Genomic DNA, 57,671 nt, shown 5'->3' with positions numbered 1-57,671 from the left:
GGCATCGTCGCGCCGGTCGTCGGGCCGCCCATCGGCGGCTTCATCACGACCTACGCGTCGTGGCGATGGATCTTCCTGCTGAATGTCCCGTTCGGCATTGTTGCGCTCGTCTGTACCTGGCTGATCGTCCGGAACACCCGTGCCGACGAGCAACGACCGCTCGACTGGGTCGGCTTCGTGCTGGTAGGCGCTGCGCTGACCTGTCTGCTGATCGGTACCGAAGCGGCTGGCCAGCAGGACGTCGACTTCACGCGCGCGGGTATTCTGGTGGGCGCGAGCGTGCTGTTCGGCATCGCCGTGTGGATGCACGGGCAACGCTGTGCGCATCCGCTGCTCGATTTCTCGACGCTGAAAGTGCCGACATTCTCGGTGACGGTGATCACCGGCTCCATCACGCGGATGGCGATCAACGCCGTGCCGTATTTGCTGCCGCTGCTGTTCCAGATCGGCTTCGGGCTGTCGCCATTCCAGTCCGGCCTGCTGCTGCTCGCGAGCGCGCTTGGCAATCTTGGGATGAAGGCGGGAACGTCGTGGATCCTCGACCGATTCGGTTTCCGGCGCGTTGCGCTCGTCGACGTGACGATCGCAGGTCTCTTCACGATCGCGTGTGGCTGGCTGACAGCGTCGACGCCGCTGGCGGTCACGCTGTTCGTCGTATTCGTCTACGGGCTCACGCGGTCGATGCAGTTCACGACGCTCGCGACGCTGGCATATGCGGACATTCCGGCTCGACAGACGAGCGCGGCCAGCACGCTGTGGAGCGCGGCGCAGCAGATGACGATCGGGATGGGGATTGCATTCGGTGCGTTGTCGCTGCGGTTGGCGGCGTTGGTGCGTGGCGACGCGGCCGGCATGCATTACGTGCTCGACGATTTTCGCTGGGCGTTCGTTGCGGCGGGCGTGCTCGCGCTGCTGACATTGCCCGGCTATGCCCGGCTGGCTTCCAATGCTGGCGATCACCTCCGGGCAAATGCGGCCAGCAGGTAAGCAGGATTTCTCATTGCATTGGCGTCGCGACGGGTGTGGGCTTCAGATTATTGTCGCTCACTCGAAACGTCGATCCGTCATGGCGACGATCGTCTGAAGTGCAGTGTGCCCCGTCGTCCGTTACCACCGATGATGCGCAGACCGTGCGGTGGCGGCACGGCACAAGACAACGATCCTTGCGCAATGATGCGCGGTGCCTGTTGCGCAAACTCATCCGCATGCCGAATGGCGAGACAACATCACGTTGCACCCCGCAGGCCGTCACTGTGCGTCATGGAAGATGATGCCGACTGTGTGGCGGTGGCCGCTTCGGATTCTGCTCACGCCATGGCGCAGGTTGACGCGATAGACGCCGCGCGTTCCCTGCACGGGCCTGCCGTGGACGGCGAAGATCACCGAATCGCCTTGCGTCAGCGGCACCACTTCCGCGCGTGACTGCATGCGTGGTCGCTGTTCCGTCAACACGAACTCGCCGCCCGTGAAATCCCGACCAGGTACCGACAGCAGGATGGCGACCTGAAGCGGAAAGACATGCTCGCCGTACAGGTCCTGATGGAGGCAATTGTAGTCGTCGGGACCGTATTGCAGGATCAGCGGCGTCGGTCGTGTCTGTCCCGCCGCGTGGCAGCGATCGAGGAATGTCCGGTGTTCTTTCGGATAGCGGACGTCGATCCCGAGTGCCTGGTTCCAGCGATTGGCGATCGGCGCAAGATGCGGGTAGAGCGTCGTGCGCAGCGCGGCGACGACGCCAGGCAGCGGATACGCGAAGTACTTGTATTCGCCGCGCCCGAAGCCGTGCCGTGCCATCACGATGCGCGAACGATAGAGCGCATCCCGCGGATAGAGCGAGGCGAGCGCATCGCTCTCGCTTGCGGAGATCAGGCCCGGTACTCGCGCACATCCGTAGCGATCGAGCTCGACATCGACAGTCGGCCAGTCGATTGTATCGACGCGTTGCGCGATGTCCGTCGATTCGACGGCAGGTTGCAGATTGGCGATATTCACGGGCGTACCTCGGTTCGTCAGCGATGTGGCGCCGTACGCTCGCACGGAATATTCGCAAGCGTCGCATGCACGGTTGAAGCCACGATGAAAGTTGATGAACCCAGTCTAGCGGCGTCCGTGTGCCGGCGCGCTCCAGATCTTGCGCTTCAATCTGGAAAGGCCGAAAAGGCAAGGACGTGGCACGAACCCATCGAATGCCGAGAAGTGTCGAAGCGGAAAAGCGGAGAAGCGACGGCGAAATCTTCCACGGCAGGCGACCGGCTCTCACCGGCCACCCACCGTTTGCCCGATCACGCCACTGACCGGAACAACCAGTAGAGCCCGCCTGCCAGCACGATCGACGCGGGCAGCGTCAGCACCCACGCGAGCACGAGGCTGCGCACCGTGCTCCACTGCAGCCCTGATCCGTTCGCGGCCATGGTGCCCGCAACGCCCGACGACAGCACGTGCGTCGTCGACACGGGTAGCCCGTACACGTCGGCGGCACCGATCGTCAGCATCGCGACGAGTTCGGCCGACGCACCCTGCCCATACGTCAAATGCTGCTTGCCGATCTTTTCGCCGACGGTCACGACGATCCGCTTCCAGCCGACCATCGTGCCGAGGCCAAGTGCGATCGCGACGGCGACTTTCACCCACGTCGGAATGAACTTGGTCGCGTGGTCGAGTTGCTTGCGATAGTTGTCGATGGCGAGTTTGTCGTCGGCGGCGAGCGCGGGCTGCCCCGACTTCTCGATCAGGCGAATCGCTTCGGATACCAGATACATCGTGTTGCGCACGTTGTCGACGTCGCGTTGCGGCACCGCCGCCATCGACCCCGACGTGCCGACTGCGGTCGCGAGCAACGTGGACAGCTGTTGCACGGCAGGCAGCACGGCGGGCGTCAGTTCACGATGCTGCACGTAGTGTTCGACGTCAGCGCGCGGGTTCGCGGACGGCGCGACGCCGTTCGTATACTTCCCGAACGTCGCGGCAGCCTGGTTCGCGACGGCGACGAACGTCTGCGTTTCGGCTGGCGTGACGGCCTTGTTCAGCGCATACGCGGTCGGCACGGTGCCGATCAGGATCAGCATGATGAGGCCCATCCCTTTCTGCCCGTCGTTCGATCCGTGCGCGAACGACACGCCCGTGCAGGTCAAGATCAGCAGGCAGCGAATCCAGAACGGCGGCGGCTGATCCTTCGGCGGCTCCTTGTACAGATCGGGAATCCGCACGAGCGCCTTCAGCACGAGCAGCAGCAGTGCCGCGCACAGGAAGCCGACGATCGGCGAGAACAGCAGCGACTTGCCGACACCGAGCGCCTGGCCCCAGTCGACGCCGCTTGTGCCGGATGGCCCGTGCATCAACTGGTTCATCAGACCGACGCCGATGATCGACCCGATCAGCGTATGCGAGCTCGACGACGGTAGCCCGAAATACCAGGTCGCGAGATTCCACATGATCGCGGCGATCAGCAGCGCGAACACCATCGCGAAGCCCGCGCCGCTACCGACCTGCAGGATCAGTTCGACCGGCAGCAACTGCAGGATGCCGAACGCGACGGCGCCGCTCGAGACCATCACGCCGAGGAAGTTCCACATGCCGGACCAGATCACCGCGACGTTGGGTGTCAGCGAGTGGGTATAGATCACGGTGGCCACCGCGTTCGCGGTGTCGTGGAAGCCGTTGACGAATTCGAAGCCGAGCGCGATCAGCAGCGCGGCGCCGAGCATGAGGTACGGGAACAGCGACCCTTCGCGGACCGGCGACAGGTCGGCGATCAGGTGAGTGGCGATATACGCGGCGCCGAATGCGAGCACCAGCAGGAACACGGCATAGCCGACCTGCCTGGTGCGTTCGACTGAACCCGAATTGTTCGGCGCGGACGAAGCAGGATGATTCATGACGGCATCTCGTAAAGGAACCGCGTCCGATCCTAGCTTTCGCTAGCAGTCAGTTTGATGACAGTACGGATGGCGAATCATGGTCTTACGGATGTGTAAGGGGGCGGTGCCGTAACGTCGTGACGCAACATGTCGTGCACGGCTCGCGTCGTCGTCCATATAGTGAACACGAGCCTGCGCACCGACATGCGGACTGCCGGCACTGCGTAGTGTGCGAGCGCTGCTAGCGCAGCATGCGTGGCGCGCTCCACGTCGATTCGCGCGCCAGCGCGACGAATGCGGCCAGGTAGTCGATCGACGCATCCGCCTCGCGGATGCCGAGGAAGATCTGTTTCGCAATGCCCTTCTTGCCGAGCTTGACCGGCACGACCGGCATCCGGTCCGCGTATTCATCGGCAAGCCACCTCGGCAGCGCGGCCACGCCCCGCCCGCTCGCCACCATCTGCAGCATGATGTCGGTCGTCTCGATCGACTTGTGGCGCCGCGGCACGATGCCGGCTGGCGTCAGGAACTGGTTGTAGATGTCGAGCCGGTCGGTTTCGACCGGGTAGGTGATCAGGACCTCGTCGGTCAGTTGCTCGGGCGTCACGTAGTCGGCGTTCGCGAACCGATGCGCATCCGCGACCACGAGCACCTGCTCGTAATCGAACACGGGATCGAAGCGCAGCCCCGGCTTGTTGAGCGGGTCGGGCGTCACGAGCACGTCGATGTCATGGCCAAACAGCGCGCCGATGCCGCCGAACTGGAAGCGCTGCTTCACGTCCACGTCGACGTCCGGCCAGCGCGACAGGTACGGCGACACGACCTTCAGCAGCCACTGGTAGCACGGATGGCACTCCATCCCGATGCGCAGCGTGCCGCGCTCGCCCTTCGCGTACTGCTTCATCCGCTCCTCGGCGAGTTCGAACTGCGGCAGCAGCCGGTTCGCCAGCTTCAGCAGATACTGCCCGCCCTGCGTGAGCCGCAGGCCGCGTCCTTCCCGGTCCCAGATCGGCGTACCGAGCTGCTGCTCGATTTTCCGGACGGTATGGCTGAGCGCCGATTGCGTGAGATGCAGCGCATTGGCGGCCGCGGTCAGCGAGCCCTGGCGCTCGACTTCGCGGATCACGACGAGATGGAATCGTTCCAGCATGGAGATCGTTCACCCAACAGATACATGAACAATTTTAATGGATGAATGAAATAATGCCATTTTATTTCATGAGATGAAATCCCTATGATGACTGCCGGATCTTCAATTTCTTCTGGATGGCAGCTTCATGGTTACGACACACAACCTCGGTTTTCCGCGCATCGGCGCGAAGCGCGAACTCAAGTTCGGTCTCGAACGCTACTGGAAGGGCGAATCGTCGCGCGACGAACTGAAGGCCCTCGGCGCCGAACTTCGCCAACGCCACTGGAACGACCAGCGCGACCTCGATCTCGTACCGATCGGCGATTTCGCGTTCTACGATCAGGTGCTCGACATGAGCTTCACGCTCGGCAATTTGCCGAAGCGCGTGCAGGACTTCCATGGCGACACGCTCGACAACTATTTCCGCGTCGCGCGCGGCCGTTCGGCGCAGTCGGCGGAAGAACACGCGGCATGCTGCGGCGGTGTCGCGGCCGGTGAAATGACGAAGTGGTTCGACACGAACTATCACTACATCGTGCCGGAGTTCCACGCGGACACGAACTTCTCGCTCGATCCGTCGCGCCTGCTCCAGCAACTGGCGCAAGCGCAGGCGCAGGGCGTCGCCGCGAAGCCGGTGATTCTCGGCCCCGTCACGTATCTGTGGCTCGGCAAGGCGAAGGACGATTCCGATCGCCTTGCGCTGCTGCCGAAGCTGCTGCCGGTATATGGCGCGCTGCTCGATACGCTGACCGCGCAGGGTGTCGAATGGGTGCAGATCGACGAACCGATCCTCGTCACCGAGCTCGACGCCGAATGGCGCCTGGCACTGCGCACCGCGTACGACACGCTCGAGACGCGCCGCATCAAGCTGCTGCTCGCGACGTACTTCGGCCAGCTTCAGGACAACCTGACGCTCGCGGCCTCGCTGCCGGTCGACGGCCTGCATATCGATGCGATCAACGCCCGCGACGAAATCGACGCGCTCGTGCGCGAACTGCCGGCCGACCGCATCCTGTCGGTGGGCGTGATCAACGGCCGCAACATCTGGAAGACGGACCTGAACGCGACGCTCGACTGGCTCGAACCGCTCGCGAAGCAACTGGGCGACCGCTTGTGGCTCGCACCGTCGTGCTCGCTGCTGCATGTGCCGGTCGATCTCGCGAGCGAGGAGAAGCTCGACGCGGAGATCCGTGCATGGCTTGCGTTCGCGCTGCAGAAACTCGACGAACTGAAGGTGCTCGCGACCGCGCTGAACGGAGGCCGCGACAAGGTGGCCGACGCGCTCACCGCGAACGCCGCCGCGATCGAAGCGCGCCGTCGCTCGCCGCGCGTGAACAACCCGGCGGTGAAGGCCGCGATCGCACGCATCGACGCGCAACTCGGCAACCGCGCGAGCCCATACACGCAGCGCGCGCCGAAACAGTCGGCGCGCTTGAATCTGCCGGCGTTCCCGACGACGACGATTGGCTCGTTTCCGCAGACAGCCGAGATTCGCCTGGCGCGTAGCCAGTTCAAGGCGGGCGCGCTGGATGAAGCCGGCTACCGCAAGGCGATGCAGGCGGAAATCGAGCGCAGCGTGCGCGAGCAGGAGTCGCTCGAGCTCGACGTGCTGGTGCACGGTGAAGCCGAACGCAACGACATGGTCGAATACTTCGGCGAGCAGCTCGACGGCTATGTGTTCAGCCAGTTCGGCTGGGTGCAGTCGTACGGTTCGCGCTGCGTGAAGCCGCCGATCCTGTTCGGCGACATCAGCCGCCCGAAGGCGATGACGGTCGAATGGATCGCGTATGCGCAGTCGCTGACGAGCAAGCCGATGAAGGGCATGCTGACCGGCCCGGTGACGATCCTGAACTGGTCGTTCGTGCGCGACGACCAGCCGCGTTCGGTGTCGTGCTACCAGCTCGCGCTGGCGATCCGCGACGAAGTGCTCGATCTCGAGAAGGCCGGCGTGCGCGTGATCCAGATCGACGAGGCTGCGCTGCGCGAAGGGCTGCCGCTGCGCCGCGCGCAATGGGGCGAGTACCTGCAGTGGGCGGTCGAGTCGTTCCGCATCGCCGCGAACGGCGTGCAGGACGATACGCAGATCCATACGCACATGTGCTATTCGGAGTTCAACGACATCATCGCGTCGATCGCCGACATGGACGCGGACGTGATCACGATCGAGACGTCGCGCTCGGACATGGAGCTGCTCGACGCGTTCGACAGCTTCAGGTATCCGAACGAGATCGGGCCGGGCGTGTACGACATCCACTCGCCGAATATCCCGACGCAGGATCACATCGTCGGCCTGATGAAGAAGGCGGCCGAGCGGATTCCGGCGGAGCGCCTGTGGGTGAACCCGGACTGCGGGCTGAAGACGCGCCAGTGGGCGGAAGTGATTCCGGCGCTGACGAACATGGTCGCCGCCGCGAAGACGCTGCGCAGCCAGGTGCGATAACGCGCGAACGCTGGGTGTACGCCGTCGCGATCGACGATCGGATGGCAACAAGCGGCCCGCATGTGTGGGCCGCTTGTTCGGCGGGGTGGGGACGTTGCGGCGTACCGCGGTACGCGCACCGCAAGCGGGCAGGCGATGCCGCCTGCCCGCTGCGTGAGGTTACGCGGTGCGTGCGCCGCTCGGCAGCGCTTCGTCCGCCTTGCCGGGCGCGCCGGCATCGTCGATGCTGACGCGGCGCGAGATCAGCCACACGCACACCGACGACAACACGGCGGCGCTCGTATACTGGATCGCGAGCGGCCACCATTGCGGCGCGGTGTTTTGTGCGATCAGCGTGGCGACGAGCGGCGTGAGACCGCCGGCGATCGCGCCGCACACTTGGTACGCGATCGAGATCGCCGTGTAGCGGATGCGCGCGATGAAGATGCCGCTGACGAAACCTGCGACCACCGAGTAGTAGCCCGATTCCGCGAGCGTCGCGAGGCCGACGCCGACGGTGATCGACAGCGGCGTGCCCATGTGCACGAGGGGCAGCATCACGAACGGCACGATCGCGGCCCAGGCGCCGGTGATCAGCAGCACGCGGGTCGTGCCGAAGCGCTGCGCGATGAACGCGGCCGCGAGCTGCACGACGAACTGCAGCACGGCGACGATCGTCATGCAATGCAGCACCATCGACCGGTCGAGCGACAGGAACTGCGTCGCATAGCTGATCATGAAGATGTTGCTGAAATACACGCCGGCGATTCCGTACACGTTCGCGCCGATCGCGAGCAGCAGCAGCGGCCAGTACTTGAGTGCCTCGCGCACCGGGTTCTGCGCGGTGTTGCCGCTCTTCCTGACTTCCTCGAACTCGGGCGACTCGGACACGCTCGCGCGGATCACGAAGCCGACCGCCAGCAGCACGGCGCTCGCGAGGAACGGCACGCGCCAGCCCCAGCTCATCATGTCGTCCTTCGACAGCGTGCTGATCGCACCGAACGCGAGCATCGACAGGATCAGGCCGCTCGCGCTGCCGAGCTGCGCGAACGACGCGAAGAACGTGCGCTTGCCTTCGGGCGCATGCTCGCCGGCGAGCAGCACCGCGCCGCCCCATTCGCCGCCGACCGCGATACCTTGCAGCACGCGCATCAGAACCAGCAGGATCGGTGCGATCACGCCGGCTTGCGCATGGGTCGGCAGCAGGCCGATCGCGACCGTCGATACGGCCATCAGCATCAGCGTCGCGAGCAGCGAGCGCTTGCGGCCGAAGCGGTCTCCGAGATAGCCGAACATCACGCCGCCGAGCGGCCGCGCGAAGAAGCCGACCGCGAACGAGCCGAACGACGCGAGCAGGCTGACGAAACGGCTTTCGCCGGGAAAGAACAGCGGCCCGAACACGATGGCGGCGGCGGTCGCGTAGCTATAGAAGTCGTACCATTCGATCGTGGTGCCGACGAACGAAGCGAGCGCAGCCCGCTTCGGTTGCTTGATGGCAGTCCCCATCTGTTATGTGCTCCTCTGGAATCCTCTGATTTTGAATAGGTTGTGCGCCGGGATCAGTCGCGGTACGCGACGCCGGGCAGCACGCACAGCAACTCGTAGGCGAGGTTCGCGCCGAGCAGGGCGGTGGTGCCGAATGGGTCGTACGGCGGCGCGACTTCGACGAGATCACAACCGACGATATTCAGCCCCTTCGCGCCGCGGATGATCTCGAGCGCCTGCGGCACCGTGAGGCCGGCGATTTCCGGCGTGCCGGTGCCCGGTGCGTAGGCCGGGTCGATGCCGTCGATGTCGAAGGTGATGTAGACGGGCGTGTCGCCGATGCGCGCGCGCACTTCTTCCATCAGCGGCGCGAGTGACTTGTTCCAGCACTCCTCGGCCTGGACCACGCGGAAGCCCTGCTCGCGGCACCAGTCGAAATCCTCGGCGGCGTAGCCGGTGCCGCGCAGGCCGATCTGCGTGACCTTGTCGCCATGCAGCAGGCCTTCCTCGACCGCGCGGCGGAACGGCGTGCCGTGCGCGATCTTTTCGCCCGTCATCGTATCGTTCACGTCGGCGTGTGCATCGACGTGGATCAATGCAACCTTGCCGTGCTTGCGGTGGATCGCGCGCAGGATCGGCAGCGCGATCGTGTGGTCGCCGCCGAGCGTGATCGGCTTGCAGTCGTGCGCGAGAATCGCGTCGTACGCGGTCTCGATGCGCGCGATGGAATCGTGCAGGTTGTACGGGTTGATCGCGACGTCGCCGATGTCGGCGATCTGCAGCGAATCGAACGGCGCGGCGCGCGTGGCCATGTTGTAAGGGCGCAGCAGCACGGATTCCGTGCGGATCTGGCGCGGGCCGAAGCGTGCGCCGGTGCGATTGGAGGTGCCGAGGTCGAACGGCACGCCGACGAAACACGCGTCGAGGCCGGCAGCGCTCGTCACGTGCGGCAGGCGCATCATCGTCGCGATGCCGCCGCTGCGCGGCATTTCATTGCCGCCGAGCGGCTGGAAATGGGTGTGGTCGTTCATGGGCTTGTCTCTTCCGATGTGGGGTTGCCGTATCATTCGACGCGGCTTGGCGCATAGTTTTACGCGTCCGGCGGGAAAGAAGAATGCGAAGATATCGACGTAAACATCGATTTTCATCGATGTATGGAAGGGGAATAGCGTGCTGGGGAATCTGTCGACCCTCGATCTGCGGTTGATCCGCGTGTTTCTCGCGGTCACGGACGCGGGCGGCGTGTCGGCCGCGCAGGCGATGCTGAACGTCGGCCAGTCGACGATCAGCGCGCAACTGTCGTCGCTCGAGACGCGGCTCGGCTACCGGCTCTGCGAGCGCGGCCGCAGCGGCTTTCGGCTCACGCCGAAGGGCGAGCGGTTCCACGCGATGAGCCGCAAGCTGCTCGCCGCGCTCGACGAATTCGGGATGGCCGCGCGGCACATGGACCGCCAGCTGGTCGGTACGCTGAGTATCGGCCTGATCGGCCATACGCCGGTCAGCCAGAACGCGCGGATCGCGGAGGCGATCGCCGCGTTCCGCACACGCGACGAGGCCGTGCGCTTCTCGATCTCGGTGCGTGCGCCGGGCGATCTCGAGGAGAAACTGCTGAACGGCGAGATCCAGATCGCGGTTGGCTACTTCTGGCATCGCGTGCCGACGCTGCACTACACGCCGCTGTTCATCGAGCGGCAGGTCGCGTACTGCGGTCGCGGCCATCCGCTGTTCGAACGCGCTGGCGCGCTGACGCCGGCCGACGTCGCGGGATTCGAATGGGCCTGGCGCTCGTATCCGCTGCCGGAGGCGCAGATGTCGACGACGCCCGATCGCGTGAGCGCGACCGCAGACAACATGGAGGCGGTCGCGCTGCTGATCCTGTCAGGCCATCACCTCGGCTACCTGCCGCAGCACTTCGCGGCGCCGTATGTCGCGCAGGGGCTCCTCGCGCCGCTCAACCCGGATCGGCTGCATTACGAGGTCACGTTCCACATGGTCGTGGCGCGCGACGGGCGCGGCGATCCGCTCGTCGAGGCGTTCCTCGAGGATCTCGAGCGCGCGCACCAGTCGCCCGACGTCGTGTGAGGCCGCGTGAGGCAGCGCGAGGTCGGACAACGCCGGCAATGTGGACGAGTGTCACGCCGGAGCGAGCCGCTGTCTGCATCACGGCACCGGCAACCCCGCGTCGTGTTTCACCTCCCGCAACGACAGCGCCGATTCGATCGACGTGACGCCAGGCAGCATCCGCAGCGAGTCGCGCAGGAACGTGCCGTAGTCGTCGAGATCGCGCGCGACCACTTGCAGCAGGTAGTCGGCCGTGCCCGCGACGTTGTGGCACGCGAGGATCCGCTCGATGCCGAGCACTTCCCGTTCGAACCGGTCGGCGACCTTGCGATCGTGCGTCGCGAACCGAACCAGCACGAACGCGACGACGCCGAAGCCGAGCGCCTGGCGTGACAACTGCGCGCGGTAGCGCTCGATGTAGCCGTCGTTTTCGAGACGTTTCAGGCGCCGCGCGCACGGCGTTTCGGACAGGCCGACGGAATCGGCGAGACGCGCGATCGGCAGGCGGCCGTCGCGCTGCACCGCAGCGAGAATCGCGCGATCGGTTTTGTCGAGTTCGGTCATGTTGGCGGAATCCTTGTCTGGATTCCGTGATTGTGGCGGATTCCGCTATGGATCGCCAATTCTGAGCCAAAGATGGCCAGTAATCCCTCTACCTTCAGCGGCAACATATCGTCATTGAAGGACGGGGGCAGACCATGATTTCCACGCATTTGCTGTTGATTTATCTCGCCGCGCTGGCGGCCATCTACGCGGTGCCCGGGCCCGACATGGCGCTCGTGCTGCAGACCAGCATCGGCCGCGGCGTGCGCCCGGGCATGGCGGCGGCGGCCGGCCTTTCGCTGTCGCGCACCGCGCACGTGACGCTCTCCGCGTGCGGCGTCGCGGCGCTGATCCGCAGCGCGCCGTGGCTGTACGAGGCGATCCGTTACGGCGGCGCGCTTTATCTCGCGTACGTCGCGATCCAGGTGTTCCGCTCCCCGGTGTTCACACTCGGCGACGGCGACGAGGCGGCCCCGGGCGAACTGCGGCAGTCGTTCTTCAAGGGGCTGCTGACGAACCTGCTGAATCCGAAGGCGCTGCTGTTCTGCTCGGTGCTGCTACCGCAGTTCGTGCGCCCCGAGGCCGGGCCCGTCGTGTGGCAGATGTTCGAGCTCGGCGCGCTGCTGGTCGCGGCCGGCGTGTGCTTCGACCTCGCATGCGTGCTCGGCGCGTCGCGCATCGCGGCGTGGATGCGCGCGCATCCGCTCGCGCAGACGGTCCAGCGCTGGACGTTTTCCGCTGCGCTCATCGGGTTCGCGCTGCGGCTGTCGATGGATTGAGCCGCATCGTCACATCGCTGCCGCTCGGCAGCGATGTGACGATCGACAGAGGCCGCGTGCAATGCCGGCCTTCGTGGCCATGCCCCGCCGCAGAAGGGCGTGCGCGCAAATCGTCTGACTGATCTAAACTCCCTTCAACTTCGCGCATTCGCGAACCGACTGACCGAACGGAACCGACTTCCGCCGGCCATGTCCGATTTCCTGGCTGTTCCGTGCAACGCGGTACCAAGGAGGGTCTGAACATGGCAAGGCATCTTCACGCCGACCGTGAACCCCGAATCGTCGCCGAGTCCAAGTGCCTCGGCCCGTGCGATCCGGCAGAACGCATCCACGTCACGATCATGTTGCGGCGGCAGGAAGAAGGGCAACTCGATACGTTGGTCCACCAGCTCGCCGCCGGTGACGCGCAAGCGAAACCGGTGTCGCGCGAAACCTTCGCGCAACGCTTTTCCGCCAATCCCGACGACATTCGCAAGGCCGAGGACTTCGCGCGTCACCACCAGCTGACGGTCGATCGCGTCGATCCCGTCGAAAGCGTCGTCGTCCTGTCCGGCACGATCCAGCAGTTCGAAGCCGCGTTCAGCGTCAAGCTCGAGCGCTTCGAGCATCAGTCGATCGGCCAGTATCGCGGCCGCTCCGGCCCGATCGCGCTGCCCGACGATCTCGGCGATGTCGTCACGGCCGTGCTCGGCCTCGACAGCCGCCCCCAGGCGCGGCCGCACTTCCGGCTGCGACCGCCGTTCAAGCCCGCACGCGGCGGCGCGGCGGGCGTCACGTTCACCCCGATCCAGCTGGCGTCGCTGTACGGCTTCCCGGCCGGCGACGGTGCCGGGCAGTGCATCGCGATCATCGAGCTCGGCGGTGGCTACCGCGCGGCCGACATCCAGCAGTATTTCCACGGGCTCGGCATCAAGACGCCGCCGACGCTCGTCGACGTGAAAGTCGGCACCGGCCGCAACACACCGACCGGCGACCCGAGCGGCCCGGACGGCGAAGTCGCCCTCGACATCGAGATTGCCGGCGCAATCGCGCCGGCCGCGAAGATCGCCGTCTACTTCGCGCCGAACAGCGACGCGGGCTTCGTCCAGGCCGTCAACGCGGCCGTCAGCGACAGGACCAACAAACCGTCGGTGATCTCGATCAGCTGGGGCGGCCCGGAGGCGATCTGGCAGGCGCAATCCGCGCAGGCGTTCAACCGCGTGCTGCAGGCAGCGGCCGCGCAGGGCATCACGGTGTGCGCGGCATCCGGTGACAGCGGCTCGGGCGACGGGCTGCAGGACGGCGCCGATCACGTCGACTTCCCCGCATCGAGCCCGTATGTGCTCGGCTGCGGCGGCACGCAGCTCGATGCATTGCCGGGGCAGGGCATTCGCAGCGAGGTCACGTGGAACGACGAGGCGGCCGGCGGCGGCGCGGGCGGGGGCGGTGTCAGCACGCTGTTCGACCTGCCGGCGTGGCAGCAGGGGCTGACCGTCACGCGCGCCGATGGCAGCAGCACACCGCTCGCGAAGCGCGGCGTGCCGGACGTCGCCGGCGATGCGTCGCCGCAGACGGGCTACGAAGTGTCGATCGCGGGCACGGCCACGGTGATGGGCGGCACGAGCGCGGTCGCGCCACTGTGGGCCGCGCTGATCGCACGGATCAATGCGGCGGGCGGTGCGGCCGTCGGCTGGGTCAACCCGGTGCTGTACAAGAACCCGGGTGCGCTGCGCGACGTCACGCACGGCTCGAACGGCGCGTATGCGGCCGCGCAGGGCTGGGATGCCTGCACGGGCCTCGGCAGCCCGAACGGCGCGCAGCTCGCGGCGATCCTGACGCGCAAGCCGTCGAGCTGACGGCTGCGGTACACGGCTTTTCGTATGGCGCGGGCTTCCGGCCCGCGCCTTTTTCTCACCTCCAGGAGCAGCACGATGGGCATCGATTCCGCATCCTCCGGCGGCGTGTATCCGCTGCATCACGGCGACCACAATTCGCATGGCGTGCCGCCGACCATCAATCCGGTCGCGCTGAGCCACGGCCGCGACCAGCCGTTCTTCGATCCGGTCGCGTACGGCAATGGCCCCGACGACTCGGTCACCGACACGACCGAAGCGGCTGCGATCACGCACCACACGATCCTGATCGACGGCAAGCGCCTCGCGTACACGGCGACAGCCGGCCATCTCGTGACGGTCGATCCGAGCAGTTCGCAGCCGGCCGCGAAGATCTTCTACGTCGCGTTCACGGCCGACGGCGCGAAGGAGGAAACGCGGCCCGTCACGTTCTTCTACAACGGCGGTCCCGGGTCGTCGTCGGTGTTCGTGCTGCTCGGCTCGTTCGCGCCGAAGCGCATCAAGACCTCGATGCCGGGGTTCACGCCGCCTGCTCCGTACCAGATGGAAGACAATCCGGACAGCATGATCGACCACAGCGACCTGGTGTTCATCAACCCCGTCGGCACCGGCTATTCGGCGGCCGTCGCGCCGAACAAGAACCGCAACTTCTGGGGCGTCGACCAGGACGCGAATTCGCTGAAGCAGTTCATCAAGCGCTATCTGACGAAGAACAACCGCTGGAATTCGCCGAAATACCTGTTCGGCGAGTCGTACGGCACCGCGCGCAGCTGCGTGCTCGCGTACAAGCTGCACGAGGACGGCGTCGACCTGAACGGCATCACGCTGCAGTCGTCGATCCTCGACTACCGGCAGGCCGGCAACCCGGTCGGCGCGCTGCCGACCGCGGCTGCCGACGCGTGGTATCACAAGAAGCTCGGCGTCACGCCCGCGCCGACCGATCTCGGCACGTTCGTCGAGGAAGTCGCGCAGTTCGCGCGTACCGACTACCTGAGCGCACTGCGCAACGTGCCGCATGCCGATCCGGCCGCCGTGCGGAAGCTGTCGGACTACACGGGCATCGACACCGCGACGCTGCAGACCTGGGGGCTCGACATCGCGGGCTACGACGCGCGTGGCAATTCGTTGTTCCTGACGACGCTGCTGCACGCGCAGGGGCTCGCGCTCGGTTCGTACGACGGCCGCGTGACCGGGATCTCGTCGGGCATCGCCGGCAAGATCGATCCGAACTCGGGCGGCAACGACCCGACGATGACGGCCGTGACGGGGGTCTACACGGCGATGTGGAACAGCTACCTGAACGAGCAGTTGAAGTTCACGTCGAATTCCGCGTTCACGGACCTGAACGACCAGGCATTCCAGAACTGGGACTTCAGCCATATCGATCCGACCGGCGCGCAGCAGGGCATCGATGCGAAGGGGAACGTGATCCTCTATACGGCCGGCGATCTCGCCGCGGTGATGGCGCTGAACGTCGACCTGAAGGTGCTGTCGGCGAACGGCCTCTACGATTTCGTCACGCCGTTCTACCAGACCGTGATCGACCTGCAGCAGATGCCGCTCGAGGATCAGAAAGTGCGGCAAAACCTGTCCGCGCGCTTTTATCCGTCGGGGCACATGGTGTATCTCGACGGCGGTTCGCGCACCGCGCTCAAACGCGATCTCGCGACGATGTACGACGCGACGGTCAGCGATTCGGGCGCGCGGATGCGGATTCGCGCACTGCAAGCGAAGAAGACGGGCGGGCACGCGTAGCGTTGCCCGTCGTGCACGTGCCGCGCGTAACCGCCGGGTTCCGCGCGGCGCGGCATGGTGTTGCGGCGACGGCGCCGGCTTACGCGGCCGGCCAGTCGAACGGCGTGTACGGCAGCGCGCGCTTGTGGCGCGAGCCGTCGTAGAAGCGCAGCACCGTTTCGTACACACTGTCGGCCACGGGCTTGCCTTCGAGGAAATCGTCGATCTCGTCGTAGGTGACGCCATACGCGTGCTCGTCGGGGCGCAGCGGACGCAGTTCCTCGAGGTCGGCCGTCGGCACCTTCATCACGATCAGTTCGTCACCGCCAAGCGCGCGGGCGACCGCACGCACGCGGCGCTTGCTCAGGCCGGCGAGCGGCAGCACGTCCGCGCCGCCATCGCCGAATTTCGTGAAGAAACCCATCAGCGATTCGGCCGCGTGGTCGGTGCCGATCACGATGCCGCGCCGCGCGCCGGCGACCGCGTACTGCGCGATCATGCGCTCGCGTGCCTTGATGTTGCCGTGCACGAAGTCCTGCTGTGCCGGGTTTTCGAACGCATGGCCGGAGGCGACGAGCGATGCGAGCATCGCGTCGGCGGCCGGCTTCACGTCGACCGTGAACGTCTCGTCCGCGCGCACGAACGCGAGCGCGCGCTGTGCATCGGCTTCGTCGTTCTGCACGCCGTTCGGCAAGCGCATCGCGATGAAGCGGGCGTCGTAGCCGTCGGCGCGCAGCCGTTCGACCGCCAGCTGCGCGAGCCGTCCGGCCGTCGAGGAATCGACGCCGCCGCTGATGCCGAGCACGTAGGTCCGCAGGCCGGTCGAACGAAGGTACTGCGCGAGGAAGTCGACGCGCCGGGCGATCTCGGCATCGACGTCGAAGTGCGGGGTGACGTTCAGTTCGGCGATGATCGCGCGTTGGCGGCTGGCGTAATCGGCGGATGTCATGGAGTGTGGTTCCGGAACGAAATGCAAGGCGCCCATCATAAGCGCAATCGCGGCCCGGCGCCGCGCCGGGCATGCGATCCGGCGACCGCGCGTTGCATTGGCGAGACGCGCTGCATCGTCATGGGGCAGCGCGCGGGGCGCGTCGACTCCGGCGTGCACGCGGATGCTTCGTTTCGATGCATGGAAGGGGCGCGGTGACGGACGCTTCCTGCTTTCGCTCACTCGCCCGCGTCAGCGCCGCGCGAGCACGACGCCCGCCAGCGCGAGCCCGAAGCCGGCGAGCTGGACGGCCGCGAGCGTTTCGCCAAACAGCAGATAGCCCTGCAGGGCGGCGAGCGGCGGCGCGAGGAACAGCAACGACGTCGCGCGCGCGGCGTTGCCGCGCCGCAGCATCCACATCAGCATCGTGACCGCGCCGCCGGACAGGAACACGACGCCCCACACGAGCGATATCCACAGCGCCGGCGCGCCGATCCAGCGCGTTTCGTGCAGCAGCGCGACGAAGACGGCCGCGACGATCGCCGCGCCGAGGTTCTGCACGGCGACGGCCGTGCGCAGGTCGTTCTGCGCGAGCTTGCCCTTCTGATACAGCGAGCCGGCGGTGATCGAGCCGACCGACAGGATCGACACGGCCACGACGAACCACGCGGGCGCGGCGCCCGGTGGCGGCGCGACGCCGCCCGCGACCTTTGGCGCGAGCACGAGCGCGACGCCGGCGAGCCCGAGCGCCATCCCGAGCCAGCCGCGCGCGGGCAGGCGCTCATTGAACAGCGGCACTGCGAGCACGGCGGTGGCGAGCGGCTGCAGTGCGCCGAGCAACGCCATCACGCCCGCATTCAGTCCCTGCGCGACGGCCCAGTAGCTGGCGCCGAGATAGACGCCTTGCAGCAGCGCGCCCGCGATCAGGTGGCGCGGCCATTCGCGGCGGGCCGGCCACGGCGCGCGCGCGGCGAGCGCCACCGCGCCGAACAGCACGGCCGTGCCGGCGAAACGTGCGAGCAGGAACAGGTTCGGATCGGCGTAGGGCTTGATTGCCCGTGCGACGATGAAGCCGGTGGACCACAGCGCGACGAACGCCGCGGCGACGAGCGAGGTAAACATGCGTGGCGGGCCGCGATACGGCCGGACGAATCGTGAAGTTGGCCAGTATCGGTCGAGCCGATGCCGCCGTCTTGTCGGATTCTGCACTTGCTCGTGGCGCGTGCGCGCTGCATGCGGTTGCCATGCGCGGCGCGTTGGCCGTGGGCGTGACGTGCCGCGAGCGCGGCGGCGCGCCGGCCATTCCGTTACCGGCCGGCCAGATGAAGGTGCTGCGGCATGAAAGCGCGCCGTGGCGCGCGGAAAGGACGGGCGGTCAGTCGAGCGAGAACGTGTCGAGCGGCTGGTTCGCGCGCGCGTCGGTCGCGAAGCGCGCAGCGAGCTGTTCGTAAAGCCGGCGCGCCTCGTCGAGCGTCAGGTCGATCCAGTATGGATCGCCCGCTCCGTCGTTGAGTCGTTCTGGCGAAAACTGGATTTCGAGCACACTGCCTTTGCGATACATTCCCCAAGCCCCTTTATGGTTTGTCGTTCGGCGAAACGCAAAGTGTAGCAACCGCTTGCCGTGCCGATTCGCGCGCATCGGGCAATACAGAATTTCGCTTTCGTGAAACGCGACGACCGCCAGCCGCACCGCCGTCAAATGGCGGTCAAGCGGCCGTAATACAATGCTCGGCTTACCCATTACCAGTCGCCTCGGGCGCATTGCGATGCTGGCGGAACAACGTCATCAATACATTCTGTCGGAGCTCGGACGATCGGGCGCGCTGTCGGTAGCCGAACTCGTGCGCTCGCTCGACGTGTCGCGCGAGACGATCCGGCGCGACCTGAATGCGCTCGCGGCGCGCGGCCTGCTCGTGATGACGCATGGCGGCGCGCTGGCAGCGGACCGCCGCGAGCCGAGCCTGTCCGAGCGTGAAGCGGCGAACGCCGAAGCGAAGCGCACGATCGGGCGACGCGCGGCCGAATTCGTGCCCGACGACGCATCGGTGCTGATCGACTCGGGCAGCACGCCGCACGCGGTCGCGCTCGCGCTGGCCGACCGGCACCGGCTGTCGATCTACACGAACGACTGGCGCACGGCGTTCGTGTTCGCGCGGCGCAACGGCAATCGCGTGACGCTGCTCGGCGGCGAACTGTCCGACGACGAGGACGCGACGTTCGGGCTCGATACGATCCAGCAACTCGCGCAATACCATGTCGATTTCGCGTTCGTCGGCGCGGGCGGCATCACGGCCGACGGCGACTGCACCGACTACTCGCGGCTCGCGGCCGAAGTGCGCAGCCGGATGATCGCGGCCGCCGGCACGGCGATCATCGTTGCCGACCATTCGAAGTTCGGCCGCGTGACGCCGGTGCGGATCAACGGCACGTCGGCCGCGCGCTACCTCGTCACCGAGCGCGCGCCGGACAAGGCCGTGCGCCGCGCGCTGACCGCACGCGGCATCGAGCTGCTCGTGTGCGATTGACGCGCGTCCGACATACAAGGTTCATCGAACCGTCATCGCACGGGAAGAACCACCGTCAACACTGACTCATTCATCTCGACCGGGCCGCCCGGCAGGAGCAACGAATGACCGTCAGCGTACGCAGCTATCTTTCTCCGACCCTGGTCCTGCTGGCCTTCGACTGGCCCGACGCGGCGTCGCGCACCGACTTCCTCGGCTTCGCGATCCGGCGCACGCCCGGTTTCTGGGCGGCCGACGGCAAGACGCGGGCGCCGAACAGCTGGCTGCCGAACCGGCTCACGTTCGACGGCCCGGCCGCCGACACGCAGGGCGACGCACCGACCGACCAGGCGCCGATCCAGAAATTCATGTGGTGGGACGCGCGCATCGATCCGCAGGACCGCGATGCGTCATTCCGCTATGACGTCTATCCGGTCGTCGGCACGCCGGAGCACCTGCAGGTGCTCGATGCGGAGGCCGGCGTGTGCGAGGTCGTGTTGCCCGCTCACGTCGTGGATGGTGTCGGTACGTGGTTCAACCGTGCGGTCGTCAGCTCGCAGGCGTTCGCGAAGCAGGTCGCGGCACTGGGTCTCGCGCCGGATGCTGCGCCGAGCGCGGACCAGGCACTGAAGCTGCGCACGTGGCTCGCGAACGACATGGAACAGGTGTTCGCGGCGATGCTCGACCCCGCGTCGCGCGCGGTGTCGGCCGTCTACCATCTGACGGACACGCTGTGGGCGCTGCCCGCATTCGAGGCGTTCGGACGGCAACATGGCGAAGCGTCGCTCGCGATCGTCTACGACGCGCACGAGACCGCGCGCAAGGGGAAGCCGCCGCTGCCGTCGCCGAACCAGCCGGCCGTCGACGCGCTGCAGGGCCTCGCGACGCTCGCGCCGCGCGACCGGACGCACATCATGCACGACAAGTTCATCGTGACCGACGCACCGGCGAATGCGACAACCGCGGTGACGCCCACGCGCGTGCTGACCGGTTCCGCGAACTTCACGACCGAAGGGCTGACGGAGCAGGCGAACGTGCTGCACGCATTCGATTCGCCGGCGCTCGCGGCGCTGTACAACGCGCGTGCGCACGCGCTGGCTGCGAATCCGCCGATCGCGGAGACGGCGAAATTGTCGGCGGGCTGGTCGGCGCCGATGACGATCGGCAGCGCGCAAGTGCGCGTCGCGTTTTCGCCGGAGCCGGCGGGGCAGCGCACCGAGATCGATACGATCGTCGCCGCGATCGCGGCCGCGAAGCATTCGGTGTCGTTCTGCCTGTTCATGCCGACTGACGCTGCGCTGCGCGACGCATGCTTTGCAGCCGGCGACCGCGGCCTGATGATGTTCGGCCTGGTGAACCGCATCAACGTTGGTAGCGCGACGAAGGCTGATGCCGCGCAGCACGACGGGCAGTCGCTCGATGCGGCGACGCTCGCGAACCTCGAGCTTTACCATCGCCAGCGCGATCGGCGCGACGTGATCGATGCCGCCTATTTTTCGCCGGCAACGGTGCCGCAGGGTTTCGAACCGGAGCTGCGCCTCTTTCCGGGCGAGCCGGCGCCAGCGTACCCGCCGGTCGTGATCCACCACAAGTTCATCGTGATCGATGCGGAAGGCGCGAACCCGATCGTCTATACGGGCTCGGCGAACATGAGCCGCAACTCCGAGCAGTACAACGACGAGAACCTGCTCGAGATTCGCGACACGCGGATCGCGGCGATCTATCTCGCGGAATTCCTGCGGCTCTACGAGCACTACCGCGCGCGGGCGCTGTCGATCGAAACGAAACGGCATGGCGCCGGTGCGCAGCGGCAGCTCGCGCTCGCACCGGATTCGAGCTGGGCGAAGAAATATTACGTGGCGGGAAGCCCGGAAGAGAAGGCGCGGATCGCGCTGGCGTCGACCGTGCCGACGGACTCGCCCGCGACGCACGCGCGGCGTGAGGCGGCATGAAGCAGCGCGCGGCGTGCGTTCGGCTCGTGCCGGTTGCAGGCGGCGCGGCGAGGTTCGGGAGGTGTGCCGGGCGGCGAGTGGAATGCTCGCCGGCCAGCCTTCGGGCGGAATCGCGCGGTGCGCCTATGCGGCGACGTAGCGCAGCACGGAGTCGGTGATCGTCTCGCGATGTCGCGCGCGCAGCCGCGGCGCCGACGGATCGCGGCCGAACGCGGCGCCGAACGTATAACGGTTCGACACGCGGTGGAAGCAGAACGAGCTGATCAGCAGATGCAGGTCGAACGCGTCGATGTCCTTGCGGAAGGCACCGCTCGCCGCACCGCGCTCGAGCAGTTCCTCGAGCGTCTTGATGATGCTGACGTTGCGGTTCTTGAACGACTTCAGCTGTTCGAGATACTTCGCGCCGTGGATGTTCTCGATCGACACGAGGCGGACGAAGTCGCGGTGCTTGTCGTGATAGTCGAACGTGAATTCGACGAGCCGGCGCATGCCTTCGCGCGGCTCCATGTCGCCGACGTGCAGTTCCTGCTCGAGTGCGCGGATGTCGCCGTACACCTTCTCCAGCACGGCCTCGTACAGGCCTTCCTTGCTTTCGAAGTAGTAGTACAGCATCCGCTTCGTCGTGTTCGTACGCTCGGCGATCGCGTCGACGCGCGCACCGGCGAGGCCCATCGCGGAAAACTCCTGCGTGGCGACGTCGAGGATGTTGCGCTTGGTTTGCTCGGGATCGTATTTGCGCCGCGCATCGGTCGCAAGTGCGCGGCTTTCGGACGTGGCGGCCTTGCTTCCAGCTTTCATGTGACTTTGTTGTGGGTTCGCGGCGGCATGAAAAATCCATTCTAGCATGCGGGAAATGCCGGCCCGGCCGACCTTTCGTTCTAATCGGCCGTGCGGTTTCGGCTGCTGCCGCCGCTCAGCGCCGGCACGACGCGAGCGCGTCGCGGGCCTGGTACGCGGTGTACGTGAGCTGCGCGGCGGCGAGTCCCGCGAGCCCGAACGTGCGCGTGAGCCCGAACGCGGCGAAGCCCTCCGGCACGGGCCGCTCCCCGGCCAGCGCGGCGGCGAGCGCTTCGCCGGCGACGGTGGTGGGCGCCATCCCGTGACCGCCGAATGCGATCGCGTGCCACACGCCGTCCGCGTCGCGGCCGATCTGTGGCATCTTGTGCCGCGCGTAGCTCATCAGCCCGCCCCAGGCGTATTCGACCTTCACGCCTTCGAGCTGCGGATACACGCGCAAAAGGTCGCGTCGCAGCAGCCGCGCGATCGCGTCGGGGCCGCGGTCGAGCACGGAGATCCGGCCGCCCCACAGAATGCGCGTGTCCTTCAGCGGGCGGTAGTAGTCGAACGCGAAACGCGTATCGTAGATCGCGTACGGCGCGTCGATCGCGTCGGGCAGGCGCGTGCCGAGCGGTTCGGTCGCGATCACGTAGGTCGCGATCGGCAGCACCGCGCGTTCGATGCGCGGCGACACGCCGCGTGCATAGCCGCCGCCGGCGAACACGACGTCCTTCGCGCGCACCGTGCCCTGCGCCGTGCGCACGACGTAGCCGGCGCCTTCGCGCGCGATGCCGAGCGCGGCCGAGCGTTCGTACACGCGCGCGCCGCCGCGCGATGCGGCCGCCGCGACGCCGAGCACGTACTTGAGCGGATGGAAGTGAAACGCGTTCGGCTCGAACAGGCCGCCGTAATAGCGCTGTGTCTTCAGCCGCGCGCGCAGCGCGTCCGTCGAAACGGGTTCCCAGTCGACGTTGAATTCCTGCTTCATCAGCGTGCGCACGCCGTCGAGCCGCGATGGATCGTCGAACCAGTTCGCGAGCATCACGCCCTCGTCGACGATGTCGCAGTCGATCCCATAGCGGGCGATCCGCGCGCGGATCAGGTCGACCGCATCGACGGTGAGCCGGTACAGGCGGCGGCCTTCGTCGCGGCCGAGCGTGCGCAGCAGGTCCGCGTTGTCGAGGCTGTAGCCGCCGAACACGAAGCCGCCGTTGCGGCCCGATGCGCCGAAGCCGACCCGCTCTCCGTCGAGCACGACGACGTCCTGCACGCCGCGCTCGACGAGGCCGAGCGCCGTGCACAGGCCGGCGAGGCCGCCGCCGACGATGCAGACCTGCGTGTCGATGGTGCCGGTCAGTTGCGGGTAGGGCTGGCGGGTAACGGTGGCTTCGTAGAAGTTCTGCATGCGTTTTCGGTGATTCGTCACGACGGAAAAACGGACGGCGCGCGTCGATCTTGCCTGAACGCGCGCGTCGCGTCGAATGGGTTCTTCAGTGCAGCGGCCGCGGCGGTCGGGCGGCGGCCGTTGCACGACCGGGCGTCAGGCGCCCGGCGTCGGGTTCGGCGGGGCGGCAACGTAGGCCGGATAGCCGGTACTGGCCTTTACCGTCGCTTCGGGCGTCGCGTTGCGCTCGATCCACGGCGCGATCTCCATGTCCTCGTAGCGGACGAGCCGGCATTTGCGCACCAGCGCGTAGCCGAGCCAGATCGCGAGGAAGAACGGCAGGCCGATGTAGGTCGCGGCGATGCCGGCCCAGTCGATCCTGTCGGCGAGGAACGCCTGGTAGTCCTGGCCGAGTGCGACGACCGCGCACAACGCGAATGCGAACAGCGGGCCGAACGGAAACCACTTCGACCGGTATGGCAGCTGGTCGAGCCGATAGCCCTGCTTGAGGAAGCCCTTGCGGAACCGGTAGTGGCTGACCGCGATGCCGAGCCAGGTGATGAACCCGGCCATGCCCGACGTGTTCAGCAGCCACAGGTACACCGTCTTGTCGCCGTACAGCGACGTAAAGAAACACAGCGCGCCGACGGCGGTCGTCGCGTACAGCGCGTTGCGCGGCACGCCGCCCGGCGACAGCTTCGCGAACAGCTTCGGCGCGCGGCCTTCGACCGAGAGGTTATAGAGCATCCGCGTCGACGCGTACATGCCCGAGTTGCCGGCCGACAGCACGGCCGTCAGGATCACCGCGTTCATCACGCCGGCCGCGAACGCGAGGCCCGCGTGGCGGAACACGAGCGTAAACGGGCTCACGCCCACGTCGGTGACGTCGCTCTTCAGCAGGCTCGGGTCGGTGTACGGAATCAGCACGCCGATCACGAAGATCGCGAACACGTAGAACAGCAGGATGCGCCAGAAGATCTGGCTGACCGCGCGCGGGATCGTCGTGCGCGGGTTCTCCGATTCGCCGGCCGCGACGCCGATCATTTCGGTGCCCTGGAACGAGAAGCCCGCGATCATCGCGACGCCGAGCATCGTTGCCCAACCGCCCACGAAGGGCGCGTCGCCGATCGTGAAGTTGCCCCAGCCCGCGCTCGGGCCGCCTTGCATGATCCCGAAGATCATCAGCAGGCCGACGCCAACGAACGCGAGCACCGTCAGCACCTTGATCAGCGCGAACCAGTATTCGGCTTCGCCGAAGCCGCGCACCGACAGCGCGTTGAGCGCGAAGATCAGCGCGAGGAAGATCGCGCTCCACCAGACGCCTGGCACGTGCGGAAACCAGTAGTGCATCACGAGCTGCGCGGCGACGAGTTCGACCGCGAGCGTCACGGCCCAGCTGTACCAGTAGTTCCAGCCGAGCGCGAAGCCGAAGCCCTCGTCGACGAATTTCGCGCCGTAGGTCGCGAACGAGCCCGACACCGGCATGAACGCGGCCATTTCGCCGAGGCTCGTCATCAGGAAGTAGACCATCAGGCCGATCAGCATGTACGCGAGCATCGCGCCACCGGGGCCGGCTTGCGAGATCGACGCGCCGGACGCGACGAACAGGCCCGTGCCGATCGAGCCGCCGATCGCGATCATCCGCAGATGGCGCGCCTGCAGTGCGCGGTGGAGGGACGGCTTCGCGGGCGGCGAGCCGGACGGACGGGGCGAGTCGGGGCGGGCATCTGAATGCATGGCGGGTGCTGGGCGCTGTCTCCAGGATTGTTTTTTTGGCTGCGAAGCGTGACGCGTCGCCGGCCGCCACGGCGGGCAGCGGCACTGCTGCGCGGGCTTGATCCGGATCGACCGGAACGACCGGTGCACCGGGCCGCGACGCGTGTCGCCTTCGTCTGTCGTCCGGCCGCTGATCGGCGGCGCGTCGGGGCGCCGGGTGCGGTGCACCTCGACGCCGCACCGATCGTATGTGCCGGCCGCATGCGCGGCAAACGATATTTCCGCACAGGGTGATGCAACTTTGTCATCAACTTGTCGCGCATCGAAACCGGCCCGGCGGCCCGGCGGCCCGGCGGCCCGGCGGCCCGGCCACCGGCCCCGGACATGTCCCATGACCGTACCGAATCAAGCGGTCTCGTCCTGCCCGGGTGTTGCGTTTTGGGAATGAAGTCGTGAGTTAATATCAATAGCGGCCCGACTTGTGGCCACCGACAATGTGTCTCATGGATCGTGCCTCGCGAGGCCGGGGCGTGCCGTCCGGCCGGGTTTCCGGTGGCGGCGCCGCGCGATGCGCCACGCGGCGCACCGGGCCTGCCGAGCTGCACATCCGCTTGCACCGGGCGCGCGAACGCGCTCCAATCGAATCACGCGGGCGGCGTTGCCGCCGCACCGATCAATCTGTCCCTGAAGAGGAAGTGATGCAATTCAACGACATTCTTGCTGCGCTCGACATCGATCTCGCCCAGTGGAAAGGCAATGCGCTGACCGCGCGTTCGCCGCTCGACGGCGCGACGCTCGCGACGCTGGCGGTTGACTCGCCCGCCGACGCCGAGCTCAAGATCGACGCCGCGCACGACGCATTCCTCAAGTGGCGCACGGTGCCGGCGCCGGTGCGCGGCGAGCTCGTGCGCGTGTTCGGCAACGTGCTGCGCGAGCACAAGGCCGAACTCGGCCGCCTCGTCACGCTCGAAGCCGGCAAGATCACGTCGGAAGGGCTCGGCGAAGTTCAGGAAATGATCGACATCTGCGACTTCGCGGTCGGCCTGTCGCGCCAGCTTTACGGCCTGACGATCGCGTCCGAGCGCCCGGGTCACCGGATGATGGAGACGTGGCACCCGATCGGCGTGTGCGGCGTGATCTCGGCGTTCAACTTCCCGGTCGCGGTGTGGGCCTGGAATGCGGCGCTCGCGTTCGTGTGCGGCGATTCGGTCGTGTGGAAGCCGTCGGAGAAGACGCCGCTCACCGCGATTGCGTGCCACGTGCTGCTCGAGAAGGCGATCCGCGAATTCGAGAAGACCCACCCGGGCGTCGCGCCGAAGGGCCTGAGCCAGCTGGTGCTCGGCATGCGCGATGTCGGCGAGGTGCTGACGTCGTCGAAGAAGGTGCCGGTCGTCAGCGCGACGGGCAGTGTGCGGATGGGCCAGGAAGTCGCGAAGGTGCTGAGCCAGCGTCTCGCACGCGGCATCCTCGAGCTCGGCGGCAACAACGGGATGATCGTCGCGCCGAGCGCCGACCTCGACCTCGTGGTGCGCGCCGTCACGTTCGCGGCGGTCGGCACGGCCGGCCAGCGCTGCACGACGCTGCGCCGCCTGATCGTGCATCGCAGCGTCGTCGACCAGCTGCTGCCGCGCATCGAGAAGGCCTATGCGTCGGTGAAGGTCGGCAGCCCGCTCGAGGAAGGCACGCTCGTCGGCCCGCTGGTCGACCGTGCGTCGTTCGACGCGATGCAGAAGGCGCTGGCCGACGCACGCGAGCAGGGCGGCGAAGTGAAGGGCGGTGAGCGCGTCGATGTCGGTCACGCGGATGCGTACTACGTGCGTCCGGCCATCGTGCGGATGCCGAAGCAATCGGCGGTGGTCGAGCGCGAGACGTTCGCGCCGATTCTCTACGTGATGGTCTACGACAACTTCGAGGACGCGATCGACGTGCACAACGCGGTGCCGCAGGGCCTGTCGTCGGCGATCTTCACGAACGACATGCGCGAGGCCGAGCAGTTCATGTCGTCGGCGGGCAGCGATTGCGGGATCGTCAACGTGAACATCGGCACGAGCGGCGCGGAGATCGGCGGCGCGTTCGGCGGCGAGAAGGAAACGGGCGGCGGCCGCGAGTCGGGTTCGGATGCGTGGAAGGCATACATGCGCCGTGCGACGAACACGATCAACTACAGCCGTCAGCTGCCGTTGGCGCAGGGCGTGAAGTTCGACGTCTGACGGAGGGGCCCGCAAGGGCGCGTCGACGTTCGAATGACGAGGGCCGGTTGCCGCGAAGGCGGTAACCGGCCCTTGTCGTTTTCAGCGATGTGTGCGCGGCGATGCCCGATCTGCGCCCGCCCGATCACGTATTCATTTGTGAGTTGCGGATCCGTCGATTGCCGGCATGTTCTGCACGACCAGCATCTGCGGCGTCGACAGCGTGATCTGCGACGCCCGCAACTGTTTCAGGATCTCGAACAGCAGGTCGCTCTTCGTCGCGCTCGCGATCCGCGGGCTCGCCACGTAGCCCGTGACGCTCAGCGTGATCCCGTCGGGCGCCAGCTGGCTGAACGTGACCGACGGCGCCGGCTTGTCGAGAATCGCCGGATGCTCGCGATACGCGTCGAGCAGCAGGTCGCGCACCTGCTCGGGGTCGGTGTTCAGCGGGAACGTGAGCATCAGCGTCGCGACGCCCTGCGTGCTGTTGCCCATCGTCACGTTGCGCACGTTCTGCGAGATCAGTTGCGAGTTCGGCACGATCACGGTCGAGCGGTCGCTGAGCTGGATCTCGGTCGCGCGCACGTTGATGCGGCGGATGTCGCCTTCGACGCCCGCGATGCTGACCATGTCGCCCACCTTCACCGGCCGCTCGGTCAGCAGGATCAGCCCCGACACGAAGTTCTTCACGATCTCCTGCAGGCCGAAACCGATACCGACCGACAGCGCGCTGACGATCCACGCAAGGTTGCTCCATCTGACGCCGAGCAGCCCGAGCGCCATCAGCACGAGCAGCACGTAGCCGACGTTGGTGAACAGCGTGATCAGCGACACGCGCATTCCCGCATCCATGCCGAGTGCCGGCATGAACTCGCTGTCGAGCCAGCGGCGCACCGAGCGCAGCAGGTAGAAGCCGATCGCGAACCCGATCACCGCGTTCATGATCCGGTCGGGCATGATGTTCAGGCTCTGCAGCCGCTGGCCGCCGATCATCGCGACCGCGCTGTCGAGCAGATCGCTCGGCGTCGTGCCGAAACCGCCCGTCAGCAACGCGATCGCCGCGACCAGCATCAGCAGGCTCGTGCCGAGGCCGGACACGACGGTATGGGCCTGGTCGAGATGTCGGTCGTCGAGCGCGAACAGGTGCTTGATCTGCTTGCCGGTCGACAGGTTCGCGGAGAACAGGCTTTCGCTCGCGTCGCGCGTCAGCTGCGTCATGATGTAGACGCTGCACAGCACGATCTCGAACCACACAAGCTCGTAGGTGATGAAGCGTGCGACCGTGATGTAGCCGATCAGCAGCGCGCCGAGCGACACGACGATCGCCAGCGTGACGCCCGCATGGATCAGCCCCGCGAGCGTCGAGCGATCCTCGGGCGCCTCGCCGGATGCCGCAAGCGCGCTGCGTACGCGATTCGCGCGCAGGATCGACGCGCCGACGGTCAGCGCGACGACGAGCGAGACGATGCCGCGCCCGAACAGCGTGACGGACAGGCTGGTATCGACGATCCGGTTGATCGATTCGAGCGTGCCCGACATCAGCAGCAGCGCGGCCAGCACGCCGGGGAACGGCTTCATCGCGAGCGCGACGGGATCGGCGAGCGCGGGCAGCCGCCACGACGGATGCTTCGTGCAGAGCAGCGCGCGGCCGAGGCCGGCGATCAGCGCGCAGGTCACGGCGAGCTTCGCGAACTGGTCCCACAGATCGGTCATCGACGACGTGAGCTCGGAGTGGCGGGCGAGCGCGAGATAGAGGATCTGGACGGCGACCGCGGTCGCGAGCAGCGTCGAGAACGCCGTGGCCAGCGCCAGCGCACTGCGGCGCAGCCGGGTGGGCGGCAGGCGGTTCAGGCAGAACCACGCGAGCCCGCGTTCGACGATGCGGCGGCCGCCGAGCCAGACCGCGAGCGCTGCGATCATCAGCAGCGTGGTGAGCGCGCGCTGGCCGGGTGTCCAGGACGAGCGCAGCATGTCGCGCAGTTCGTCGTTGAAATCGTCGAGCCGCTGCACGTCGTCCGGCGACAGATGGAACAGCGGCAGCCAGAACTGCGCGCCGAAGATGCTGCCGGAACGGAACGCGAGCTGGTTCTTCAGCAGGCTGCGGTGCAGCTTCGAGAACTGGTCGTTCAGGTTCGCGAGGTTGGTCTTCTGGTCGGCGGCCTGCTTCAGCGCCGCGTCGATCTGCGCCTTGCGCGCGTTCAGCGTCGCCCGCTGCTGTTCGACGGCGGGTGTTTCGGGCGATGCGCCCGGGGCCGGCGGCGGGCCGAGCACGTCGAGCTGCGCCTGGACCTGCGTGCGCTGCGGCGCGAGCTGGCTCTGCAGCTTGTCGACGTCGGCGCTCAGTTCCTGGGTCGCGTCACCGAGCTCGTCGAGCTCCTTGCTGTTGGTCGCGTTCGACGTCTGCTGCTTGATGCGGTCCTGTTGCACCTGCATCTGCTTGAGTTGCGCAACGGCGTCGCTGAGCGAAATCGTCGGCACGGGGACGCCGACGCCGCTCGCGCCCGGTGCGGACGCGGCCGTCGGAAATGCCGACGCGGTCGCGATCGCCGCGAACTGCAGCAGTGCGAACAGCGCGATTCGGCGTGCGTACGTGGATAGTCGTTGTATGGACATGGAATGCTTACGTTTTGCCGACAATGCCGGGTGCCGCAAGGCGCCCGGAAGCCGGGAGTTGGCCCGGTAGCATGTTACCGGGGCATGGCGGCCGCGGCGCTGCCGATCGTGCGCCTTCCCTTTCGCGTACAGCGGTGCCCGCACGGGCATGCGATTGCCGCGCGGGCCCTTGCCGGCGGGGCCGTGACGGTCGCATTCGCAGTCCGGCAGCGCAACGTCGTGACGCCGGCGAACCTTACAGATCCGACAGAACGTTACGCAATTTACACAATAGCCGGCGCGAAAGTGGGGTGTCCGAACCGGTTGGCCATGCAACGCGGCCCGAGCGGCGTGCCGGTACAATGCAGCGAATCGCCCGACGGCGGCCCGCCGGCCGCCGGACAACAAAACACACGACACGATCAGGAGACACGACCAAGATGGTCTCAACGGACAGCTTTCCACAGGCAGCCGCCTCGTCCTCTTCCATCGACGCCGGCTCGATTTCGGCCCGCCTCGATCGCCTGCCGCCGACCCGCAGCGTCTGGAAGCTCGTCGTGCTGCTGAGCCTCGGCTTCTTCTTCGAACTCTACGATCTGCTGTACAGCGGCTACGTCGCGCCGGGCCTCGTGAAAAGCGGGATTCTGTCCGCGACGACGCACGGCCTGTTCGGCACCACGGGCGTCGCGAGCTTCATCGCCGCGCTGTTCTCCGGCCTTTTCATCGGCACGATCGCATGCGGCTTCCTCGCGGATCGCTTCGGCCGCCGCGCGATCTTCACGTGGTCGCTGCTGTGGTACACCGCCGCCAACGTCGTGATGGCGTTCCAGGATACGGCAGGCGGATTGAACTTCTGGCGCTTCGTCGTCGGCCTCGGCCTCGGCGTCGAGATGGTGACGATCGGCACGTACATCTCCGAACTCGTGCCGAAGCAGATCCGCGGCCGCGCGTTCGCGTGCGAGCAGGCGGTCGGGTTCGTCGCAGTGCCGGTGGTCGCATTCCTCGCGTACCTGCTCGTGCCGCACGCCCCGCTCGGCCTCGACGGCTGGCGCTGGGTCGTGCTGATTGGCGCGCACGGCGCGCTGTTCGTCTGGTGGATTCGCCGCGAGCTACCGGAGAGCCCGCGCTGGCTCGCGCAGCAGGGTCGCGTCGACGAAGCCGATCGCATCATGCGCGCGCTCGAGGCGAAGGTCGAAGCCGAATACGGCCGGCCGCTGCCGCCGCCCGCGCCGGCCGAGCCGGTGCCGCCGCGCGGCAGCTTCCGCGACATGTGGGTGCCGCCGTATCGCAGCCGCACGATCATGATGACGATCTTCAACGTGTTTCAGACGGTCGGCTTCTACGGCTTCGCGAACTGGGTCCCGACGCTGCTGATCAAGCAGGGCATCACGATCACGTCGAGCCTCATGTATTCGAGCGTGATCGCGCTCGCCGCACCGCTCGGCCCGCTGATCGGCCTCGTGATTGCCGACCGCTTCGAGCGCAAGTCGGTGATCGTCGCGATGGCGGCGGCGATCGTCGTCTGCGGGCTGCTGTTCAGCCAGACGACGGTGGGCGCGTTCCTGATCGTGCTCGGCATCGGTCTCACGCTCGCGAGCAACATCATGTCGTACAGCTTCCACGCCTATCAGGCCGAGCTGTTCCCGACGTCGATCCGCGCGCGCGCAGTGGGCTTCGTCTACTCATGGAGCCGCTTCTCGGCGATCTTCTCGTCGTTCGTGATCGCGGCCGTGCTGAAGGGCTTCGGCACGTTCGGCGTGTTCGCGTTCATTGCCGGCGCGATGGTGATCGTGATGGCCGCGATCGGATTCATGGGGCCGCGTACCAAAGGCATCGCGCTCGAAGCCATTTCGAAGTAGACGCGGGGTTGCGCACGCACGTGCCGCATGCGGCACGCGCGTGAATTTCCGGCGCTTCGAGTTGCCGGAAACGCCCAGCGAAGCAACCTGCCATGCAGCGGCGAAGCAAGCGGAAACGAGTTGAAACAAAGCGTGACGAAGCGCAAAACCGCCGCGAAACCGGGGGTTCGGCCCTGCCGATTCGTCTCCGAGCGGGTAGAATGAAAGACCTGACGACTCATTAGCCGCCATTGGACCGAACGCGTTGTACTGCGAACGACTCCACCGGGAAGAGGCGTCGGCGCCGGGCGCATGCGTGCCCCCGGCATGTCGATGGCTCGCGCGGGAGATGCGCCGTTTGCAACGTGCGGCGGCCGGCTCGGCCGATGGCTTCGATCGCATGATGCTCTCCGACCTGACGCGGCGGTTGTCCAAGCTGCGTTGCCGTACCCTGGCGCTCGCCACGTATGTGTGGCTCGCAGCCGCTCTCCCGATTTCCGTTCTCGTCGCGCGGCCAGCCCTCGCTGCGTCCGACGTGCCGCCGGCCACTGCTACGTTTTCCTCATCATCTGCTTCGGCCGCGCATCCGGCTTCGCCAGCGCATGTGTCGTCGGAGGCTGGGCCCGCGTCTGCGGCGTCCGCCGTGCATCATGCGTTACCCGCCAGCGGGGCATCGCCGGCATCCGCTGCGTCCGCGGCCTCTCCGGCTTCCGCGGCATCGGCAGCATCCGGCACACCGGCGAGCGAAGCCGAAGCACCCGCACCGACGCCGCCGCGCCGGCACCCTCCGCTGTCGGCCGAGGAGGCGAAGAACGCGACCGCGCGTGCGATCGACATGCGCAAGCGCTTCACGCAGGAAGTCAAGCGACGCCTGAACGTGCCCGCGAGCGAGCAGCGCGCGTATGGCGATCGCCTTCAGAACGCGCTCGCCGATGCGGATCTCGGCGACCTGGCCGGCGAATACGTTGCGCTCGTCGACCGTGCGCCGAACGTGCAGGCGCTGTTCATCTACTTCCGCGCGACGCCGTCCAATGCGTGGCTGTTGATCGGCGCGTCGCCGGTCGCCACCGGCTGGCCCGGCCAATACGATCACTTCCTGACGCCGCTCGGCGTGTTCCACCATTCACCCGACAACATGGACTTCCGCGCGGAAGGCACGACGAACGACAACGGCATTCGCGGCTACGGCATGCGCGACATGCGCATCTACGACTTCGGCTGGGTGGACGGCGAGCGGGGCTGGGGCAAGGGCGGCAAGTCGCCGATGCGCTTCCAGATGCACGCGACCGACCCCGATCGCCTCGAGCCGCTGCTCGGCATCCGGCACTCGAAAGGCTGTGTGCGCATTCCTGCTTCGCTGAACACGTTCCTGGACCGGCACGGCATTCTCGACGACGACTATCAGGCGCGCGTCGAGGCTGGCAAGTCGTTGTGGGTGCTGCGCCGCGATCGCGACATCACGCCGATCGCCGGCCGCTATCTGGTCGTGATCGACAGCGCGCGCAAGACGCGTCCGGCATGGTCGCCGGCGCCGGGACGCAACGCTTGGTCGAAGCTGCCGAAGAGCGGCGACACGGCGGACTGACGACGGCCGCTCCGACGAAGGCGGTGCATGCCGGGATCGCTTCGTCCGGGAGGACGAGGCGTCGTTGCCGAGCAGTGCTCAGCGGAAGATTTTCAGCCAGTCGAACAGGCCGGGATGCGGACGCCGCCTCGGTGCGGGCGCCGGTGCACTGCGCGGCCGGAAGTCTGGCGAAAACTGCGCGTGCGGATCGATCGCGCGCGCACGCAGCGCCGCATCGTAGAACGAGCCGACGATCGGCAGCGCACTGTGCGCGCCCGCGCCCCAGTAGTCGCTGCGCAGCGTCACGCTGCCGTCGTCGAAGCCGACCCATGCACCAGCCACCAGTTGCGGATGCATCAGGATGAACCAGCCGTCCGTGTTGTCCTGCGTCGTGCCGGTCTTGCCCGCGACGTCGACGCGAATCCCGTAGCGCGAGCGGATGTCGGCACCGGTCCCGTAATCGACGACGCCGCGCATCACGTCGACCAGCGTCTGTGCCGCGGCCACCGGCAGCGCGCGTTCGGGCGGCGCGCTGCCGAACGCGGCGAGCACCTTGCCGTCGCGGTCCTCGATGCGCGTGATCATCTGCGGTGCGACGTACACGCCGCGGTTCGCGATCGTCCCGTACGCGGACACCATTTCCTTCAGCGTGACGGGGCTCGTGCCGAGTGCGAGCGACGGCACCGCGTCGAGCGCGCTGTCGCGCACGCCCATCGCGCGCGCGAGCTGCGCGACCCTGGCCGCGCCTTCGCGCTGCATCACCTGCGCGGTGATGCGATTGCGCGACAGCGCAAGCGCGTCGCGCAGCGTCATCGGTGCGTCGGTCGGCGGCTCGGCATCGGTCGGATGCCACACCGCGTGCGCGCCGATCGGGATTGCGACGGGGCGATCGACGAACGTATCGCCCGGCTGCATGCCGTCCGCGAACGCGGCGCCATAGACGAACGGTTTGAACGTCGAGCCCGGCTGGCGCCGCGCTTGCACGACGTGATCGAACGGCTCGCTGCCGAAATCGGGGCTGCCGACCCACGCGCGAATCGCGCCGTTGCGCGGATCGATCGCGACGAAGCCCGCCTGCACCTGCGTCTTGCGCTCGCACAACGCGCGGATGAACGCGCGATTCGCGCCGAGCTGCTTCAGCGCCGCCACATCGGTGAGCCCCGCGTCACGCGCGGCGCGATAGTCGGGCGTCTGCCGGATGAAGCCGCGGAACAGGTTGTTGCGCAGCCCGCAGCCGGACGGGTTGTGCCACGCGCTGTCGGCGATTGCCTGCAGGCGATCGGTCTGCTGCGTCAGCGCTTGCGTCGCCATGTCCTGCAGCTGTGCATCGAGCGTCGTGCGCACGACGAGGCCGTCGGCGTAGAGATCGTAGTTGTTGCGGTCGGCCCATGCGATCAGCCACTTGCGCAGCTGCACCGCGAAGTGCGGGGCGAGGCCGGGTTGCGCGGTCTGCGGCTCGAAGTCGACACGTAGCGGCCGGCGCTGCAACTGCGCGAGCTGCCGCTGCGATAGCATGCCCATTGCCGCCATCCGGGCGAGCACGATGTTGCGGCGCTGTACCGCGCGCTCCGGGTTCAGCACCGGGTTGTAGTAGCTGTTGCCCTTCAGCATTCCGACGAGCGTCGCGCTTTCGACGATGTCGAGCTGGTCCGCCGACTTGCCGAAATAGGTGCGCGCGGCCATCTCGACGCCGTACGCGTTGTACAGGAACGGCACCGTGTTCAGGTAGGTCTCGAGAATTTCGTCCTTGCTGTACACCGTCTCGATCTTGAACGCCGTGATCAGCTCCTTCACCTTGCGCGTGAGCGTCGGCGCGCGGCCGACTTCGTCCGGATACAGGTTGCGCGCGAGCTGCTGCGTGATCGTCGAGCCGCCCTGGCGGCTGCCCGAGAACGTGTGCAGCCCGGCCGCGAGCGTGCGACGCCAGTCGATGCCGTGATGCGCGTAGAAGCGGTGATCCTCGGTCGCGATCAGCGCGTCGACCATGTGCGGCGAGATCTGCTTGAGCGGCACCCATTCGCGATTGACGGGCCGAAACTCGGCGATCAGCTGACCGTCGGCCGACAGCACGCGCGCAGGGCGGTCGATGCGTGCCTTGCGGATGTCGCCGATGCTCGGCGTGAACGGGACGAACGCGAGCAGGACCAGCAGGCCGAGCACCGGTATCGCGGCGAGCGTCAGGGCGACACCGCGGCGCGTCGGATGGCGCAGGCGATGCCAGGCGCCGGCGCCCAGCAAGCGGGCGCCGGTGCGGTAGCGAAGACACAGGTCTCGAAGAAACGGCACGAAGCGATTCACGGCGGCAGGAGCGCGAGCGGAAAAGGCGCGATCCTAGCAAACCGCGAACCGTTGCCCGTGGCCAAACAGCCCGTTTTCTTGCAGGATTTACAGACGATTACGTTTGTTTCCCGCGGACAACCTTTGGTCGTACGCGTTTTGGTCGTACGCGTTGCCGCGATTCTTCCGATGAAACGGTGCCGGCCGCTTCGCCGACCACATCCGCTAGGCGCTGCGCGGCCGCTTCCATCCGTGCGCGATCGAACCCGCCGAAGCCGAGCACGAGGCCCGGGCGCGCGGTGCCCGGCGCGAACATCGGCGATACCGCGCGCACCGCGACGCCCGCCTGCGCGGCGCGCGCCACCACGTCGAGATCGTCGATCCCTTCCGCGAGCCACAGCACGACGTGCATCCCCTGATCGCCAGGCTGCACCCACGCGCGCTCGCGCGGCAGCCGCGCGCCGAGCGTGTCGATCAGCAACGCGCGCTGTTCCGCATAGACGCCGCGCACACGGCGAATGTGGCGGTCGAGATGCCCTTTCGCGATGAAGGCGGCGAGCACGTGCTGATCGGCGGTCGGCGCGTGCCGATCCATCAGCACGCGCGCACCGCAGAACGCGGGCACGAGATCGCCGGGCGCGATCACGTAGCCGAGCCGCAGCGACGGGAACAGGATCTTGCTGAACGTGCCGAGATAGATCACGTGTTCTGGATCCAGCCCTTGCAGCGACGGAAACGGATAGCCTTCGTAGCGCAGCTCGCTGTCGTAGTCGTCCTCGACCACCCACGCGCGATGCGCGCGCGCCCAGCCGAGCAGCGCGTTGCGCCGCGCCATGCTCATCGGCATCCCGAGCGGATACTGGTGCGACGGCGTGACGAACGCCGCGCGTGCGTTCGGCGCGAGACCGATGCCGGCCTCGACGTCGATGCCGTCCGCGTCGACCGGCACGCGGACCATCGCGTCACGCCGCCCGGTGCTCTCGAGCAGTGCGGTGATGCCGCGATAGGCGGGATTCTCGACCCACGCGCGATCGTTCGGGCCGAGCAGGACCTGGCTCGCGAGGTGCAGCCCTTGTTGCGTGCCGCTCGTGATCACGACCTGATCGGCGCTGCAGCGCACCGAGCGCGAGCGGCGCACGTAATCGGCGATCGCTTCGCGCAGCGGCAGCGCGCCTTGCGGATCCGCATAACCGGACGGCGCACCGGCGCCGCGGGCGCGCAGCCGGTTGCCGAGCCGGCGCCAGATGTCGTCGGGTGCGGTGAGCCCGACCGGCACCGAGATCGCGAACGGCACGGCCGGCAACGGACGGAATTCGCGGGCGATCCGCGCGAACGTCGCGGCCGGTTCGGGCAGCCCGGCGTGTGCGGCACGCCGCCGGGCGGCGGGTGGTTCGACGGCCGGCGGAGAGGGCTCGGCGAGCGCGTTCGCGACGCGCGTGCCGGCGCCGCCGCGCGCCGCCAGGAAGCCTTCGGCGACGAGCTGCGCATACGCGTCGACGACGGTGCCGCGCGCGACCTGGAGCGACGTCGCGAGCAGCCGCGTCGACGGCAGCGTGTCGCCGGGCCGCACGTCGCCGCGCCGCACCGCTTCCCGCAACGCCTGCGCGAGCTGGCGGCTCAGGTCGCCGGCCGCGCGGTCGAGCACGCCGAGCGACGGGATTTCGACGATCCGGGCGGTTCTGGCCATGATTCTGGTCTTCTGAAATTGTTCGAAACCGGCTCTACAGAATAAACCAGTTAGCGGTCACAATCTGCGCATGACGGGCCAGTGCCCGCGTCATTTCAATCCCTGCACGACCGTGGAGCCGACATGTACGTACCTGCCGATTTCAACGAGCCCAACCCCGACGCATTGCGCGAACTGATCGTGCAGCATCCGTTCGGCAGCCTGGTCACGCACGGGAAGAGCGGGCTCGACGCGAACCACCTCCCGTTCGAGTTGCTGCCGGGCGACGGCGGCCTCGGCGAACTGCATGCGCACGTCGCGCGTGCGAATCCGGTCTGGCAGGAGGTCGCGAACGGCGACGACGTGCTCGTGATCTTCCGCGCCGGCGACGCGTACATTTCGCCGAACTGGTACCCGAGCAAGCATGCCGCGCATCGGCAGGTGCCGACGTGGAACTACGTGGTCGTGCATGCGCACGGCCGCATCACGGTGCGCGACGACGAGAAGTTCGTGCGCGGCGTGGTCGCGCGGCTGACGCGCACGCACGAGGCGTCGCAGCCGGTGCCCTGGAAGATGGCCGACGCGCCAAAGGACTATCTCGACACGATGCTGCAGTCGATCGTCGGGCTGCAGATCGAGATCACGCGGCTCGTCGGCAAGCGCAAGCTCGGGCAGAACAAGGCGGTCGACGATATCCGCGGCGCGGGCGACGCGCTGATCGCGGACGGGAATCTCGCGATCGGGGAGGCGATGCTGGCGGAGGCGGATGCGAAGCGGGGGTAGGTCACGGTGAATCGCATGGGGGCGCATGCTACTGCGTATGCGTCGCGCCCTTCGCCCCTTCTCCCGCCTGCGCCAGCGCCCCCCGGATCGCCGCTTCCGTCTTGTCATACCCGCCCTCGCCATACCGCGTATAGACGACCTTCCCGTTCGCGTCGATCAGGTACAGCGCGGGCCAGTACTGGTTTCCGTACGCACGCCACGTGTCGTAGCGGTTGTCCTGCGCGACCGGATACTGGATGCCGAAGCGCTTGATCGCATCGGCGACGTTCTTCGCGTCGCGTTCGAACGGATACTCGGGCGTATGCACGCCGACCACGACGAGCCCCTGGTCGCGATACTTCCGGTACCAGTCGTTCACGTACGGGATCGTATGAATGCAGTTGATGCACGAGTACGTCCAGAAATCGACCAGCACGACCTTGCCGCGCAACTGATCGAGCTTGAGCGGCGCGCTGTTGTGCCAGCGCTCGATGCCGGTGAAGTCGGGCGCTGGCGTGCCGGCCAGCGAGGTGGTCGTGCCCGCGTCGTCGCGGGTGCCGGCGAATGCGGCGAGCCCTGCCGTGGCGGCGAGGGCGATCACGAGGGCGGCGGTCCTGAATCTGGGCAGCATGACGGTTCTCCGGTTCGGCCGGCCGCCGCGCAAGTGCGCGGGCCGGACAGGTTTCGACAGCCGTCATTGGGCCGCGCCGACGTATCTGCGGTGTGTCCGGCAAGCCGCGCCTGTGCAATGTTGTGTGTCGTCGCGGCGGCGCGATACATTGGGATACAAACGCGCGCCTGCGATGCGGTATAAAAGCGGACATCGCCAGCCGGAACATCACGCCAACGACATCGACTCATGGACAAGATCGACCACGTACTGATCGTCGACGACGATCGCGCGATCCGCGAACTGATCGCGGACTATCTGGAGAAGAACGGCATGCGCGTGTCGCTTGCCGCGAACGGCCGCGAGATGCGCAACGCGCTCGACGACGGCGCGCCCGACCTGATCGTGCTCGATCTGATGATGCCCGGCGAGGACGGCCTCACGCTGTGTCGCGACCTGCGCGCGGGCAAGTTCCGGACGGTTCCGGTGCTGATGCTGACCGCGCGCGGCGAGGAAACCGATCGCATCATCGGCCTCGAGATGGGCGCCGACGACTATCTCGCGAAGCCGTTCGCGGTGCGCGAACTGCTCGCGCGGATCCGCTCGGTGCTGCGCCGCGCGCGCATGCTGCCGCCGGGCATGCAGGTGACGGAGACGGCCGCGATGCTGGCGTTCGGCGAATGGCGGCTCGACACGACGGGGCGTCACCTGCTCGACACCGAAGGCACGCTGGTCGCGTTGAGCGGCGCCGAGTATCGGCTGCTGCGGGTGTTCCTCGACAATCCGCAGCGCGTGCTGACGCGGGACCAGTTGCTCAACCTCACGCAGGGCCGGCAGTCCGATCCGTTCGACCGGTCGATCGACCTGCTCGTGAGCCGGCTGCGGCAGCGCCTGCGTGACGGCGCGCGCGAGCCGCGCTACATCAAGACGCTGCGCAACGAGGGCTACGTGTTCTCGTCGGCGGTGACCGCGGTCGAAGGCGACGCATGAACACGCGCACGCTGTGGCACTGGCCGCGCTCGCTGTTCGCGCGGCTCGCGCTGATCCTGTGCGTGGGCCTCGCGCTCGCGCAGACGCTGTCGTTCTGGCTCACCGTGACCGAGCGCGACCAGGCGACCACCAACCTGATGATGGGCTACATCGAGCGCGAGGTCGCGAGCTCGGTCGCGCTGCTCGACCACCTGCCGCCCGACCAGCGCGCCGCGTGGCTGCCGCGTCTCGCGCGGCGCAGCTACGCGTTCATCCTCGGGCCGGGCCAGACGGGCACGCCTCCGGAGGCGCGGCTCTCGGCGCGCGTCGAGCGCTCGATTTCGGACGGCATCGGCGGCGATTACCCGCTGACCGCGAACGCGCTCCCCGGCGATCGCGAGCATCTGCAGGTGCATCTGCGCCTGACCGACGGCTCGCCGCTGACGATCGACATCCACCCGATGTCGACGGTGCCGCTGTCGGGCTGGCTGCCGGTCGTGCTCGCGCTGCAGCTCGCGGTGCTGGCCGCGTGCTGCTGGCTCGCGGTGCGGCTCGCGACGCGGCCGCTGAAGCAGCTCGCGCAGGCGGCCGACGCGCTCGGCCCCGACCTGAAGGGCGAACGCCTGAACGAGGACGGCCCGTCCGAAGTCGCGCGCGCAGCCCGCGCGTTCAACGCGATGCAGGACCGCATCGCGCAGTACATGGCCGAGCGCATGCAGATTCTCGCGTCGATCTCGCACGACTTGCAGACACCCATCACGCGGATGCGGCTGCGCGTCGACGTGATGGACGACGGTGCGCAGGGCGCGAAGCTGCGCCAGGATCTGCTCGAGATGGAGCATCTGGTGAAGGAAGGCGTCGCGTATGCGCGCACGCTGCACGGCACGGAAGAGGCCGCGCGCCGCATCGATCTCGACGCACTGCTCGACAGCATCGTGTGCGACTACACGGATGCGGGGCAGGACGTCGCGCTGCACAGCGGCGGGCCGCTCGCGCTCGTCACGCGGCCGAAGGCGCTGCGCCGGATCGTCGGCAACCTCGTCGACAACGCGCTGAAGTTCGCGGGCGCGGCCGAGATCGACGTGCAGCCGGCAGCGGGCGGCGGCGCGGTCATTGCGGTGCTCGATCGCGGCCCCGGCATTCCGGACGATCAGCTCGACGCGGTGTTCGAACCGTTCCGGCGCGTGGAGACGTCGCGCAATCGCGAGACGGGCGGCACGGGCCTCGGCCTCGCGATCGCGCGCCAGCTCGCGCTCGCGATGGGCGGCACGCTCACGTTGCGCAACCGGCCGGACGGCGGCGGGCTCGAAGCGCGGCTGACGCTGGCGAACGCCGCGTGATGCGGCGTCAAGGGCATTGCGGGTTTCGAATCGAAGCGGCCCGCGTCACACGCGCTGCAGATGCGCGTCGACAAGCGGTGCAAGCGTATCCGCATGCATCGCCGCGAGATCGTGGCGGCCGCCCGGCACGACATGCAGCTGCGCATCGGGCAGCCGGTCGAGCAGGCGCCGGCCGGCCGCGATCGGACTGATCGGATCGTCATCCCCCCACAGCAGGAGCGTCGGCTGCGCGATGCGGCCGAGGTCATGCGACAGGTCGGCGCGAAACGTCAGGAACCAGTCGGGCAACTGCGGGTTCGCTTCCGCGAAGGCGGCGCGCCAGTCCTGCGCGCCGAGCCCCTGCATGTCGAGGCCGCCGGACGTGACCGTCAGCACCAGGTGCGTGACGAGCGCCGAACGTTCGAGCGCCGCGCGCATCGCGATCACGCCGCCCATCGATTGCGCGATCACGGCGGTCGGCCGGTCGATCGCGGTCAGCACATGGCGCACGAGGCCGTCGAAGTCGTCGACGGTCGAATCGCGCGGCGTGTCGCCGAAGCCCGGATAGCCGACGATCCGTCGCGCGGCCGGATGCGCGAGGCGGCTCGCGAGCGGTTGCCAGAACGCGGTGCTGCCCGACGCGCCGGGCAGGAAGAGCAGTTGCGATGGAACGGGCATGACGGGATGGTTTTCCGGGAAGCGAAGTGGGTTGAACAAGGCGTGACGCTGCGTCAGCACCGGCCGGTGCGCAGCGCCACGGTCCAGTCGTCGCGGCCGCGCGATGCCGCGGTGGCGGCGGCCGTATGCCAGTCGTATTCGACCGCATGGAACTCGGCGTGCCAGCCGGCCGACGTGCGCGACACCATTGCATAGCGCGCATGCGGCGAACCGGTTTCGATCCGGTGCGGATGCGGTAGATCGTCCATGTACGCCTGCAGCCCGACGCTGCCCGGGTTGACGATCACACGGCCGTCGTCGAGCTTCGCGATGCGCGGCACATGCGTGTGGCCGCACAGGATCAGCGACGCCGGCGCGTCGCCCGCGCGCTGCGCGATTTCATCGGGCGTCGCCGCGCGGCAGCCATCGGGCGTCACCGTTTCGAGGAAATAGACGAGGTCGCTGGCAGGCGTACCGTGCACCATCAGCACGTCTTCGTCGAGCGTCAGGCGCTCGGGCAGCGCGGCGATCCACGCGCGATGCTCGTCGCGCAGCGCATCGTGCGCCCAGCGATCGGACAGCCGCATCGTGTCGCGATCGCCGGTCAGCAGTTGCCGTTCGTGATTGCCCTTGATGGTTGGCAGGTCGAGCGCGATCAGGCGGTCGGCCGTTTCGGCCGGATGGAGCGCGCCTGACACGATGTCGCCGAGGTTGACGATCACGTCGGCGCCGCGGCGACGCACGTCGTCGAGCACCGCGTCAAGCGCGGCGAGGTTGCCGTGGATGTCGGACAGCGCGGCGATTTTCATGGTGAGCAAGTCGAGGCGGGGAACGGCGATTGTCGCGAATTCGGCGCGGTTCGTCCAATCGCGTCGGTGACGCGACACGCGCGACGCGCGACGAGTTTCAGTCGGTCGCGATGCGCGCGTACATCGCGAAATCGCCCGGCACGCCGCGCACCATCCGGTACGCGCGCAACAACCCTTCGTACCGGTAGCCGCATTTCTGCAGGACGCGCGCGGAGGCGGCGTTGCTGCTCAGCACGACGCCCTGGATGCGCATGAAGCCACCTTCGGCGAACGCCCACGCGGTGACGCTCGTGCACAGCGCGCTCGCGATGCCGCGCCCCCAGTGCGACGGTGCGAGGTCGTACGCGATCTCGGCCGAGCGGTTCGCGGTGGACACCGTATGCAGTCCGATCGTCCCCGTGAGCGCGCCCGACGCGTCGTCGACGATTGCGAGACGGCGGATCGAATCCGGATGAGTCGACTCGATATCGTCGAACAGCGGCAACAGATCGTCGCGCGCATGCAGGTTCCAGCTCGTGTGGCGGACGACGTCGTGTTTCGACAGGTACGCATACCACGCGTCGAGATCCGAGCGGTCGAGCTGCCGGAGCGACAGACCGGGGAAACCGGAGCGGGGCGGCGCGGCGATCCTCATCGCGCGCTCATCACGCACGATGCGGCGCGCATGCCGACGCGCCTATGCGGCATGACGCCGGTACAGCGCGAGCGAACCGGCCAGTGCGAGCAGCATCGCGCCGCACGTGCGTTCGAGCCACAGCGCGCCCGAGCGCTTCAGCAGCCGCACCGCACGAGCGCCGAGCAGCGCGTAGCCGAACATCACCGCCCCGTCGAGCAGCGCGAACGTGACCGCGAGCGTGACGTATTGCGGCGCGAGCGGCGCGGACGGATCGAGGAACTGCGGCAGGAATGCGGAGAAGAACAGATAGCCCTTGGGATTGGTCACCGCGGTCAGGAAGCTCTTCGCGAAGATCGACGCGTTGCGTCCGTGCGCCGTGCCGCCATGTGCGACGGCGACGTCGAGCGAGCCCTTCGACGTGAGCAGCCGGATGCCGACATACGCGAGATAGGCGGCGCCCAGCCATTTCACCACCGAGAACCACGATGCCGACGCCATCAGCAGGGCGCCGAGGCCGAGCGCGACCGCGACGATCAGCACGAAGTCGGACAGCATCGCGCCGGCGAAACCGTAGGCCGCGCGGCGCACGCCGTAGCGCGAGCCGTTGGTCAGTGCGAGCAGCACGGTCGGGCCTGGCGTCGCGATACCGACGAACGCGACGGCGGCGAAGATCAGCAAGGTCGTTTGATGCATGCCGATGGCTCCATGTGGAACGCGGGTGCTCGATTATCGGGCGCGCGTTGTCGCGCTGTACAGCGGCGTTCGCTGCACGGCCGATTATCTCGATTCTGGCAAGAAGTTGTTTTCATTATTGCGCTGTTGATGGGAACCGGTTCCAACTACCATGGCGGCCGTGGCGGGCATGCTCGCCGCGACGTCGCGCGCGTATCGCACGCGCGCGTTCCCGTGTGCGGACGCGGCCGGCGTCGCATGCCGGCGGGGCTCCCGGCCGCACGCGCTACTCGCATAGAACAACGGGCTCACCGCCCGGAGACGCTAAAAACCATGAACAAGCAACTGATCGCAGCACCGCTGCTGCTCTCGCTCGCGGGCATCGCATCCGCGCAAAGCTCCGTCACGCTGTACGGCATCGTCGACGCGGGCGTGACCTATCGCAGCAACGAACGGGTCGGCTCGCCGGGCGCCTATACAGGGCATTCGAACGTCGGGCTGACCACCGGCAACCTGTCCGGCAGCCGCTGGGGCATCAAGGGTTCCGAGGATCTCGGCGGCGGGATGCGCGCGCTGTTCGTGCTCGAGAACGGCTTCGACATCACCAACGGCACGTCGGGGCAGGGCGGTCGCCAGTTCGGCCGGCAGGCCTTCGTCGGCGTCGGCAGCAACCGTTACGGCACGGTCACGCTCGGCCGCCAGTACACGTCGCTCGACGACTTCGTGAGCCCGGTCGGCCCGTCGTCGTACATCGGCGGCTTCGGTGCGCACCCGGGCGACATCGACGATCTCGACCAGACCGCGCGCGTCGACAGTTCGATCAAGTACACGAGCGCGAACTACGCGGGCTTCACGTTCGGCGCGCTGTACGGCTTCGGCAGCCAGCCGGGCAGCATGAAGCAGCGCAACACGTGGAGCATCGGCGCGGCATACGCGGCGGGGCCGCTGCGCGTGGGCGTCGGCTACGAGCGTTCGGACAACAGCAAGACGGGCGCGACCGACCCGACGGCCGGCAAGTGGCAGAGCACCGACGACGGCCTGTTCAACTCGTCGATCAACGAAGGTTATGCGAGCGCGCAGTCGCAGCAGATCATCGCGACCGGCGCGACGTACGACTTCGGCCCTGCCGTGGTCGGCGTGAACTACAGCAACGTGCAGTACCGCAGCGGTGCCCAGTCGCTGTTTAACGGCCACGCGACCTTCAACGTCGCGGGCGTGTTCACGCGCTGGAACGTGCAGCCGCAGACGCAGCTGTTCGCGGGCTACAGCTACACGCGCGGCAGTGACGTCGACGGCATCGACAACCGCGCGCAGTATCACAACGTCACGCTCGGCGCGGTCTACGACCTGTCGAAGCGCACCAGCGTGTACCTGCTCGGCGCGTACCAGCATGCGTCCGGCACGACGCTCGACGCGCTCGGCCGGCCGGTGGCCGCGACCGCATCGGTGTCGGACAAGGCGAACGGCCACTCGTCCGACTCGCGGTCGCAGGCGATCGTCAGCCTCGGCCTGCGCCAGAAGTTCTGACGTCACGCGCATGACCGGCCGCTCGCGTTCGATGCGGGCCGCCGGTTGCGTGGCCCGCTGCTGATCGATGTCTGTTCCATCGCCAGCGCGTGATCGACGTCGTCGATGCGCTGCCCAGGTACCTCGACGGTTGGGGCGGCGCGACGCTCGACAGCGCGAGCTGACCTGAACCGGCCGCACGCCCGCCCGGGGCGCGGCCTTCCTCGTCATCGCTGTCCACCTCTCCTTTGCCGCACGCGCGGTCCATCCCGCTCCTCATCCGCATCTTCATTGGCAACGGCAACCCGCCGCACGTCGCCTTATTTCATGTATTCACGATTTTCCCGGCAATGCAGCGCGCAAGGGGCAATATTTTTTCTCTTTCATTTTAATTTCGATTTGTAATCATTTAATCGATTTGGCGGCAATGGAAGTTCAATGCGCGCGAATCAGAAAAAATGACGCGCTCGGATTAGGTGCTTCGGAATAAAGTGCCGGAAAAAGCGGCTCGCGAGAGCGCTGTCGGGCGGGGGGCTGCGATACGAAGCCCGGAGCGATGCGTCGTCAGTCAGGCGGCATCGCGCGGTAAAGGAATGTAATGAATGATTCGCAGCGAAATTGAATCGGTTTTTGAAAAAATCACCAATATTTCATACGCGGCGAATTAGAGTGTAAAAAACGATCGTCCGGGAGCATCATTCATGTTATCGAAACAAATTCGTGCGGCATTGCTTGGGCTGTGCATGGCAATGCTGGCGCCGGCCGGTCACGCACAAGCGCAATACACGACGGACTGGCTCGCGAACACGTTCGGCACGCTCGCCGCGCACGTCGGCAACGGTGCGCGCTCGCTTTGGGTCGCGCCCGAGGGCGTGATCTATACGGCGTCGCGCTGGGACGAGAACGCGGGCGGTGTCGCGATCTACCAGAACGGGCAGACGCTCGGCACCATCGGCATCCATGACGAATTCCAGGGTGGCGCGATCACCGGCAACGCGAACTCGCTGTTCGTCGCGCTCGGCTACAACCGCACGTTCGGCAGCGGCTCGGTCGGCCGCTACAACCGCAGCACGAACCAGCGCGACTTGCGCATTCCCGTCAGCACGTGGACGGGCATCCAGTACGCGGACGTGATCACGGGCCTCGCGACGACCGGCAACCTGCTGTACGTCAGCGACTTCTACGGTAACCGCGTGCGCGTCTACACGACGGACGGCGTGTGGCAGCGCGATATCGGCGTATCGGGCCCCGGTGCGCTGGCGCTCGATGCGGCCGGCAACCTGTGGGTCGCGCGCAAGAGTGCGGGTGTCGTCGCGCAGTTCAGCCCGACGGGCACGGCGATGAGCACGATCCAGATGGCGGCCCGCGCGCGGCCGGCGTCGCTGTATTTCGATGCGCCGAGCGGGCAGTTGCTGGTGGGCGACGAAGGCCCCGACATGAACATCAAGATCTACGCGCTCGTGGGCCAGCCCGTGCAGCGCGGCACGTTCGGCGTGCAGGGCGGGTATCTCGACACGACTTCGGGCATCAAGGGGCAGGTCGGCGACAAGCGCTTCACGCGCGTCGCCGGCATGGGCAAGGACGCGGCAGGCAACCTGTACGTGCTGAACAACGCGTGGGGCGGCGGCTGGGATCTCGGGCGCAATGGCAGCACCGACCTCCATTCGTACAGCCCGACGGGCGTGCTGCAATGGAAGCTGCAGGCGCTGAACTTCGAGGCCGCCGCCGCGCCCGATCCGGCCACCGACGGGGCATTCTTCTACAGCGGCAACAACGTGTACACCGGCACCGCGGGCGGCACGTTCGTCGCGAACACGATCGATCCGTTCACCTATCCGAAGGACCCGCGCCTCGACATGAACGACTACCAGCGCGGTCAACATTTCGGCCAGCTCGCGCTCGTGAACGGCACGCGGATGCTGGTCGCGACCGGACAGAATCCGGGCAACTACAACATCTATCACTTCAACGGCGCGAGCGGCTACATCGCGATTCCGGACGGTTCGATCCCCGGCAAGCCGTTCAACACGACGCTGCAGGTGACGGCCGGCTTCTCGCTCGACGACAACGGCGACGTGTGGGCCGGGCTCGATCGCACGAACAACATTTCGCATTATCCGATGACGGGTTTCGACGCGACCGGGAAACCGACGTGGGGCAAGCCGGTGCAGATTCCGATTCCGCGCACCGTGCTGCCGCTCACACGAATCATCTACCAGGCCGACAGCGACACGATGATCCTCGCGCAGGGCATCTCGGGCAGCTGGGACTGGACAGCGATGAACGGGCACATCGAGGTCTATCGCGGCTGGAAGGCCGGCAACACGAGCACGCCGAACGTCGCGATCAACCTGACGAGCGCGAATCCGAAATCGATGGCGGCGGCAGGCCACTACCTGTTCGTCGGCTACGTGCACACGGTGCCGAACGTGGACGTGTTCGACCTGAACACCGGCAGCCTCGTGACCACGCTGACGAATTCGAACACGTCGGCGATGGACGTCGGCAACGACGTCGACTCGATGTACGGCATCCGTGCGTACCTGCGCTCGACCGGCGAATACGTGATCACGAAGGACAACTACAACGGGTCGAGCCTCGTCGTGTATCGCTGGCATCCGTGATCAGGCATGCCGCGCCGCTCGGGCCAGCAGGGTTTCATGGCGCGCCGGGCACGCGGCCGTTCACTGCGCGCCTGTACTTCGAGTCGGGCGTGTCGTGGAATTTCGCGCGGGTGTCCTGCACCGAGCCGGTGAAAACGGGGGGCCTTCGGGCGCTCGTGACTGTCCATGAAGGTCGCGACCTCCCACGCTTCCTGATCGGTCAGCGTGCCGCCGAGCCCAAGCAGCATGTTCGCCTTCACGAAACCGGCCGCGTTGCGGATGTCGCCCATGCCTGCGCCCCAGTTGAACGAGCGTGCACCCTAGAGCGCCCTAAAGACCGGCTTGCCGCCGCTCGATTGCACCTGGCCGTCCGCGCCGTGGCACAGCGTGCAGGCCTCGGGCGCGCGGCGGCGAGCAGCGCGGTGCCGGCCGCGAGGCCGAGTGTCTTGAGCGCGCCTCGGCACGCATGCCGGTCGGACATGGCTCATCTCCCGGAATCGTTTGTGTGAGGGCGTGTCGCGTTGCCGTACGACGATGCTGCGTCGAGAATGCGTCGCCAGTCTAGCCACGCGCGCTCGATACGGAAAATCGCGATATCGGATGGGAGATATCCGGGGGGGCTGATGATTTGGCAGGAGGGCGGGGGCGGTGTGATCGCTTCAACCACCATCGGCTCGAATGTTGCAACGGGCCTTTTTGAGGATCGCCGGGTTGTTTAGGGTCTTCCAGCGGACGGCTCCGGTTTCAGTCGGCAAATTGCTCACCTTATTGATATGGATGACTGATTATGTGAGGTGGGGAGTAGAGGAGCGACTTGTATAATTTCCCCCCCCCCCACGAATGCAAACATGCTTCACCGAGAGAGAACGTTAACCATGAACTGGGACGATGCCCGTGTTTTTCTGGCAGTTCATCGCGCCGGGACGCTGCGCGAGGCCGCAGTCGTGCTCGATGTCGATCAGGCTACCGTGGGGCGACGGCTGACGGCGCTGGAGAAAGCGCTGGGCGCGAAGCTGTTTCTCAAGACGTCGTCCGGCTATGTCGTGACGCAGATCGGCGAGGATTCGCTGCAGGCCGCGGAAGAGATGGAGCAAGCGGCGTGCAAATTCGAGAGGCGCGTCCACGGCTCGGACGACCGGCTCGAAGGCGAGGTTCGGGTGACGACGACCGATTCCCTGGCGATGGATTTCGTTGTTCCCGCGATACGGGCGTTGCGACGGAAATGCCCCGCGATACACGTGATCCTGACGACGTCCGTCCAGGTACTGAACCTGACCCGGCGCGATGCGGATCTCGCGATTCGAACCGTGATGCCGGAAAACCCCGATCTCGTTCGGCGGAAGCTGGCCGAGTGGGAGGTCGGGCTGTTCGCGAGCCGCGAGTATCTGGATGCACATGGGGCGCCCGCGACCGGATCCGCCTTCGACGGGCATGACCTGGTTGTCTACCAGCCTTCCATCACCTCCAATCAGGCACACACGCTGTGCGGCGAGTCGATGGAACGCGGGCGCATCGTTGCGCAAGTCAGTTCGAGCTTGATGCTGGCGACATCGATCCGGTCGGGCATCGGCATCGGCGAACTCCCCGTGTATATGGCGCAAGAAGACGATTCGCTCGTGCGAATCTGGCCCGACAGGACGCGCGCCGCGCCGTATCAGGTCTGGCTCGTGTCGCATACGGACCTGAACCGGACGGCGCGCGTTCGGGCGGTCACCGCCGAGATCGCTGCTTCGTTCGGTCGCTATCGATAGCGGCCGGGATTTCGCTGGCGCGGGGCAACTTGCTCAACGGGGCTGGGTTTTACGCATCGAGAGCGTGCGTCGCGCGGCATACCAGCGAGGCACGATCGCGACTGCCGCGACGATCGCGAAGAAGGGAATAGCCGTCGCCAGCACGTGACTGCCGGTACCGAGCAGGCCGCTGGACACGGTGGCCGCGAGCGACGCACTCCCGATCTGGAAGAAGCCGACGAGCCCGGACGCCGTGGCCGCGCGTCCGTGTTCGCTCGCGATGGCGCCCGACACGGCGAGCGACAGCGACGATCCGTTCGACAGGCTGACGAGGAACATCGGCACTACGATCGCGACGATGCCTTCGACGTGCGACGACTCGCACAGGGCGAACGCGATGCCGCCGGCCACGAAGCAGCTCACGCCGGCCACGACGATTGCATCATAGGACATCCGGTCGAGCATGCGGCGCGAGATCATGTTGGCGGACACGATGCCGGCGGTCAGCGGCAGATAAAGCCAGCCGCTTTGCTGTTCCGACAGGCCAAGGCTGGAGAAGATGAACGGCGACTGCGTCAGGTACACGAACCACGCGCAATAGATTGCGCAGACTACGAGCGTGTACCGGATGAATGCCCGGTCCCCGAGCACGTCGGCGAAGCCGGCCAGCGGCATGGCGCGATGTTGCCCCGGTGTGACGGGCGGCCGCGTTTCTTTCAGAAGCAGCTGGACAAGCACGAGCGCGACCCCGCCAAACCCGGCGACGAAATTGAAATCGCTCCGCCACCCGAACCACGCAGCCAGATATCCGCCGATCGCGGGGGCAATTGCCGGAGACAGCGACACGAGCGGATACACGATGCTGTAGACCTTTGCGGATGCCTGCTTGTCGCAGGTGTCGGCGATGATCGCGCGACCGATGACGAGGCCGGACGCCGCGCCGAGGGCTTCGAGGACGCGCCAGCCGAGAAAGCTCGCGAAACCGCCCGCGTTTGCGCAGCCGATCGAGCCGAGGATGTACAGGAGGATGCCGGCCGTGAGCACGGGTTTGCGTCCCCATCGATCGGAGAGGGGGCCGTAGAACAGCTGCGCACATGCGAGCGCGATCAGGTAAGCCGATACCGTCTGCGGCATCTGCCATGCGCCGATCGAAAATTCGTGGGCCATCGACGGCATCGCGGGCAGGTAGACGTCGGACGCGATCAGGCCAAAGGCGCTCAACATGGAGACGACGAGGATGAGTGAGAAGTTGGACATGGTCGCTGGGTGGTGGTGGCGGAGCGCGTGAACCGATTGACGTGACGACGCGCGTTGAGCGGCCCTGGGAAAAGGCCGGAGGCGATCTTACGGCGTGCGATGCGGTTCGGGAGCGGGCGGAATTGCATCGCTCGGATGCATTTTTGCGGGCGGTCGAAGTGCGGGGGCGGGGAGGCGCGTGGGTTGCGGCGTCAGGACCGCCGCCAGACTCGTAACCGAGGCCGCGCATAAAGCGTTCGCTTTGGCCCCCCACTTGGCGGCCTACGCTGGTCTTGCCCCGGTCACCCGGCGCTCAGGCTCATCCATCCGTGGCGAGCATCTATCCAGACGCGGCAACAAGGTGCTCAAGCGCGCCTTGTTCCTATCCGCCTGCTAGCTGGCTCGCCCACGATGCAGGCTTCCACGTTGGGCACACGCTCCACATTCACATCGAACACGGCAAGCTCATCATTACGGCCGCACAGATCGCATCCGCAGTGACGCAGGCAGAGCAGATCGTCATCATTCCCGATTGCAGTCGACCGCGATAACTACAAGGGGCGCTACTGCGGCCCTTGGTCATTAATTAATAGCACTCACATTTGTAGTCTACTATCGTATATTTCGGAGAAGCCGGCTTAGGCTCAATCAGTCGACCAAAGCGATTTGATTCCTTGCATGTGTCGGCACACCGCCTCAGTTTTCCATTGTATGTTTCCGGATTCGAAGTTGTTCCTAAAATTGCAATAAAACAAAAGATGACGATAGATGCAACCATCAAAAATACGGGATCCTTAAATAGCCGAGTCATACGGAAACCACTCCGTGCAAGTAAATTTACGACGATCAGACCAACCTTCTGGAACGATGCTTTGAGTTTGAAAATCCGGTTGACGTCTGCATTGCCTACCTGAATTGTCAGTCATCCCTAGCGACGAGTCGCCAAAATATTCCTTCGCGTAATATTGTTTGATGGTTGGCATACTCCACTGTACGTTAACTCCGACCCATTCCCCTGGAAGGACGGGAGAAGGGAACGCGAGGTTGGAGACGTCACCATAGATACCTCTGATCGACGTGCTTCTTGAAAGAGTTGGCAGCGGTGGCTGCGTACTCGCGCGATAAAGATTCCCCATTCCGAGTAATACAGGTCCGGTCTGAAGACCAAGCGAGTCAATCCAGCTTATCGGATTCAGTGCGTACTGATAGACGTTCAGGCCACCGGCCAGCTCAATCGGGTCCTGAGTGATGTACCGCCCCACCTGTGGATCGTACGTTGCCGCAATTCGCTGGAAGTTTGGCCCCGATGACGCCTGGGCTATTTGGATTATGTCGACCGTACTCGTAGTATTGCGTGACTCCGGTAGTACTGTAGAGCAAAATGCCGGCATGTCCACCCAGCCAATTACTTGTTTTCCCATTCGCATACTCGATCGGATAATCAGGCTCCGGCTGCCGGCGGGACTGCGGTGCGCACGCTGACCCCAACTCAGCGCGCGCTGGATGCGCAGGCTTGGCTGGCTACTAGCCGCGAGTTGGGGCATGAGCGAGCGCAGATCATGGCGGTGTATCTTGGGAGTTGGAGTTGCCCATTGCGCCGATAGTTCGTTAATCGATGTTATTTATCTTTTCGCGCCATTTCCAAACCGAATTTGCGAAGCTTGTTGCGCTCGGCCCCTTCTTTGGGTAGCACTAGTGACAAGACGTCCACACCAAATTGAGCAATGGTCTGGGAGTGTTTTTCACCGGAGAGCCACATGCGGCGGAAAGCACCCAGTGCAACTTGGATAGGGTACTTTCTCGCGATCATATCCCCGACAGAGAAGCGCAATGTCTCATCGTTATATTCTTTTGAGTTATTGATTACGGATTCTAATAGGGAGCTTTCTTGGTCGGAGGTGAGCTTATCGAATTCGTTGTAAATTGCAGAAATGAAGTAATCTATGCCATTCTTGGAAAAAACTAGAGGGTCTGATAGCACCTCCAGATACAGTGAGAATATGTCCTTGGGAAGTGGTGAAACTAATAACGAAAGGTACTCTAACTCAAACGCAATCTCGGCTACCTCTTTTCGTCTGGGGTTAGCCGGTAAAGCGCGTATCCGAAGTCGGAGGTCGTTAACAGTAGTCGTCATGGTACAGCCACGTTAGCAGGGAGAGTCCACCATAGAGGTGGCACCAAGGATGCCAATCGCCGCAGCTCACGAATAGCGCTACGAACTCGAAGCGCCGCAAGATTTTGCGGCCATTCGCTCATCGCTTCACTTGCCAGTCTGGGTTTCTGTCTACTCCTTCCCGGCAAACATACTCTTGTACCAAACCCCTTTTGGATTGTTCAGCCAGTCAAATCTCTTATTCCTCGCGAGCGGACGAAAGGGTGAAAGGGGTATCCTATAGCGCCACAAAAGCACAATCAGTTCACGCATTGAATCGCTACTTAAATCTCTAATCGAGATGTACAATAATAAATCCCTTCCATCCCCCTTGATACTGCGGATGGAGGAAATGCCATTAAATCCATCGAACAACCTGCTTTCGTCGCATTTTGAATAAAAAGAACCTAGTCTAATTCTGATCAGCATATTAAAGCCTCAATAAATTCACCGCCTGTGACCGCCGGGATAGATATTGTCATAACGCTCTGGATATTGAACATCCCAGTGCGGTCCTCCATGAGCATCACCACCAGGCCCCGTAGGGACCCAAACGCCGCCTTTCTTGTCGCGCCACCCCCACCCTTTAGGTGATTTAACCCAGTCATCGCCGCCTTTGGGTGAGCAAAAACCTTCGGCCTTTCCTAGCTTTCCCGGAGCTTTCGGCACGTCTGGATCGTAAGCATTACTTCGTTCTGCCGGTAGGAGTCGTCGTACTCGGGTTGGTCGAGAAACTCGATAATAGGCGAGCCATCTGACGCGGTGTCGATCCGGGCGCACGGTGGCGATGCGCTGGTTGAGCGCGTCGTACTCGTGCTGGAGCACGCCCACGAGCGGCTGGCTCAGGCGAGTGTAGTGCTGCTGCTCGCGCATCTTTTGGTGGTCGGTATGTAATCCATAATATCGTTGGTCCCTATCAACCATCCTTGACCTTCTCAGCTAAAGCGGTAGCAGATATACCGTCAGTCAAAGCTTGAGAGTACTGGTTACGACATGCCAACCCAGGATTCCTTAAGAGATAACAGCCTGGGGGGATAACTAGCCAAGAGAGAAATCTCCAGGTCGAATGTACCCAGAAGTTTTATCAGCTCGGCTGTATTTTTGTGAAACTCTAGCCATGACCTAGAGGTCGAGCGTTGAGGGGCGATGTGCTCAGCGGCTTGGGGACGGGGCTGGGAACGCGTATTCCGGCAATCCCTTACACCTAGCTGCCTTGCCGCCAAACCATTGGGTACCATCAAAGCTACATGGCGAATGAAAATTGTCCTCCTCAAATCGACAGTCTGAAAATTCACAATTCAGGAAGCGGCAATCAGCGAAGTTAGATCCACGGAATACACAGCCAATGAATTTGGTGTCGACAAAAAGACAGCAATTGAATAGCCCCCAATACCAATTCAAATCCTCCAAGGAGCACGACAAAAAACCGAATCAACATTTTTTCCGTCAAGCGAAAAATTTTTAAGCGTGCAATATCTGAGAACCGATCCTTCCATCATCTTCGATAGCGACGATTCGTCGCTGAACTCTACATATTCGAATGTCAACCTCAATTTATTGGAGGTCAGGAGCGAGCGGAACGAGCGCTAGCTCCTAGTGAGTCCGTCGAGAAATTACGGCGCCGGAATCAAGTTGCGTGGCGGGAGCAACGCTTTTAGGCTTTCATTGCTTATCCAATAAGCAATCCCAATTCACGTCATCGCATCGACAACTTTTGACTCGGTGTTATCCGTGGGGCGGGAGTGCCAGCGCACCGCATGCACAACACAGCTTTAGCGTCACTTGTGTCGGCTATCGAGGTGCTGCACCAGTCAATTTTTCTTCATAGTCAGCAAGCATGGCACCTATCTTTTCGCTCTCGTCAGAGAGGGTGGGGAGTTCTCCACTATCAGCAATTCCCTTAAGAAAATAGTATTCGAGATCAGATTTGATAGAACCCCGCCTAAGAATTTGCAGATACCTTCTGGAGTAACGACGCCTAACCTCACTCAAGGTGAAGGCGCCACGACTAGAAAATTTCGCATCTGCTTCAGCGACTTTCTGGGGAGACCAGTCGGCGGTCGTCTCGACCACATCGTTGACAGCCATCTGCAACCCTTTTTTGGCATCTGAAGTTGACTTCTTCTCCAAATTCTCAAGGAATGCTATAGGCTGATCTTCCGGGTTTTGGCTTTTTTCCCAAACGGGCACAAACCAATCCACATAGCACACAAAGAAGATTTTCAACTTCTCATAAGCGCTAGGTGATGGCTTTTGGGATATCATGGTGATCATTATTTGCAAGTGCATTGGCCGGCTGGTACTGGCTTTCCAAATTGAGCTAGCGCGGCAGGCAGGTATAGCAATGGCCTCGCTGGATTGATAGGCGAGATACCATTGATCAAATTTCTAGAGATTCCACCACTACTTTGAACCTTTCCATTCAACTCAATCAATTGCTGGTCACGCCCACGAATGGCACGGTAGCTCGGCGAAGACCTGTCCAGGACGGGGGCAAGAAGCCTTCAGCCGTCAAGTACGCTTGACCGTAAGATCCATTTTTCACGTTGGTTTCCGAATCCTCATAACCCGACGTTCTTCCGCTATAACACTGCCCAGTTGTCGGATCGTATCGGGTGTAAGTTTGATAAGTTTTTTCGCGGGTCAGCTTATCCAGCGATTTTGTTGTCGCAGTTGCCAGCCTATCCGCTAGCAACTTTCCATCGGGAATTGCAGACCCCAGAATCGGGCCAACAGGCGCCGGAATGGGATAAGCCTGTAGCCCTCTCGGTTCGATGTTGCTCAGCGGGTTGCCGGCCACATAACTGTAAGCATTCAGTCCACCTTGCAGCCTGATTGGATCCTTGCTGACGTAGCGCCCCACCTCCGGGTCGTAGTACCGATACCGGTTGTAGTGCAGCCCCGATTCATGGTCATGGTACTGCCCCTGGAACCGGATGGGGTTGGCGATCAGTGCCTTCCCCGATGCCTTCCTGATCGCCTCCTGCGCGACTCCCCAGGCGCGGTACTCTGCGCTCCACGCAATTTCGCTCTGCTCGTCCGTCAGTTCCTGCGGTGTGCCGAGGTGATCGCATTGGTACCACGCCAGGCAGTTGACGGCCGGTGCGGGCGGGTCTTCGTCCTGCCGGTAGTAATCGCCGTACTCGGGCTGGTCCAGCAATTCGATGGCGTCGTCGCGCACCGCCTGCGCCACCGGCACAAAGCTGCCGGGGTTGTACACGTAGTGGGTGGTGCGCGCACCAAAGCCGTCTTCGTCGGCGATCTTGCTCTCCCACGCCAGCGTATCGCCATCCCAGCCATACAACGTGAAAACGCATTGCAGCTCGCGGTGCGCTTCACGCGCTCGGCTCGGTTCCAGTGTGGCCCCGCTTCCCTTCTTTCGTCGTAGTGCGCCTGGCTGTGCTTGTACAGGCGCCGGCCGAGCGCGTCGTAGGTATAGTTGACCTTCAGGCGATCATCTTCGTAGTGGGTGAGGCGGTCGAACAGATCTCCGACTTTTCCTAGAGCCGCGAGGAAGGGGAGAGGCAAGCTTACGATCAGTTTGGGCCTGATGCGTCAATTTCCAATATTTTTCAAAAATCCATTCTCAATATTAAAGCGGACGTCGCCAAACCAGATGGCATTCTTCTCCTCTTTAACAAGGATGGAGTCGGCTGGTCGAGCCGCCGCCTCTGCCTGCAAGCGCTTAACAAGGGTGTCTCTCTCCATTCCCTTCCAGGCATCTCCAAGAAGATTTTCTATGCTGTTTAACGCGGCATTGCTCGCGCTGAGGCTTTGGTTGGCGTAGCTTAGACTGATGGAACGATCTACCCACAGGTATGCTAATATTGCGCATAATGTCAACAATATAAATATTATAGAATGGTAAATGATCGATTTCATAGTTCGCCTAATTCCTTCCTGCGTTGAATACATCCCTCGAGAAGGTTCTGCAGTGATTTGCATTCCATGGTGTCCAGCTATATGATTTTCGATCTACATTATTGGCAATGTCTATAGCGTATTCGGCAGCTTTTTTCTCATCCACCGTAACATCGCATTTGAGTTCGGTTTTGGTGCCTTTCCCTGCCTTCCTTGATAAGGCTTCACTTAGCACATCAAGTGACTTTTGAGTGGGTTGACCGTCCGCGCCGAGAGACAGATTGGGGACGCTTACCCGTCGTACGTTGCCGGAATTCGCTGGAAGTTTGGCCCCGATGATGCCTGGGTTATTTGGATTGTATCGACCGTACTCATAGTATTGCGTGACTCCGGTAGTGCTGTATAGCAAAATGCCGGCATGTCCGCCAAGCCAAGTACTTGTTTTCCCATTCGCATACTCGATTGGATAATCAGGAAATAGTACGCCACAGGCTGCCAATCCAACTGGGTCGATATTTCCAGTCGGATTGCCAGCCACATAGCCGTATATGTTGATGCCTCCGCTATAACCAATCGGATCTTTGCTGACGAACCTCCCCACCGTCGGATCATAGTACCGATGCCGGTTATAGTGCAGCCCCGTCTCATGGTCATGGTACTGCCCCTGGAAGCGGATGGGATTGGCGATCAGCGCCTTCCCCGAGGCCTTGCGGATCGCCTTCTGCGCAACACCCCAAGCACGGTACTCCGCGCTCCACGCAATCTCGCTGTACTCGTCCGTCAGTTCCTGCGGCGTGCCTAGGTGATCGCACTGGTACCACGCCAGGCTGTTGATCGGCGGCGCTGGCGGCGGAGGGCCCCACAGCGGGTCTTCATCCTGCCGGTAGTAATCGCCGTACTCGGGCTGGTCGAGCAGTTCGATGGCTTCCTCGCGCACCGC

General features: G+C 65.4%; 46 protein-coding genes and 2 pseudogenes (1 of these 48 running past the window's edge). 18 read left to right on the top strand and 30 right to left on the bottom strand.

Going from position 1 to position 57,671, the window contains the following annotated elements; all coding sequences use genetic code 11:
• Positions 1-987, top strand: partial view of a DHA2 family efflux MFS transporter permease subunit gene (locus DIE08_RS31655; protein ID WP_124905588.1) — the 3' portion only. Its footprint begins 438 nt before the window's first position; the window shows 987 of its 1,425 coding nt (coding positions 439-1,425); its start codon lies off the left edge, out of view; the stop codon is at positions 985-987.
• A 261-nt stretch (positions 988-1,248) separates the two neighbouring features.
• Here the strand turns inward: DIE08_RS31655 and DIE08_RS31650 are convergent, their stop codons facing one another.
• The 3 genes from DIE08_RS31650 to DIE08_RS31640 form a co-directional block, all read right to left on the bottom strand.
• Entirely contained in the window at positions 1,249-1,992 is a 744-nt protein-coding gene (locus tag DIE08_RS31650) for a 2OG-Fe(II) oxygenase (protein WP_124905586.1), read from the bottom strand.
• 290 nt (positions 1,993-2,282) lie between these two features.
• Entirely contained in the window at positions 2,283-3,875 is a 1,593-nt protein-coding gene (locus DIE08_RS31645; RefSeq protein WP_124905584.1) for an inorganic phosphate transporter, read from the bottom strand.
• A 223-nt stretch (positions 3,876-4,098) separates the two neighbouring features.
• A complete protein-coding gene (locus DIE08_RS31640) occupies positions 4,099-5,007 on the bottom strand; it encodes a LysR family transcriptional regulator (RefSeq protein WP_059532643.1) in 909 nt (302 codons plus the stop codon).
• Positions 5,008-5,134: 127 nt separating this feature from the next.
• On the opposite strand from DIE08_RS31640, the gene metE reads away from it, so the two are divergent.
• Positions 5,135-7,429, top strand: coding sequence for a 5-methyltetrahydropteroyltriglutamate--homocysteine S-methyltransferase (gene metE / locus DIE08_RS31635; protein ID WP_124905582.1), 2,295 nt, complete (start codon positions 5,135-5,137; stop codon positions 7,427-7,429).
• Positions 7,430-7,588: 159 nt separating this feature from the next.
• Here metE and DIE08_RS31630 read toward each other — a convergent pair whose 3' ends face one another.
• Both DIE08_RS31630 and speB read right to left on the bottom strand, forming a co-directional pair.
• Positions 7,589-8,914: an MFS transporter gene (locus DIE08_RS31630; RefSeq protein ID WP_124905580.1), complete on the bottom strand. Its 1,326-nt coding sequence runs from the start codon at positions 8,912-8,914 to the stop codon at positions 7,589-7,591.
• 53 nt (positions 8,915-8,967) lie between these two features.
• Positions 8,968-9,924, bottom strand: a complete 957-nt coding sequence (gene speB / locus DIE08_RS31625; RefSeq protein ID WP_124905578.1) for an agmatinase — start codon at positions 9,922-9,924, stop codon at positions 8,968-8,970.
• Positions 9,925-10,063: 139 nt separating this feature from the next.
• On the opposite strand from speB, the gene DIE08_RS31620 reads away from it, so the two are divergent.
• Positions 10,064-10,975 carry a LysR family transcriptional regulator gene (locus DIE08_RS31620; RefSeq protein WP_059598734.1) on the top strand — a complete coding sequence of 304 codons (912 nt, stop codon included), beginning with the start codon at positions 10,064-10,066 and terminating at the stop codon, positions 10,973-10,975.
• Between the two features lie 78 nt (positions 10,976-11,053).
• Here the strand turns inward: DIE08_RS31620 and DIE08_RS31615 are convergent, their stop codons facing one another.
• A complete protein-coding gene (locus DIE08_RS31615; protein ID WP_044848788.1) occupies positions 11,054-11,518 on the bottom strand; it encodes an Lrp/AsnC family transcriptional regulator in 465 nt (154 codons plus the stop codon).
• A 134-nt stretch (positions 11,519-11,652) separates the two neighbouring features.
• Here DIE08_RS31615 and DIE08_RS31610 point away from each other — a divergent pair, with 134 nt between their 5' ends.
• From DIE08_RS31610 to DIE08_RS31600, 3 genes are all read left to right on the top strand, one after another.
• Complete coding sequence (locus DIE08_RS31610) at positions 11,653-12,276, top strand: LysE family translocator (protein WP_059598733.1); 624 nt, start codon at positions 11,653-11,655, stop codon at positions 12,274-12,276.
• Between the two features lie 242 nt (positions 12,277-12,518).
• Positions 12,519-14,111, top strand: a complete 1,593-nt coding sequence (locus tag DIE08_RS31605) for a protease pro-enzyme activation domain-containing protein (RefSeq protein WP_124905576.1) — start codon at positions 12,519-12,521, stop codon at positions 14,109-14,111.
• A 75-nt stretch (positions 14,112-14,186) separates the two neighbouring features.
• Entirely contained in the window at positions 14,187-15,863 is a 1,677-nt protein-coding gene (locus DIE08_RS31600; RefSeq protein WP_124905574.1) for a S10 family peptidase, read from the top strand.
• Between the two features lie 79 nt (positions 15,864-15,942).
• Here DIE08_RS31600 and nadE read toward each other — a convergent pair whose 3' ends face one another.
• The 3 genes from nadE to DIE08_RS31585 all read right to left on the bottom strand — a co-directional run bounded on the left by nadE (position 15,943) and on the right by DIE08_RS31585 (position 18,331).
• Positions 15,943-16,791 (bottom strand): ammonia-dependent NAD(+) synthetase, encoded by an 849-nt coding sequence (nadE, locus tag DIE08_RS31595; RefSeq protein WP_124905572.1) that lies wholly within the window; start codon positions 16,789-16,791, stop codon positions 15,943-15,945.
• A 231-nt stretch (positions 16,792-17,022) separates the two neighbouring features.
• Positions 17,023-17,892, bottom strand: a complete 870-nt coding sequence (locus DIE08_RS31590) for a DMT family transporter (RefSeq protein ID WP_124905570.1) — start codon at positions 17,890-17,892, stop codon at positions 17,023-17,025.
• A gap of 253 nt (positions 17,893-18,145) precedes the next feature.
• Positions 18,146-18,331: a hypothetical protein gene (locus DIE08_RS31585; protein ID WP_006752380.1), complete on the bottom strand. Its 186-nt coding sequence runs from the start codon at positions 18,329-18,331 to the stop codon at positions 18,146-18,148.
• Between the two features lie 205 nt (positions 18,332-18,536).
• On the opposite strand from DIE08_RS31585, the gene DIE08_RS31580 reads away from it, so the two are divergent.
• Together DIE08_RS31580 and DIE08_RS31575 are read left to right on the top strand one after the other, a co-directional pair.
• Positions 18,537-19,295, top strand: coding sequence for a DeoR/GlpR family DNA-binding transcription regulator (locus tag DIE08_RS31580; protein ID WP_124905568.1), 759 nt, complete (start codon positions 18,537-18,539; stop codon positions 19,293-19,295).
• 104 nt (positions 19,296-19,399) lie between these two features.
• A complete protein-coding gene (locus DIE08_RS31575; protein ID WP_124905566.1) occupies positions 19,400-21,226 on the top strand; it encodes a phospholipase D-like domain-containing protein in 1,827 nt (608 codons plus the stop codon).
• 123 nt (positions 21,227-21,349) lie between these two features.
• Here the strand turns inward: DIE08_RS31575 and DIE08_RS31570 are convergent, their stop codons facing one another.
• From DIE08_RS31570 to DIE08_RS31560, 3 genes are all read right to left on the bottom strand, one after another.
• A complete protein-coding gene (locus DIE08_RS31570; RefSeq protein ID WP_059464545.1) occupies positions 21,350-22,024 on the bottom strand; it encodes a TetR family transcriptional regulator in 675 nt (224 codons plus the stop codon).
• A gap of 115 nt (positions 22,025-22,139) precedes the next feature.
• Complete coding sequence (locus DIE08_RS31565; protein WP_124905564.1) at positions 22,140-23,408, bottom strand: FAD-binding oxidoreductase; 1,269 nt, start codon at positions 23,406-23,408, stop codon at positions 22,140-22,142.
• A 135-nt stretch (positions 23,409-23,543) separates the two neighbouring features.
• Complete coding sequence (locus DIE08_RS31560) at positions 23,544-25,124, bottom strand: amino acid permease (RefSeq protein ID WP_124905562.1); 1,581 nt, start codon at positions 25,122-25,124, stop codon at positions 23,544-23,546.
• Between the two features lie 677 nt (positions 25,125-25,801).
• Between DIE08_RS31560 and DIE08_RS31555 the strand changes: the two genes are divergently transcribed.
• Positions 25,802-27,313 (top strand): aldehyde dehydrogenase family protein, encoded by a 1,512-nt coding sequence (locus DIE08_RS31555; protein WP_124905560.1) that lies wholly within the window; start codon positions 25,802-25,804, stop codon positions 27,311-27,313.
• Positions 27,314-27,445: 132 nt separating this feature from the next.
• On the opposite strand, the gene DIE08_RS31550 is transcribed toward DIE08_RS31555, so the two are convergent.
• Positions 27,446-29,905, bottom strand: a complete 2,460-nt coding sequence (locus tag DIE08_RS31550) for a DUF3772 domain-containing protein (RefSeq protein WP_124905558.1) — start codon at positions 29,903-29,905, stop codon at positions 27,446-27,448.
• A 419-nt stretch (positions 29,906-30,324) separates the two neighbouring features.
• On the opposite strand from DIE08_RS31550, the gene DIE08_RS31545 reads away from it, so the two are divergent.
• Positions 30,325-31,743, top strand: a complete 1,419-nt coding sequence (locus DIE08_RS31545) for an MFS transporter (RefSeq protein WP_124905556.1) — start codon at positions 30,325-30,327, stop codon at positions 31,741-31,743.
• 328 nt (positions 31,744-32,071) lie between these two features.
• A complete protein-coding gene (locus DIE08_RS31540; RefSeq protein ID WP_185715928.1) occupies positions 32,072-33,307 on the top strand; it encodes a hypothetical protein in 1,236 nt (411 codons plus the stop codon).
• Between the two features lie 78 nt (positions 33,308-33,385).
• Here the strand turns inward: DIE08_RS31540 and DIE08_RS31535 are convergent, their stop codons facing one another.
• Positions 33,386-35,584, bottom strand: a complete 2,199-nt coding sequence (locus tag DIE08_RS31535; protein WP_124905552.1) for a penicillin-binding protein 1A — start codon at positions 35,582-35,584, stop codon at positions 33,386-33,388.
• Positions 35,585-35,681: 97 nt separating this feature from the next.
• Positions 35,682-37,250: a PLP-dependent aminotransferase family protein gene (locus tag DIE08_RS31530; RefSeq protein WP_124905550.1), complete on the bottom strand. Its 1,569-nt coding sequence runs from the start codon at positions 37,248-37,250 to the stop codon at positions 35,682-35,684.
• Positions 37,251-37,373: 123 nt separating this feature from the next.
• On the opposite strand from DIE08_RS31530, the gene DIE08_RS31525 reads away from it, so the two are divergent.
• Positions 37,374-38,012, top strand: a complete 639-nt coding sequence (locus tag DIE08_RS31525) for an FMN-binding negative transcriptional regulator (RefSeq protein ID WP_124905548.1) — start codon at positions 37,374-37,376, stop codon at positions 38,010-38,012.
• Between the two features lie 28 nt (positions 38,013-38,040).
• Here the strand turns inward: DIE08_RS31525 and DIE08_RS31520 are convergent, their stop codons facing one another.
• Entirely contained in the window at positions 38,041-38,622 is a 582-nt protein-coding gene (locus DIE08_RS31520; protein WP_059598717.1) for a thioredoxin family protein, read from the bottom strand.
• Between the two features lie 228 nt (positions 38,623-38,850).
• Between DIE08_RS31520 and DIE08_RS31510 the strand changes: the two genes are divergently transcribed.
• Both DIE08_RS31510 and DIE08_RS31505 read left to right on the top strand, forming a co-directional pair.
• Entirely contained in the window at positions 38,851-39,591 is a 741-nt protein-coding gene (locus DIE08_RS31510) for a response regulator (RefSeq protein WP_059532572.1), read from the top strand.
• Positions 39,588-40,910 (top strand): ATP-binding protein, encoded by a 1,323-nt coding sequence (locus DIE08_RS31505; RefSeq protein WP_124905546.1) that lies wholly within the window; start codon positions 39,588-39,590, stop codon positions 40,908-40,910. Before DIE08_RS31510 ends, DIE08_RS31505 begins: the two co-directional genes overlap by 4 nt.
• A gap of 45 nt (positions 40,911-40,955) precedes the next feature.
• Here DIE08_RS31505 and DIE08_RS31500 read toward each other — a convergent pair whose 3' ends face one another.
• The 4 genes from DIE08_RS31500 to DIE08_RS31485 all read right to left on the bottom strand — a co-directional run bounded on the left by DIE08_RS31500 (position 40,956) and on the right by DIE08_RS31485 (position 43,664).
• The gene (locus tag DIE08_RS31500; protein ID WP_124905544.1) at positions 40,956-41,567 is read right to left on the bottom strand and encodes an alpha/beta fold hydrolase; all 612 of its coding nucleotides are present in this window, start codon (positions 41,565-41,567) and stop codon (positions 40,956-40,958) included.
• A 53-nt stretch (positions 41,568-41,620) separates the two neighbouring features.
• Positions 41,621-42,355, bottom strand: a complete 735-nt coding sequence (locus DIE08_RS31495; RefSeq protein ID WP_124905542.1) for a metallophosphoesterase — start codon at positions 42,353-42,355, stop codon at positions 41,621-41,623.
• A gap of 97 nt (positions 42,356-42,452) precedes the next feature.
• Positions 42,453-42,989: a GNAT family N-acetyltransferase gene (locus DIE08_RS31490; protein WP_124905540.1), complete on the bottom strand. Its 537-nt coding sequence runs from the start codon at positions 42,987-42,989 to the stop codon at positions 42,453-42,455.
• A gap of 42 nt (positions 42,990-43,031) precedes the next feature.
• Complete coding sequence (locus DIE08_RS31485; protein WP_124905538.1) at positions 43,032-43,664, bottom strand: LysE family translocator; 633 nt, start codon at positions 43,662-43,664, stop codon at positions 43,032-43,034.
• A gap of 312 nt (positions 43,665-43,976) precedes the next feature.
• On the opposite strand from DIE08_RS31485, the gene DIE08_RS31480 reads away from it, so the two are divergent.
• Together DIE08_RS31480 and DIE08_RS31470 are read left to right on the top strand one after the other, a co-directional pair.
• Positions 43,977-45,170: a porin gene (locus DIE08_RS31480; protein WP_124905536.1), complete on the top strand. Its 1,194-nt coding sequence runs from the start codon at positions 43,977-43,979 to the stop codon at positions 45,168-45,170.
• 680 nt (positions 45,171-45,850) lie between these two features.
• Positions 45,851-47,773, top strand: coding sequence for an SMP-30/gluconolactonase/LRE family protein (locus DIE08_RS31470; RefSeq protein WP_124629474.1), 1,923 nt, complete (start codon positions 45,851-45,853; stop codon positions 47,771-47,773).
• A 34-nt stretch (positions 47,774-47,807) separates the two neighbouring features.
• Here the strand turns inward: DIE08_RS31470 and DIE08_RS31465 are convergent.
• A pseudogene (locus DIE08_RS31465) lies at positions 47,808-48,144 on the bottom strand (c-type cytochrome); the annotation flags it as partial.
• A gap of 483 nt (positions 48,145-48,627) precedes the next feature.
• On the opposite strand from DIE08_RS31465, the gene DIE08_RS31455 reads away from it, so the two are divergent.
• Positions 48,628-49,503, top strand: coding sequence for a LysR family transcriptional regulator (locus DIE08_RS31455; protein WP_124905534.1), 876 nt, complete (start codon positions 48,628-48,630; stop codon positions 49,501-49,503).
• Positions 49,504-49,536: 33 nt separating this feature from the next.
• Here DIE08_RS31455 and DIE08_RS31450 read toward each other — a convergent pair whose 3' ends face one another.
• Positions 49,537-50,739, bottom strand: a complete 1,203-nt coding sequence (locus DIE08_RS31450) for a multidrug effflux MFS transporter (protein ID WP_124905532.1) — start codon at positions 50,737-50,739, stop codon at positions 49,537-49,539.
• 181 nt (positions 50,740-50,920) lie between these two features.
• Here DIE08_RS31450 and DIE08_RS31445 point away from each other — a divergent pair.
• A pseudogene (locus tag DIE08_RS31445) lies at positions 50,921-51,109 on the top strand (transposase); the annotation flags it as partial.
• Positions 51,110-51,512: 403 nt separating this feature from the next.
• Here the strand turns inward: DIE08_RS31445 and DIE08_RS31440 are convergent.
• From DIE08_RS31440 to DIE08_RS31405, 8 genes are all read right to left on the bottom strand, one after another.
• Positions 51,513-52,109 (bottom strand): RHS repeat-associated core domain-containing protein, encoded by a 597-nt coding sequence (locus tag DIE08_RS31440; RefSeq protein ID WP_260436602.1) that lies wholly within the window; start codon positions 52,107-52,109, stop codon positions 51,513-51,515.
• 227 nt (positions 52,110-52,336) lie between these two features.
• Positions 52,337-52,852, bottom strand: a complete 516-nt coding sequence (locus DIE08_RS31435) for a hypothetical protein (RefSeq protein WP_124629823.1) — start codon at positions 52,850-52,852, stop codon at positions 52,337-52,339.
• A gap of 465 nt (positions 52,853-53,317) precedes the next feature.
• Entirely contained in the window at positions 53,318-53,743 is a 426-nt protein-coding gene (locus tag DIE08_RS36785) for a polymorphic toxin type 37 domain-containing protein (protein ID WP_409360424.1), read from the bottom strand.
• Between the two features lie 279 nt (positions 53,744-54,022).
• Entirely contained in the window at positions 54,023-54,271 is a 249-nt protein-coding gene (locus DIE08_RS36780) for a pentapeptide repeat-containing protein (protein ID WP_409360423.1), read from the bottom strand.
• 390 nt (positions 54,272-54,661) lie between these two features.
• Positions 54,662-55,144 (bottom strand): hypothetical protein, encoded by a 483-nt coding sequence (locus DIE08_RS31420; protein ID WP_124905524.1) that lies wholly within the window; start codon positions 55,142-55,144, stop codon positions 54,662-54,664.
• 157 nt (positions 55,145-55,301) lie between these two features.
• On the bottom strand, positions 55,302-56,174 hold the full coding sequence (locus DIE08_RS36605; RefSeq protein ID WP_311768956.1) for an RHS repeat-associated core domain-containing protein: 873 nt from the start codon (positions 56,172-56,174) through the stop codon (positions 55,302-55,304).
• A gap of 251 nt (positions 56,175-56,425) precedes the next feature.
• Positions 56,426-56,752, bottom strand: coding sequence for an Imm58 family immunity protein (locus DIE08_RS31410; RefSeq protein ID WP_185715926.1), 327 nt, complete (start codon positions 56,750-56,752; stop codon positions 56,426-56,428).
• A 7-nt stretch (positions 56,753-56,759) separates the two neighbouring features.
• The coding region (locus DIE08_RS31405; RefSeq protein ID WP_148096089.1) for an RHS repeat-associated core domain-containing protein at positions 56,760-57,671 on the bottom strand (912 nt) is incomplete at its 5' end.

The sequence above is a fragment of the Burkholderia sp. Bp9004 genome, from assembly GCF_003858025.1.
GTDB lineage: Bacteria > Pseudomonadota > Gammaproteobacteria > Burkholderiales > Burkholderiaceae > Burkholderia > Burkholderia diffusa.
This window is presented reverse-complemented; position numbering and strand designations above follow the sequence as displayed.

Coding starts and splice junctions, on each gene's coding strand:
- DIE08_RS31420 (WP_124905524.1), bottom strand. CDS start 55,144: ATGATCACCATGATATCCCAAAAGCCATCACCTAGCGCTTATGAGAAG.
- DIE08_RS31555 (WP_124905560.1), top strand. CDS start 25,802: ATGCAATTCAACGACATTCTTGCTGCGCTCGACATCGATCTCGCCCAG.
- DIE08_RS31525 (WP_124905548.1), top strand. CDS start 37,374: ATGTACGTACCTGCCGATTTCAACGAGCCCAACCCCGACGCATTGCGC.
- DIE08_RS31505 (WP_124905546.1), top strand. CDS start 39,588: ATGAACACGCGCACGCTGTGGCACTGGCCGCGCTCGCTGTTCGCGCGG.
- DIE08_RS31485 (WP_124905538.1), bottom strand. CDS start 43,664: ATGCATCAAACGACCTTGCTGATCTTCGCCGCCGTCGCGTTCGTCGGT.
- DIE08_RS31545 (WP_124905556.1), top strand. CDS start 30,325: ATGGTCTCAACGGACAGCTTTCCACAGGCAGCCGCCTCGTCCTCTTCC.
- DIE08_RS31640 (WP_059532643.1), bottom strand. CDS start 5,007: ATGCTGGAACGATTCCATCTCGTCGTGATCCGCGAAGTCGAGCGCCAG.
- DIE08_RS31450 (WP_124905532.1), bottom strand. CDS start 50,739: ATGTCCAACTTCTCACTCATCCTCGTCGTCTCCATGTTGAGCGCCTTT.
- DIE08_RS31605 (WP_124905576.1), top strand. CDS start 12,519: ATGGCAAGGCATCTTCACGCCGACCGTGAACCCCGAATCGTCGCCGAG.
- DIE08_RS31610 (WP_059598733.1), top strand. CDS start 11,653: ATGATTTCCACGCATTTGCTGTTGATTTATCTCGCCGCGCTGGCGGCC.
- DIE08_RS31630 (WP_124905580.1), bottom strand. CDS start 8,914: ATGGGGACTGCCATCAAGCAACCGAAGCGGGCTGCGCTCGCTTCGTTC.
- DIE08_RS31565 (WP_124905564.1), bottom strand. CDS start 23,408: ATGCAGAACTTCTACGAAGCCACCGTTACCCGCCAGCCCTACCCGCAA.
- DIE08_RS31580 (WP_124905568.1), top strand. CDS start 18,537: ATGCTGGCGGAACAACGTCATCAATACATTCTGTCGGAGCTCGGACGA.
- DIE08_RS31570 (WP_059464545.1), bottom strand. CDS start 22,024: ATGAAAGCTGGAAGCAAGGCCGCCACGTCCGAAAGCCGCGCACTTGCG.
- DIE08_RS31500 (WP_124905544.1), bottom strand. CDS start 41,567: ATGCCCGTTCCATCGCAACTGCTCTTCCTGCCCGGCGCGTCGGGCAGC.
- DIE08_RS31575 (WP_124905566.1), top strand. CDS start 19,400: ATGACCGTCAGCGTACGCAGCTATCTTTCTCCGACCCTGGTCCTGCTG.
- DIE08_RS31480 (WP_124905536.1), top strand. CDS start 43,977: ATGAACAAGCAACTGATCGCAGCACCGCTGCTGCTCTCGCTCGCGGGC.
- DIE08_RS31600 (WP_124905574.1), top strand. CDS start 14,187: ATGGGCATCGATTCCGCATCCTCCGGCGGCGTGTATCCGCTGCATCAC.
- DIE08_RS31550 (WP_124905558.1), bottom strand. CDS start 29,905: ATGTCCATACAACGACTATCCACGTACGCACGCCGAATCGCGCTGTTC.
- DIE08_RS31440 (WP_260436602.1), bottom strand. CDS start 52,109: ATGCCGGCATTTTGCTCTACAGTACTACCGGAGTCACGCAATACTACG.
- DIE08_RS31590 (WP_124905570.1), bottom strand. CDS start 17,892: ATGTTTACCTCGCTCGTCGCCGCGGCGTTCGTCGCGCTGTGGTCCACC.
- metE (WP_124905582.1), top strand. CDS start 5,135: ATGGTTACGACACACAACCTCGGTTTTCCGCGCATCGGCGCGAAGCGC.
- speB (WP_124905578.1), bottom strand. CDS start 9,924: ATGAACGACCACACCCATTTCCAGCCGCTCGGCGGCAATGAAATGCCG.
- DIE08_RS31560 (WP_124905562.1), bottom strand. CDS start 25,124: ATGCATTCAGATGCCCGCCCCGACTCGCCCCGTCCGTCCGGCTCGCCG.
- DIE08_RS31540 (WP_185715928.1), top strand. CDS start 32,072: ATGCGCCGTTTGCAACGTGCGGCGGCCGGCTCGGCCGATGGCTTCGAT.
- nadE (WP_124905572.1), bottom strand. CDS start 16,791: ATGACATCCGCCGATTACGCCAGCCGCCAACGCGCGATCATCGCCGAA.
- DIE08_RS31490 (WP_124905540.1), bottom strand. CDS start 42,989: ATGAGGATCGCCGCGCCGCCCCGCTCCGGTTTCCCCGGTCTGTCGCTC.
- DIE08_RS36785 (WP_409360424.1), bottom strand. CDS start 53,743: ATGCGCGAGCAGCAGCACTACACTCGCCTGAGCCAGCCGCTCGTGGGC.
- DIE08_RS31530 (WP_124905550.1), bottom strand. CDS start 37,250: ATGGCCAGAACCGCCCGGATCGTCGAAATCCCGTCGCTCGGCGTGCTC.
- DIE08_RS31585 (WP_006752380.1), bottom strand. CDS start 18,331: ATGTATCGCAAAGGCAGTGTGCTCGAAATCCAGTTTTCGCCAGAACGA.
- DIE08_RS31520 (WP_059598717.1), bottom strand. CDS start 38,622: ATGCTGCCCAGATTCAGGACCGCCGCCCTCGTGATCGCCCTCGCCGCC.
- DIE08_RS31410 (WP_185715926.1), bottom strand. CDS start 56,752: ATGAAATCGATCATTTACCATTCTATAATATTTATATTGTTGACATTA.
- DIE08_RS31615 (WP_044848788.1), bottom strand. CDS start 11,518: ATGACCGAACTCGACAAAACCGATCGCGCGATTCTCGCTGCGGTGCAG.
- DIE08_RS31470 (WP_124629474.1), top strand. CDS start 45,851: ATGTTATCGAAACAAATTCGTGCGGCATTGCTTGGGCTGTGCATGGCA.
- DIE08_RS31455 (WP_124905534.1), top strand. CDS start 48,628: ATGAACTGGGACGATGCCCGTGTTTTTCTGGCAGTTCATCGCGCCGGG.
- DIE08_RS31495 (WP_124905542.1), bottom strand. CDS start 42,355: ATGAAAATCGCCGCGCTGTCCGACATCCACGGCAACCTCGCCGCGCTT.
- DIE08_RS31510 (WP_059532572.1), top strand. CDS start 38,851: ATGGACAAGATCGACCACGTACTGATCGTCGACGACGATCGCGCGATC.
- DIE08_RS31435 (WP_124629823.1), bottom strand. CDS start 52,852: ATGACGACTACTGTTAACGACCTCCGACTTCGGATACGCGCTTTACCG.
- DIE08_RS31645 (WP_124905584.1), bottom strand. CDS start 3,875: ATGAATCATCCTGCTTCGTCCGCGCCGAACAATTCGGGTTCAGTCGAA.